The sequence below is a fragment of the Pirellulales bacterium genome, from assembly GCA_035546535.1.
Taxonomy (GTDB): Bacteria; Planctomycetota; Planctomycetia; order Pirellulales; family JACPPG01; genus JACPPG01.
The window spans coordinates 1-57,671 of sequence record DASZWQ010000107.1; the positions used below are offsets into that span (position 1 = coordinate 1).

At 63.1% G+C, this 57,671-nt stretch carries 46 protein-coding genes (1 of these 46 running past the window's edge); 31 read left to right on the forward strand and 15 right to left on the reverse strand.

Annotated features, from left to right (window positions below; genetic code table 11):
- Positions 1-88: 88 nt before the first annotated feature.
- Entirely contained in the window at positions 89-1,444 is a 1,356-nt protein-coding gene (locus VHD36_13085) for a DUF1501 domain-containing protein (GenBank protein ID HVU88247.1), read from the forward strand.
- 206 nt (positions 1,445-1,650) lie between these two features.
- On the opposite strand, the gene VHD36_13090 is transcribed toward VHD36_13085, so the two are convergent.
- Positions 1,651-2,430 (reverse strand): YdjY domain-containing protein, encoded by a 780-nt coding sequence (locus VHD36_13090; GenBank protein HVU88248.1) that lies wholly within the window; start codon positions 2,428-2,430, stop codon positions 1,651-1,653.
- Positions 2,431-2,692: 262 nt separating this feature from the next.
- On the opposite strand from VHD36_13090, the gene VHD36_13095 reads away from it, so the two are divergent.
- The 5 genes from VHD36_13095 (at position 2,693) to VHD36_13115 (ending at position 8,350) form a co-directional block, all read left to right on the forward strand.
- Positions 2,693-4,600, forward strand: coding sequence for a hypothetical protein (locus VHD36_13095; GenBank protein HVU88249.1), 1,908 nt, complete (start codon positions 2,693-2,695; stop codon positions 4,598-4,600).
- 159 nt (positions 4,601-4,759) lie between these two features.
- On the forward strand, positions 4,760-5,455 hold the full coding sequence (locus tag VHD36_13100; GenBank protein ID HVU88250.1) for a YggS family pyridoxal phosphate-dependent enzyme: 696 nt from the start codon (positions 4,760-4,762) through the stop codon (positions 5,453-5,455).
- A 12-nt stretch (positions 5,456-5,467) separates the two neighbouring features.
- The gene (locus tag VHD36_13105) at positions 5,468-5,758 is read left to right on the forward strand and encodes a DUF167 domain-containing protein (protein HVU88251.1); all 291 of its coding nucleotides are present in this window, start codon (positions 5,468-5,470) and stop codon (positions 5,756-5,758) included.
- A gap of 165 nt (positions 5,759-5,923) precedes the next feature.
- The gene (locus tag VHD36_13110) at positions 5,924-6,982 is read left to right on the forward strand and encodes a GNAT family N-acetyltransferase (GenBank protein ID HVU88252.1); all 1,059 of its coding nucleotides are present in this window, start codon (positions 5,924-5,926) and stop codon (positions 6,980-6,982) included.
- Positions 6,983-7,120: 138 nt separating this feature from the next.
- Positions 7,121-8,350 carry a GNAT family N-acetyltransferase gene (locus VHD36_13115; GenBank protein HVU88253.1) on the forward strand — a complete coding sequence of 410 codons (1,230 nt, stop codon included), beginning with the start codon at positions 7,121-7,123 and terminating at the stop codon, positions 8,348-8,350.
- Between the two features lie 18 nt (positions 8,351-8,368).
- On the opposite strand, the gene VHD36_13120 is transcribed toward VHD36_13115, so the two are convergent.
- The 3 genes from VHD36_13120 to VHD36_13130 form a co-directional block, all read right to left on the reverse strand.
- A complete protein-coding gene (locus tag VHD36_13120) occupies positions 8,369-8,827 on the reverse strand; it encodes a ferritin-like domain-containing protein (GenBank protein HVU88254.1) in 459 nt (152 codons plus the stop codon).
- A 34-nt stretch (positions 8,828-8,861) separates the two neighbouring features.
- Positions 8,862-9,260 carry a hypothetical protein gene (locus tag VHD36_13125; protein ID HVU88255.1) on the reverse strand — a complete coding sequence of 133 codons (399 nt, stop codon included), beginning with the start codon at positions 9,258-9,260 and terminating at the stop codon, positions 8,862-8,864.
- A gap of 256 nt (positions 9,261-9,516) precedes the next feature.
- Positions 9,517-10,128: a hypothetical protein gene (locus VHD36_13130; protein ID HVU88256.1), complete on the reverse strand. Its 612-nt coding sequence runs from the start codon at positions 10,126-10,128 to the stop codon at positions 9,517-9,519.
- 293 nt (positions 10,129-10,421) lie between these two features.
- Between VHD36_13130 and prfB the strand changes: the two genes are divergently transcribed.
- From prfB to VHD36_13190, 12 genes are all read left to right on the forward strand, one after another.
- Positions 10,422-11,544, forward strand: a protein-coding gene (gene prfB, locus VHD36_13135) for a peptide chain release factor 2 (GenBank protein ID HVU88257.1) whose coding sequence is annotated in 2 segments (ribosomal slippage) — positions 10,422-10,490 and positions 10,492-11,544 — 1,122 coding nt in all. Because the reading frame shifts where the segments join, the coding sequence is not laid out codon by codon here.
- Positions 11,531-12,208 (forward strand): hypothetical protein, encoded by a 678-nt coding sequence (locus VHD36_13140; protein HVU88258.1) that lies wholly within the window; start codon positions 11,531-11,533, stop codon positions 12,206-12,208. The genes prfB and VHD36_13140 overlap by 14 nt, the downstream gene beginning before the upstream one ends.
- Positions 12,209-12,674: 466 nt before the next feature.
- A complete protein-coding gene (locus tag VHD36_13145; protein HVU88259.1) occupies positions 12,675-13,550 on the forward strand; it encodes a phosphatidate cytidylyltransferase in 876 nt (291 codons plus the stop codon).
- 243 nt (positions 13,551-13,793) lie between these two features.
- On the forward strand, positions 13,794-14,747 hold the full coding sequence (locus VHD36_13150; GenBank protein ID HVU88260.1) for a PhoH family protein: 954 nt from the start codon (positions 13,794-13,796) through the stop codon (positions 14,745-14,747).
- 101 nt (positions 14,748-14,848) lie between these two features.
- The gene (locus VHD36_13155; GenBank protein HVU88261.1) at positions 14,849-16,408 is read left to right on the forward strand and encodes an HDIG domain-containing protein; all 1,560 of its coding nucleotides are present in this window, start codon (positions 14,849-14,851) and stop codon (positions 16,406-16,408) included.
- 59 nt (positions 16,409-16,467) lie between these two features.
- Positions 16,468-16,986, forward strand: a complete 519-nt coding sequence (gene ybeY / locus VHD36_13160) for an rRNA maturation RNase YbeY (GenBank protein HVU88262.1) — start codon at positions 16,468-16,470, stop codon at positions 16,984-16,986.
- Positions 16,983-18,269, forward strand: a complete 1,287-nt coding sequence (locus VHD36_13165; protein HVU88263.1) for a hemolysin family protein — start codon at positions 16,983-16,985, stop codon at positions 18,267-18,269. Before ybeY ends, VHD36_13165 begins: the two co-directional genes overlap by 4 nt.
- A gap of 16 nt (positions 18,270-18,285) precedes the next feature.
- Positions 18,286-19,044 carry a DNA repair protein RecO gene (gene recO, locus VHD36_13170; protein HVU88264.1) on the forward strand — a complete coding sequence of 253 codons (759 nt, stop codon included), beginning with the start codon at positions 18,286-18,288 and terminating at the stop codon, positions 19,042-19,044.
- A gap of 20 nt (positions 19,045-19,064) precedes the next feature.
- Entirely contained in the window at positions 19,065-20,525 is a 1,461-nt protein-coding gene (gene bamD / locus VHD36_13175) for an outer membrane protein assembly factor BamD (GenBank protein ID HVU88265.1), read from the forward strand.
- On the forward strand, positions 20,522-21,091 hold the full coding sequence (locus tag VHD36_13180) for an LptE family protein (protein ID HVU88266.1): 570 nt from the start codon (positions 20,522-20,524) through the stop codon (positions 21,089-21,091). The genes bamD and VHD36_13180 overlap by 4 nt, the downstream gene beginning before the upstream one ends.
- Before the next feature lie 10 nt (positions 21,092-21,101).
- Entirely contained in the window at positions 21,102-22,013 is a 912-nt protein-coding gene (gene folP, locus VHD36_13185) for a dihydropteroate synthase (GenBank protein HVU88267.1), read from the forward strand.
- 379 nt (positions 22,014-22,392) lie between these two features.
- On the forward strand, positions 22,393-22,680 hold the full coding sequence (locus VHD36_13190; protein HVU88268.1) for a hypothetical protein: 288 nt from the start codon (positions 22,393-22,395) through the stop codon (positions 22,678-22,680).
- Between the two features lie 105 nt (positions 22,681-22,785).
- Here VHD36_13190 and VHD36_13195 read toward each other — a convergent pair whose 3' ends face one another.
- The 3 genes from VHD36_13195 to VHD36_13205 all read right to left on the reverse strand — a co-directional run bounded on the left by VHD36_13195 (position 22,786) and on the right by VHD36_13205 (position 27,835).
- Positions 22,786-23,739, reverse strand: a complete 954-nt coding sequence (locus tag VHD36_13195; GenBank protein ID HVU88269.1) for a hypothetical protein — start codon at positions 23,737-23,739, stop codon at positions 22,786-22,788.
- 46 nt (positions 23,740-23,785) lie between these two features.
- Positions 23,786-24,844: a hypothetical protein gene (locus VHD36_13200; protein HVU88270.1), complete on the reverse strand. Its 1,059-nt coding sequence runs from the start codon at positions 24,842-24,844 to the stop codon at positions 23,786-23,788.
- 159 nt (positions 24,845-25,003) lie between these two features.
- The gene (locus VHD36_13205; GenBank protein HVU88271.1) at positions 25,004-27,835 is read right to left on the reverse strand and encodes a VWA domain-containing protein; all 2,832 of its coding nucleotides are present in this window, start codon (positions 27,833-27,835) and stop codon (positions 25,004-25,006) included.
- 545 nt (positions 27,836-28,380) lie between these two features.
- On the opposite strand from VHD36_13205, the gene VHD36_13210 reads away from it, so the two are divergent.
- A complete protein-coding gene (locus VHD36_13210) occupies positions 28,381-29,958 on the forward strand; it encodes an Hsp70 family protein (GenBank protein HVU88272.1) in 1,578 nt (525 codons plus the stop codon).
- A 168-nt stretch (positions 29,959-30,126) separates the two neighbouring features.
- Positions 30,127-31,179, forward strand: a complete 1,053-nt coding sequence (locus VHD36_13215; GenBank protein HVU88273.1) for a hypothetical protein — start codon at positions 30,127-30,129, stop codon at positions 31,177-31,179.
- 226 nt (positions 31,180-31,405) lie between these two features.
- On the opposite strand, the gene VHD36_13220 is transcribed toward VHD36_13215, so the two are convergent.
- From VHD36_13220 to VHD36_13240, 5 genes are all read right to left on the reverse strand, one after another.
- Entirely contained in the window at positions 31,406-31,777 is a 372-nt protein-coding gene (locus VHD36_13220; GenBank protein ID HVU88274.1) for a response regulator, read from the reverse strand.
- 235 nt (positions 31,778-32,012) lie between these two features.
- Positions 32,013-33,803, reverse strand: a complete 1,791-nt coding sequence (locus VHD36_13225) for a PQQ-binding-like beta-propeller repeat protein (protein HVU88275.1) — start codon at positions 33,801-33,803, stop codon at positions 32,013-32,015.
- A gap of 118 nt (positions 33,804-33,921) precedes the next feature.
- Complete coding sequence (locus tag VHD36_13230) at positions 33,922-36,390, reverse strand: PQQ-binding-like beta-propeller repeat protein (protein ID HVU88276.1); 2,469 nt, start codon at positions 36,388-36,390, stop codon at positions 33,922-33,924.
- 236 nt (positions 36,391-36,626) lie between these two features.
- The gene (locus VHD36_13235) at positions 36,627-36,929 is read right to left on the reverse strand and encodes a (2Fe-2S)-binding protein (GenBank protein ID HVU88277.1); all 303 of its coding nucleotides are present in this window, start codon (positions 36,927-36,929) and stop codon (positions 36,627-36,629) included.
- A gap of 7 nt (positions 36,930-36,936) precedes the next feature.
- Entirely contained in the window at positions 36,937-38,136 is a 1,200-nt protein-coding gene (locus VHD36_13240; GenBank protein HVU88278.1) for a M20/M25/M40 family metallo-hydrolase, read from the reverse strand.
- Between the two features lie 190 nt (positions 38,137-38,326).
- On the opposite strand from VHD36_13240, the gene VHD36_13245 reads away from it, so the two are divergent.
- From VHD36_13245 to VHD36_13255, 3 genes are all read left to right on the forward strand, one after another.
- On the forward strand, positions 38,327-38,803 hold the full coding sequence (locus VHD36_13245) for a nucleoside 2-deoxyribosyltransferase domain-containing protein (GenBank protein HVU88279.1): 477 nt from the start codon (positions 38,327-38,329) through the stop codon (positions 38,801-38,803).
- A 337-nt stretch (positions 38,804-39,140) separates the two neighbouring features.
- Positions 39,141-40,217, forward strand: a complete 1,077-nt coding sequence (locus VHD36_13250) for a GNAT family N-acetyltransferase (protein HVU88280.1) — start codon at positions 39,141-39,143, stop codon at positions 40,215-40,217.
- Between the two features lie 311 nt (positions 40,218-40,528).
- A complete protein-coding gene (locus VHD36_13255) occupies positions 40,529-41,116 on the forward strand; it encodes an HdeD family acid-resistance protein (protein HVU88281.1) in 588 nt (195 codons plus the stop codon).
- A gap of 74 nt (positions 41,117-41,190) precedes the next feature.
- Here VHD36_13255 and VHD36_13260 read toward each other — a convergent pair whose 3' ends face one another.
- From VHD36_13260 to VHD36_13270, 3 genes are all read right to left on the reverse strand, one after another.
- Positions 41,191-41,802: a hypothetical protein gene (locus VHD36_13260; GenBank protein ID HVU88282.1), complete on the reverse strand. Its 612-nt coding sequence runs from the start codon at positions 41,800-41,802 to the stop codon at positions 41,191-41,193.
- A 65-nt stretch (positions 41,803-41,867) separates the two neighbouring features.
- On the reverse strand, positions 41,868-43,190 hold the full coding sequence (locus VHD36_13265; protein HVU88283.1) for a VCBS repeat-containing protein: 1,323 nt from the start codon (positions 43,188-43,190) through the stop codon (positions 41,868-41,870).
- 123 nt (positions 43,191-43,313) lie between these two features.
- Positions 43,314-44,756, reverse strand: a complete 1,443-nt coding sequence (locus VHD36_13270; protein HVU88284.1) for a DUF1501 domain-containing protein — start codon at positions 44,754-44,756, stop codon at positions 43,314-43,316.
- 799 nt (positions 44,757-45,555) lie between these two features.
- Here VHD36_13270 and VHD36_13275 point away from each other — a divergent pair.
- From VHD36_13275 to VHD36_13310, 8 genes are all read left to right on the forward strand, one after another.
- On the forward strand, positions 45,556-47,631 hold the full coding sequence (locus VHD36_13275) for a hypothetical protein (protein ID HVU88285.1): 2,076 nt from the start codon (positions 45,556-45,558) through the stop codon (positions 47,629-47,631).
- Between the two features lie 36 nt (positions 47,632-47,667).
- A complete protein-coding gene (locus tag VHD36_13280; protein ID HVU88286.1) occupies positions 47,668-49,038 on the forward strand; it encodes a polysaccharide biosynthesis/export family protein in 1,371 nt (456 codons plus the stop codon).
- 572 nt (positions 49,039-49,610) lie between these two features.
- Entirely contained in the window at positions 49,611-50,366 is a 756-nt protein-coding gene (locus tag VHD36_13285; GenBank protein ID HVU88287.1) for a hypothetical protein, read from the forward strand.
- 519 nt (positions 50,367-50,885) lie between these two features.
- Positions 50,886-51,752 carry a C1 family peptidase gene (locus VHD36_13290; GenBank protein HVU88288.1) on the forward strand — a complete coding sequence of 289 codons (867 nt, stop codon included), beginning with the start codon at positions 50,886-50,888 and terminating at the stop codon, positions 51,750-51,752.
- Positions 51,753-52,011: 259 nt separating this feature from the next.
- Positions 52,012-53,553, forward strand: coding sequence for a GumC family protein (locus VHD36_13295; GenBank protein HVU88289.1), 1,542 nt, complete (start codon positions 52,012-52,014; stop codon positions 53,551-53,553).
- Positions 53,554-53,563: 10 nt separating this feature from the next.
- Complete coding sequence (locus tag VHD36_13300) at positions 53,564-54,250, forward strand: CpsD/CapB family tyrosine-protein kinase (GenBank protein HVU88290.1); 687 nt, start codon at positions 53,564-53,566, stop codon at positions 54,248-54,250.
- Positions 54,251-54,284: 34 nt separating this feature from the next.
- Positions 54,285-55,418, forward strand: a complete 1,134-nt coding sequence (locus VHD36_13305; GenBank protein HVU88291.1) for a sugar transferase — start codon at positions 54,285-54,287, stop codon at positions 55,416-55,418.
- A gap of 36 nt (positions 55,419-55,454) precedes the next feature.
- Positions 55,455-57,671, forward strand: partial view of a glycosyltransferase gene (locus tag VHD36_13310; GenBank protein HVU88292.1) — the 5' portion only. 42 nt of this gene lie beyond the right edge of the window; only the first 2,217 of its 2,259 coding nucleotides appear in the window; its start codon is at positions 55,455-55,457; the stop codon falls past the right edge of the window.

Genomic DNA, 57,671 nt, shown 5'->3' on the forward strand with positions numbered 1-57,671 from the left:
CGTTGCCATTTCGGTCGGCGCGCAGTATACCAAAGCGCACGCATCAGCGTCTTTTGATGGGACGGCCTTTTGATCGGAGCACGATGCGATGAGTACACAGGGCATTCGTCACGAATCGACCTGCCGCGGGCTGGCCGGTTCGTCGATCAATCGTCGCGCGTTTCTTCATACCACGGTCGCCGCGGGCGGGGCGGGCGTGGCACTGCCGCAATTGCTCGCCGCGCGCGCTTCGGCGCGCCAGGCCGGGCGACCGGCGCGCGACACGGCCGTGATCCAGATCTGGCTGGGCGGCGGACCGTCGCAGTTCGAAACCTACGACCCCAAGCCGGACGCCCCGGTTGAATATCGAGGTTCATTCGGTCCGATTGCGACGCGGCTCTCGGGCGTGCAGATTTGCGAAGTCTTGCCGCGTCACGCCCAAATCCTGGACCGCGTGGCGATCCTGCGCAGCGTCTATCACAACAGCGGCGATCACGACGCCGGCATGTACTTTTGCGTAACCGGCAAAGCAACCAAGTTTCAGCCGTCGACCGGGTCGATCACCGCACGTGTCCGCGGCGCGAACACCCCGGGCTTGCCGGCCTACGTCCACCTGGGCTTTCAGCCGGTGACGAACCTGGTGTTCGTGCCGAACTTTCGCTCGGGATATCTAGGCGGCGGGTACGATCCGTTTTACCTGACCGATGACCCGGCCGACCGCAAATTCCAGGTACCCAACTTGCAACTGGCCGATGGCATGACGATCGACCGGCTCGGCGATCGCCGTTCGCTGCTTGCGCATTTCGACCGGCTGCGCCGCCAAAGCGATCGATCGGGGGCCATGCAAGCGCTCGATCAATTCGACCGCGCGGCGTACGAAATGGTGACCGGGGCGGCAGCCCGCGAGGCGTTTGATTTGTCGCGCGAAGATACCGCGACGCGCGAGCGATACGGCCTGCACCGTTGGGGACAGAGTTGCTTGCTCGCCCGGCGACTGGTCGAGGCGGGCGTGACGTTCGTCACCGTGAACTTCGATCCCCATTCGTTCAGCTACGATCAGCACGTGAACATCCGGAAAGGAATGCAGAGCGCCGGGCCGCGCATGGATTCGGCCATCTCCTCGCTGGTCGAAGACGTGTACCAGCGCGGGCTCGATCGCCAGGTGCTCGTCGTCGTGTGGGGCGAGTTCGGCCGCACGCCGATGGTCAACGCTTCGGCCGGCCGCGATCACTGGGGACAAGTGATGAGCGTGCTCGTTTCCGGTGGTGGCTTGCGCATGGGGCAGGTCATCGGTTCGTCAAACGACAAGGGGGAAGTGCCGAAGGACCGCCCCATCACGCCGTACGACGTCGTGGCCACGATGTACCGGCATCTCGGCATCGACCCGGCGACGACGTTCGCCGATCTTTCCGGGCGGCCGCAGGCGCTGTTGAACGAAGGGACGGTGATCGAGGAGTTGGTGTAGAGCGATGGCACGAGTGGCATGCTTTTCGCCGTCGGCGATAAGCACGCCGCAACTTGCACCTGCGCGAGCAGCTACTTCTGCATCTGCTGCCGGGCCGCGCGTGCGTCGCACTTCGGCACTGGTGGACGAGCCACCAGTGGCACCCGATTCGGGTCGGCGCGGAGCATGCTTATTCGCCTGTGGCGAAAAAGCATGGCACGAATGCATCACTTTGCGGGCGGCTTGCTCTTCGCTTTCTCGTCCAACCGCGGCGTCAGCACCACCGAGACCTTGGTCCCCAGCGGCGGGATGGCATCGGTCAGGGCCTCGAACAGCAATGCTTCGTTCGACTGGCTGCTCTCGACCGGCAGGTCGAGCATGGCGCTATTGAAATTCGAGATGCAGATGAAGTCGCCGTCCTCGGCCTTGTAGAACTCTTCGCCGCTGGTGTCGTCTTTCCAAAAGCCGCTGCCGCCGAACACCCAATAGTCGGTCATCGCGCGGCCGGTTTTTACGTTGCGAATCCAGTCCTGGGCGTTGGCCTGGCGACGCTTCCCTTGCTCGTCGGTCCAGTACACCGTCACGTCGACGCGCGGCCCATGCGCCGGCTGGTACTTTGGCACGAATTGCGCCGCGGCGCCCGGCATGGCACCCAACCTGATGAGCGCCGCGTGTACGACGTGGGCCTTGGTGGGCACCGCCACGATCGATTCGTGCTCTTTCGTTCCCTTGAGGCACGCGAACATCTCCATCTGCCCTTCGCGCTGACACACCTCGCCCACGACGATCACCCGCTTGTTCTTCAGGTCGAGCCAGACCTTGCCGTCGGGCATGAGCCGCCTGGTGCCGGGCGGATCCTTGGTGTCGTCACGATCCGCCTGGGGGTCAAGATTCGACGCGGCGCTGGACGCCGACGCGGTGGACTCTTTTTTTTGCGCCGCGGCCGGCGCGGCGTGCAAGAAAACGACCGCCGCCACCGCAGTAATCGCCAGCATTCCTCGCTGCATGGAACGGCTCATAAATCCTCGGGCCAATGAACGGTGGTTTTCGCGAAAATCTCCCCGCACGACGGGTTTAAATCTCGCTTCACACTGTTAAGATACTGCCGTGCTGGCAGGGCGTCCAATTGGTTCGTCGCATGCGCGGCGAAAGAACCAGCGCGGTTTGCGCAGACGCGCTGCACCCGTCCCAGAAAGACGATTGCTCACTGCCGGGCCGCGCCCGTGGCGGCCGGGTGAGGGATCGAAGGAAGTAAGGATTTAGCCACTGATGGCAACCATGCCCAGCCGCGGCGCCGCCTCTCGCAGCGTTCTACCGCTCCGCAGTCGCGATCCCCATGTTCGCGACGTGATCGGCAGCCACGCCGCCTCCTTGGATTCGACCGCGGGAGACGCCATCATGGGCGATGCCATCTGGCATCGTTCGACGCCGGGGCACATCGTCCGCGCCGAAAGTTGGGGCACCGACAGCAAAGGCTGGAATGAATGGCGCGCCTACCTGGCTCGTCGCGCGGCCAAGGTCAGCATCGCGACGCTATTCCCGGGCAAAGGACCGTCTCTGGCCTGGGGCATGCCTGCTTGTACAGCGACGACGCTCTCCGCGCGGCTACCGTCGACGCGCGATCTCGTGGTCGCGTTGGATCGAGTGGAGCGTGGTAAATCGTGGCCGCTCAGTGGATCACCGCTCGAGCTGGCGCTCGCCTGGATGGCCGATGCGGCGCGACGCCAGGCGCCGCTCTTCGGTCTCGAGGGCCTGGCCTGGGCTCGGGCGCTGCCGGCCCTGGCTGCCGAGCTTCCGGGCGACGCCTGGTGGCAATTGCTCGATTCTCTGCTCCGCGTCGCTGATACGGCCGACGCCTTGCAGGACGGGCTCGCGCGGCAATGGCTGGGCGCCGAGCTTCCGTTTTCGCTCGCGTACGTCCTGCCCGAATTGAAGCCGGCCCGCAAGCTGGCGCGGCGCGGCGGTCAGGAGCTGGCAACCGCGCTGCGGACACTCGTGGCGGCGGATGGGATGCCATCGGCCAAACAGTTGGACCTGGTGCCGGCGCTCTTGGCCACATGGGCTCGTTCGCGCGAGCTGTCGTGCCACTTGAAAAAAGCCGGCTGGAACGCTGAGGCCGAAGAACGATACACGCATTTCGTCCGCCAGATGCTCCGTCTGGCACGGCGTGATGGAACAATGCCCTTTGCGACGGCGCCGGCCGATCGTACGCGCCGCGATCTTCTGGCCGCCGCATGCGCAGGGCTTGACCGATCGGAGCGTGCATTGGCCACGGCCCTCATCGGCGATCGTGACCTGCCGCGAAACCTGCCGGACAAATCATTGCCCGCCCCGGCCGCCAACAACGAAACGGCCGGCGTCACGGTGTTGCGTCCCAACTGGTCGCGCGGGCGCGAACGGGTCGTGCTCGCGCGGTCAGGGGCTACGACGCGCATGGAGCTGAGCAGCGGCCGCGACGTACTATGGTCGGGAACGTGGACGTGCGAGGTCCGCCGCAATGGCGAGTTGCTCGTCCCGGAAACGGATGCCGAATGGGACGAAGTCTGCTGGACCAGCACCGACGATGCCGATTACCTCGAATTGGAAATCGCGCTGCCGCAGGGCATTCGCGTGCAGCGACAGATCGTGCTGGCGCGCGAGGATCGGTTTCTGTTCCTGGCCGATGCGGTGTTGGGTACGGAACCGGCGGCGCTCGAATACCGCGGCGCGTTTCCGCTGGGAGCGGACATCAGCTTCGATCCCTCGACCGAAACGCGCGAAGGATATCTCGTCGGCGGCAAGCCGCGCGGGCTTGTCTTTCCGTTGGCGTTGCGTGAATGGCGGGCCGAGCCGAGCGCTGGCGCCTTGGAATCTCCCACCGAGCAATCGCTCGAGCTGCGCGCCGCCCGACAGGAAGCGCGCTGCCTGTATGCTCCCTTGTTTATCGATCTGCACCCGCGGCGGATGTTCCGCCCGGCCACCTGGCGGCAGTTGACCGTGGCCGAAAACCGGCAGACGCTGTCGCCCGACCTGGCGGTGGGCTACCGCGTACAGGTGCGCAACGAGCATTGGTTCGTTTACCGATCGCTGGGCCCGCGAGGGAATCGCACGCTGTTGGGACACAACCTGGTCTCGGAATTCCTGGTGGCGCGGTTCAAGACCGACGGCGAGATCGAACCGCTGGTGGAAATCGAGTAGTCCCCGCCGCGCCCCTCCGACCGCAGTCGGAATTGCCGCGGATCATCCGCGCGCGAGCGCGTGCATGGTTGCCGCTGTCGCTTGTTGGTAACCTTGTTCGACGGCGTTGCGCTGCTCGCAGCGCACTGGCTTGCCGTGGCGAACCTCTTCCCTTGATCGATGTCCGACGCTCGCCGCATTGCCGACAATCTGGCCCACGTCCGCGAGCGGATCGCGGCGGCCGCGGCGCGCGCTGGCCGAACGGCCGAAGGTATCACGCTCGTCGCGGTTACGAAATATGCCGAGGAAGCGTCGATCGAAACTCTCATCGATGCCGGCTGCCACGATTTGGGAGAGAGCCGGCCGCAGCAACTCTGGCAGCGAGCTGAACGATTCGCCCATCGCGGTATCCGCTGGCACATGATCGGCCATGTGCAGCGCAATAAGGTGGCGCGCACGTTGCCGCTCGTGTCACTCCTTCATTCCTGCGACAGCCTGCGGCTGGCCGAATCGATCGAGCACACGGCCGCCGAGCAAAAGATCGAATGCGTGCCGGTGCTGGTCGAAGTCAACATCTCGGCCGATCCGGCCAAGCACGGTTTCGCTGCCGGCGAAATGGCTGCCTCGCTCCACCGCTTCGGAGAATTCCAGCGCGTGCAAGTACGCGGACTGATGGCGATGGCCGGTCGCGCCGATGATGCCGTCGCCGCGCGAGATGATTTCCGCCGGCTGCGACAGCTCCGCGACGACTTGCGCGCGGCGGCGCCGGTCAACGTGTCGCTCGATGAACTATCGATGGGCATGAGCGGCGATTACGAAGTGGCGATCGAAGAGGGGGCCACGATCGTCCGCGTCGGCTCGGCGTTGTTTGAATGAAGGAAGGGAACGATGATCGCTCTGAAATCGCACGCCGATGGCGTCGTGTTGCCGGTGCGAGCCCAGCCCGGCGCCAGACGCAATTGCATCACCGGCGAACACGACGGCCATCTGAAGGTCAGCGTCACCGCCGCGCCGGACAAGGGCAAAGCCAACCAGGCGATCATCGACGTGCTCTGCGAGCATTTGTCGCTCGCCCGCAGCCAGGTGGAACTGCTCTCGGGAGCCACGTCGCGGATCAAACAGTTTCTGGTGCGCGGGGTGTCGATCGAGGAACTCGGGCGGCGGCTCATCCAGGATTAGGGACGTCCAGCACACGAAATGATCCTCGGTGGACGGGGGAGGGTCGCCCCGGGGGACGGAAAAAGTGGCCGATGCGGCCAGAAACCGGCCTGCGTGGTGACTATGCTTGATGGGTTCGCTGCTTGGCCGGCGCCAAGTAGATTCGCCCATCCTTGATGTTCACCGATGATCGAGACTCGCACCTACGAGGGAGACGCCGCGACGATTGCCCAGTTCGCCGCGCGCATCTGGCAGGGGACCTATGCCGGCAAGATGATGCTGCCGCTGTGGGATGCCCGCTATTTCGATTGGCAGTTGCTCGCCCAGCGGCCGGGCGGACGCGACTTTCTGGTCGCCGCGTACGACGGCACGAAACTGATCGGCAGCTTGCTGGGCGAGAAATTTCGCTTCCGTCTGCACGGCCAGGATTTCGACGCCACGATGGGAAGTTGGCTCACCGTTGATCCGGACTATCGCCGGCAGGGAATCGGCATCAAGCTCTTCGAAGAGCAGCGCCGACGACATTTGGAACACGACGCGAAGTTCCATCTCGGTTACGGCTACACCGGCGCTCGCATGAGCATGGGCCCGAAATTCTGGAAGAGCTTTCCGGACAACACGGTGCTGCTGGGGCACGTGGGCTTCTGGGCGCGGATGTTCGATCCGCCGCTGGTCTCGCAGTGGGACCTGACGCTGCGCGATCGCATCGGATCGCGCATCCTGGGAGCGTTCCAAAGCCGGCATCCGAAGCCCAGGCGGCAAGGTGTCTATCGACGCTATCGGCCCGAGGATTTGGATGACTGCCTGAAGCTGGCTCACGGTCTGCTCGATCGAGTCGACCTGGGTTACGTCTGGAGCCGCGAGCGGCTGGCGCATCAGCTCGCGGGAAGCGACATGCCGCGCACGCTGGTGGCCGAAAAGGACGGGCGCGTCGCCGGTTTCGTGAACTGGTATCTGCTCGATTTCCTCGGCCGCTACCCGCTGCCCGGCGCCATGGTCGACCTGATGGCTTTCGGTTCGATGACTTTATCGGAGAGCAAGGACCTGCTGCGGGCCGCCTTGGATCAAATCGTCGGCGAAGGTGCCAAGTTCGCACTGGCGTTGCGGCTGCCCTGTTACCCGTTCATGCCGCTGGCCCAGACCGGCTGGATCACGATGCCGCGTGATTTCAGCTTGATATGCGTAAGAATGGACAGGTCGTTTCCGCTCGACGGAGCGCGCCGGCTGCACGTGCATTGGCGATAGGCGTGAGGCAATCCGGCAGTGAGGATACAGCGTATTTTTTAAGAGTATCTCTTGTGTTCCACCTCGGTTAGCATCGGCTTAATACGATTTTCGCTCGTCGGATTACCAGGATGCTAAAGGGCCTTTCGGGGCGCCCCGATGCGATACGTCATCACCCCAGCACTGACCGGCGAGCTGCTGCACGACTGGCTGGTCGTCAGCGAACGATACGACGATCCGTACGTCGATCCGCGGATGATCGCGGCCGTGCAAGAGAGCATGGCGAATCAGGCCCGGTTCTCGAACGTGATCGTCTACGACGAAGACGATCATCCGGCGGCCATCTCCTGCTTCTTCGCCGAGCGCGCGGACACCCTCTTATTAGCGCCGCCGCGCGTGCGCCGCGTGGCCCAGGCCATACGTCGTCTGCGCCAGAAGTTCTTTCGCTTCCCGATGCTTTTTTGTGGCCTGCCCGCCTCGGCCGGTTGGAACCAATTGCGCTTTCGGCATGGTACGGACGTGCCCGCGGCATTGCAGGCGATTCATCGCGCTCAGGAAGAACTGCGTCGCCCGGCGCGCGCCTGGGCTACGGTTTTGATGGAATTCGACGACACCCAAGCAGCGGATTTACACGGCCTGGAAGATCTTGGTTACGCGCGGGCGGACAGCCCGCCCATGTATGTGCTGCCGGCGCAGGGGCGGACGTTCGAGGAATACGTGGCGGCGATGAAATCGCATTACCGGCGGATGATTCCCCGTTCCGAACGCAAGTTCGCGAAATCGGGGATTCGCGTTGCTCACCTGAGCGGAGGTGACGCATTTCTGAACGCGTTCACGGACGAAGTGTACGACTTGTATTTGCAGGTCGTTCGTCGCGCCGACATCGTCATGCACGTTTTGCCGGCCGCTTATTTTCGCGCACTCGCACAACAGTTTGGCGAACAGTTCCTTGCGACGATTCTCTATCAAAATGAGCGACCGGTGGGGTTCGCGATCGGTATCATCGCCCACAACTCGTACTATGGGCAGTTCATTGGGCTCGACTACGCCGGGAAAGAGGCGTCGGATCTGTATTTCAATTTGTTTTACGAGAATTTGCGTTTCGCCATGCAGCGGCGCGTGGAGCACGTCTTCATGGGGTCGGACTCCGATCGCTTCAAGCTGCGCCTTGGCTGTCGGCGCTCGCGCCGCCATGTCTACATCCACTTGCACGGCTGGCCCGATCGTCCGTTTCGCCGGACGAAGCGATTGTGGCTGCCACCGATCGAGTACGTGGACCACGAGATGGATGTCTTCCTCGCGCCCGCTGCGTCGATGCCGACTTCCTCAGCGATCGTGCCGTCCGATGGTGGCGGCGCAATTGCCTCGCCGGTGTCGCCCAAAGCTTAAGACTGATCGGCGCCGTTTTCACAGCTTCGGAATCTCGGGCACATCAATCCCTAGCGCCGTGGCCAGGTCGACGGCATGCTCCTGCTCTTCGACCAGGATCTGACGCAGCGTTTCGCACAGCGCGTATTCTTCCAGCGCGTCCGCCTGGCGAATGCGCTGGCGGTAGTTGGCGATCGTCTGCAATTCGTTGTCCAGGTCGAATCGCAGCATCGCTTTGGCGTCTTCCGACGTTTTCACGGGCTTGGGTGTCACGGTCGGCGCGCCTCCCAGATAGTCGATCTGATTAGCGATCTTCAGAGCGTGGGCCAATTCCTCGCCGGCGTGCTTTTCCAGTTCGCCGGCGATGTTCATGTACTCCGCCCCTTTCAGCACCTGGCTGTAGTTCACGTAAGCGATGATCGCCTGGTACTCGCGCGCCAGATCTTCGTTCAGCGCGGCAATGAGCTTTTCGCGAGCGGCCGATTTGTCGTCTGCCATAACGGTAAATCTCCGAAGTTCAGAGGAAGGTTGTTCAAGACATGGTTGTTGGATGGCGAGCCGGTAGCGCCGCGGGCAGTCTGGTTCGCTTCAGTTCGAAATTCCCCTCGTAGCGATCGCCGCCGAAGTTCACGCGAAACAACTCTCCATTGATGCGGCCCCGCCACTGGTACTCGGCGCCCTCAATCACGGCTGTTCCATGCAGGTGATCCGGTGAACCCTGGAACCTCACTCGATAGTCGAAGTCCACGCCTTGCCAGGTGCCGAAGAAGCGGCCTTGCCATTGCTGGTTCGCCTCGGGCGTGATGATGGCCGTCATCACCCCGTCGAGCTTGCGATTGGTCGTCTTCCACGGCCCTGCGAAGACATAGTCCTCGGCCTGGACGTGCTCACCCGCGGCCAGAAGCAGTAACGCGCAAAGCGCCAGTCGCATGGATTGCCTCGACCATGTTCGGCGACGGATCGGTTGACAGGTCGGTTGATTCGCCGCCGACCAGCTTGGGCAAATCGCGCGCCAATCGAAGGGAGGACGCCCAAAAGACGGGGCGCCACGGCGGTCGCCGATCAGTCCGCCACTACCGCGGCGCCTGCGACGGGAATGTGAAGTATGCGGAGTTTTGGCGACCCAATGGCCGAAGTGCCGCCAGCGCGGCCGCCGCCCCACCGCTCTTGTCGTGCGCGCTGCGCAGTTAGTTGCGATCGCGCAGCAGGGCGACGTACATGCGCAGCTCGGCGACTTCCTCGCGCAGCTGCTCGAGCTCGAACCGGACGTTCGACAGGTCCGACTCGACACCCAAATGCTTGGCCTTCTGCAAATTGATCGTGGCCAACTCGACCCGCGCCTTGAGGAGCGCGATTTCCTCGGCGCTGATCGTGCCCGAGAACTGCACGTTCGCCGCCTCGGCCTTGCGCAGGGCTTCTTGTTCTTCGCGCAGCTCGGCCTCGGCGCCCGAGACGAAGATATCGCCGTCGTTGCTCGCGTCGTCGTCGACCAGCTTCACGCGTTCCTGAGCCTCGCGAAGCCCCTCTTGGATGGCCTGGATGACGGTCGGGCGAATCGTATTGGGCAAGCGGCGGTTGGTTTCTTGATACTTGGCCAGCGTGGCTTCCATCACGCGCACGTAGGCCTTGGCGTAGCGCAGATCGAGGTCTTTTTCGGTTGCCTTCTCCTTGGCATCATCCTTCGTGCCGCTTTCGCCGGCGCCTTGCTTTTGCTGCGCGGAGAGAGGAGCGGCCCATTGCAAAAACAGGCTGCTGCCAAGGACCAGACCGGCTACGAAGATCCCTCGTCGATTTCCCATGATATCAACCTCGATCCCTTAAAAGTGATGGCAAGTCGCGCGGGGAAACGCGCGCCCTCGGGGGGCACGGACCACGCGGAAATATAGCTTCCGATTCAGCCGCCGGCATGGCAACGATTTTGACGCCTGCCCGGGCTGCGTGCGGCCAGTTGCAATCGTTACAGCGTGGGGGCCGATAAGGGTTTGCCGATCAAAAGCACGTCGGTGGCCCGTTCCCGCGCCAACCGATACAATTCCTCCGTTCTCTCTTTGGATTTCCAATCTGTTGCGTCGTTTCGCGAGGTTTAACTGCCGTGAACAAAGAGCTTGCCGATCGCGCCAAGGGTATTCGCCAGAGGGTCACCCAACTGCGGGACTCTCTTTGACTTTGACGCGCGGCAACAGCGCGTCACCGCGATCGAAGCGCAGATGAGCGAGCCGGGCTTCTGGGATAAGCCCGAGGCCGCTCAAGCCACGGTGGCCGAGTTGAAAGCCGTATCGGCGATCGTGAAGCCGCTGCGCGAGCTGGTGAAAGCGGTCAGCGACCTGGACGTCATGCTGGAACTGGCCGACGAGGACGAAGGCCTGGCAGCCGAAATTCCGCCGCAGCTCGACCATCTCGAAGCCACGCTCGAAGACCTCGAGCTGAAGGCCCTGCTCAACGGCCCGCACGACCCCAACAACGCCATCCTCTCGATCAACGCCCGCGACGGCGGCACCGACGCCAACGATTGGGCCGAAATGCTGCTGCGGATGTATCTTCATTGGGCCGAGGACAACGGCTACGAAGTCGAGCTGCTCGACCGGCAGGATAACGAAGAGGCCGGCATCAACAACGCCTCGGTCATGATCCGCGGGCCGATGGCCTACGGCTATTTGAAGGGCGAGACCGGCATGCACCGCCTGGTACGGATCAGCCCCTTCAACGCGGAAGGCAAGCGGCAAACCAGCTTCGCGGCGGTCGACGTGTCGCCCGAGGTGGCCGATTCGGTCGAGATCGAAATTCGCGACGAGGACGTGCGCGAAGACGTCTTTCGCGCTAGCGGCGCCGGCGGCCAGCACGTCAATAAGACGTCGAGCGCGATCCGCCTGACGCACATGCCCACCGGCGTGGTCGTGCAATGCCAGCAGGAGCGCAGCCAGCACAAGAATCGCGCGCTTGCGCAGAAAATGCTGCGGGCGAGACTCGCGCGACTGGAAGAAGAAAAACGCGAGGCCGAGCAGGCCGCGAAATATCAGAGCCAGGCGAAGACCGGCTTCGGCTCGCAGATTCGCAACTACTTCTTGCACCCGGATCAGCGGGTGAAGGATTCGCGCACCGGTTACGCCATCGGCAATTTTCAGAGCGTGATGGACGGCAAGATCCAGCCGTTCCTCGATGCGTTTCTGCGCTGGCGCGCCGGCAAGCCGAGCGAGGACGATCGTGAAAGTTCCTGAGCCGCTCGTTGCCGGGCCACTGCGCTGCGCGTGGTTTGCTCGCGGCGATCGGCTGGGGCACCGCATCGAGCTGGAGACGCACGATAGCGATGAGGCGCAGGTCGTATCACTTCTGGAATCGATCGACCAGTCGACGGGCGCCGAAGCCAACGACGCATGGCCCCCCAGCCCACCGCTGACCGATTGGCAGCTTGAGGAGCGGCCAGGCGAACGAGTTTTGATGGCCGTCGGTCGTGCCGGCCACAGCCATTGGTCGGTGGTCGTATCGGTGAACGACGTGACTTCCGACGCTGGTGCTCCTCACGCACCGCCGGCGGGCGCGGAACGATTTACCCCTGGAGGCGGCCCGCCGCATTCGTTGCTGATGCCCGGGCCGGACGCACCTGCGCCGCGGTCGTTCGCCGCGCCACGCCTCGCCTTTGATATTGCGTGTCGTATGCGCGAAGCGCCGGGACGCTTAGGGAGCCAATATCGGTGCCTGGCTTCGCTCGGGTTGATCGACGCCGCGAAGGTGGAACTCGCGCCGGGCGTCACGCTCGCCGTTGATCCGGTAACGACGTCGTTATCTGTCGACGCGGCAGCCGGGGCTCTGACCATTGCGCCGCTGCCGGCCACTGGGCGAACTCTGCCGCAAACGGTGCGCTGGCAGTTCTGGCTCTCGTAGGCGGCAGCTTAAGTCGCGTTAACGCTGCGCCTCACAAGACCACGCCGCCGAAGAACAGCAACACGAGAGCAATGCAGAGCGCCGCCACGATTAGTTGGCACGCGATCGAAAACGCTGCAGCCGTTAGTGCAAGGCGCCAACCGCCGAACGGCCAGCAGACACTGGAGATGATTAGACTCGTTCCGGCCATGGCTCGAAGTGCGCCCAACGACTCAATGCCCGGGCTATGGATGGACAAGGCCAGGACACAGGCGAAGCAGGTCAATCCCGCCAGTGCGTCGGCAAGGCGAATCTGAAGGTGTGTTCCCATGCGGTCACCAACCGCAGGATTTTTGGTCCATTAACCGTCGGGCGCGAGAAGGTCATGCCCCGGGTGGTTCCGCGGCACGAAGGGGGTTCGTCAATCCGCCGATCGCCCTCTATGATGGGACGCAATCGACTTCGCTCCTCGGCCGGTTTCTGACTCATGCTTCGCTGGCGGATCACGCTGGGTGTTATTTTTTCAGCGGCCATCGCCGCGCTGTGCTGGGCCGACGCGCAGGCCCAGACACCCGGCACGTGGTTATTGCCCCTGGTCGTGGGCATTGCCCTGCTGGCTACCGACGAATTGTCGCGCATGCTCGCCGCCCGCGCTGCGGCGCCGCTTGGCATCGTGACCTATGTCGGCAACGGGGCGATTGTCTTGGCGGCCGGCGCCTCGCACTGGTGGCCGCAGGCGACAGGTGACAGTTGGAGTTGGCCGGCGCTGGCGCTGGCTGGTGCGATGATCGCCGCGATCGCGGAAGAGGTCTATCGCTATCGCGAGCCCGCGCGTCAGACCGAGCGACTGGCGGCCGCGGCACTCGCGCTTGTGTATATCGGCCTGCTCTTGAGCTTCGCCGTGCAGCTGCGCTTCGTCGAGCCGGTCGGCGCCGTGGGGCTGGGCGCGATCGCTTCGTTGATCCTGGTGGTGAAGATGTGCGACATCGGCGCTTATACCGTTGGTCGGCTCATCGGCCGGCACAAGATGGCGCCGCACCTGAGCCCGGGAAAGACGATCGAAGGCGCGGTCGGCGGCCTCGCGTTCGCGGTCTTCGCGGCGTGGCTGTCGTTCGTCGTGATCTGTCCTCGCCTGGAAAGCGCGACAGCCCGGCAAATCGACGTATGGCAGTGGCTGGGGTTCGGCATTACCGTGGGGGCCGCCGGGATGCTCGGCGACCTGGCCGAGTCGTTGCTGAAGCGCGACCTGGGCCGCAAGGATTCGAGCACCTGGATGCCCGGCTTCGGGGGGGTGCTCGATTTGCTCGATTCCATCCTGGTGGCGGCGCCGGTCGCTTACGTGTGGTGGGAGTACTTGCTGTGAACGCGCGCGACAGGCGCCGCACTGGGTAATGGAGACCAACAAATTCGGACAAACGGTTGTAGCGGTTCTGCAGGGCGGTTGGCAGGAATCTGGTGCGATGCCGCAAGTAGCTTCGCCACAGCACGTTGTGACGGAAGTGCTGCCCGACTCTATTCGTCCCGGGCCGCCGTAAGTTATAAAATACCTGAGGGATATAAGTTCCATTCCGGTTGCCCCGGCCTGCAGCGGCTGCGGCATTCCTTGATGACAGAAGCAACCATTTCGGTGGTCGACTCGAAGGCGCTCGTCTCGCTCTTCGGTACTCGCGACCAACACCTGCGGAAGATTCGCGACGCTCTGTCTGTCGATATCTCCGCGCGTGACGACCAGATTCATATTCAAGGATCGGATAACGCGGTCGCGCGCGCCACCGAAGTGCTTGAGCAGCTCAAGGCGCTGGTACACCGCCAAGGGAGCGTGGAAGCCGACCAGGTGACCCACATCCTGGCGGACATCACCAATGAGACGCCCGGCGCCGCTCCCGCGATCGAGGTGCTCAATGCCGGGCGCAAAATCGTTCCCCGCACGCCGGGCCAGGCGCGCTACGTGCAAGCCATCGCCGAGCATGACATCGTCTTCTGTTCAGGACCTGCCGGGACTGGAAAAACCTACCTGGCCGTCGCCATGGCCGTGGCCTCGCTGAAGCAGGAGCGCATTCGCAAGATCGTGCTCGTCCGACCGGCGGTCGAAGCGGGCGAAAGCCTGGGCTACCTGCCGGGCGACCTGCAAGCGAAGATCAATCCTTACCTGCGGCCGCTGTTGGATGCCTTGCGCGAAATGATGGACTACGACCAGATCCGCCGTTACACGGACCAGGATCTGATCGAGGTCATTCCGCTGGCCTACATGCGCGGCCGCACGTTGAACGACGCGTTCATCATTCTGGACGAGGCGCAGAACACGACCGTCTCGCAGATGAAGATGTTTCTCACACGCATGGGACGAGGATCGAAGATCGTCGTCTCGGGCGATACCACGCAAATCGACCTGCCCCCTCATGCGACCAGCGGACTGGTCGACGCCCAGCGACGACTGCGGCGAATCAAGGGGTTGGCGCAAATCAGCTTGAGCAATGCGGACATCGTGCGCCATCGTCTGGTGCAGGATATCGTGCGCGCCTACGAGGATGGGCCTAAGCGGCGCAGCACCTCCGCCTGATCGATATGTCCATTGGTTCCAAAAAGACGACGCGTTCGCGCGTAGTATCATTCCGACCCCCGCCCGGCCGGCTGGCACGTTTGTGGCAGCGGGCGCAGCGGATGGACGTGATCACACGCGCCGCCATGTGTCTGGCCACGGCCGTGCTGCTGTGGGCCGTCACCAAGGCCTGGGAACCGCCTTTTCCTTATCGCGTGGGGGACGTGCTGAGCGAGGACATTTCGCTCGTCATTCCCATCGATCCCACCGACGGAGATCCTCGCTCGACCGCCAACGAGCTGGTGCGCGCCAGCGAGCCGCTGACGCCCGAAATGATCCTGCTCTTGGAACAGGACCATAACCACGAGGTCAGCCTGGCCCCGCGCACGCATGGGCTGGTGCGATCGCTGGCCACGTTCGGCTTGATCTTCGCGCTGTATGCGCTGTGCGGCTATTTCATTTACTACCAGGACCGGCGCTTGCTCAAGGATGCGCGTCGCCTGGCGACCTTGCTGCTCTTGATCACGGTCTCGGCGGCAATGGCCTGTTGGGCGTGGCCCTACCCGTGGCGCGCGGAGATCGTGCCGGTCTTGATCTTCGGCATGACTTGCGGCATCGCCTACAAGCGCGAGCTGGCCTTGCTCATGTCCACGTCGCTCTTGATCTTCCTGGGTTTGGTCAGCGGCTATGGGCTGGGCGAATTCGTCGTGCTGGTCGGAGCTACGGCGACCGCCATCCTGCTTTTGGGTCGCATTCGCAGCCGCAGCAAACTGATCAAAGTCGGCTTCTTCACCGGCCTGGCGACGTTCGCCCTGTACCTCATCACGGGGCTCTTGCAAGGACAGTCGCTGGCCAGGCCACTTTGCCAGTTGGCGCTGCAAGACGGGCTGTGGGCTTTTGCTGCCGGGTTCTTCGTCACGGGCTTGCTGCCGTTTATCGAGAGCGTATTCGGCGTGCTGACCGATATCAGCCTGTTGGAACTGGGGGACGCCTCGCATCCGCTGTTGCAGGAACTGGTCCGCCGCGCGCCGGGAACCTACAACCACTCGATCAACGTCGCCTCGATCGCCGAGGCCGCGGCCGAAGCGATCGGCGCCCGCCGCTTGCTGGTGCGCGTGGGCGCGTACTTCCATGACGTCGGTAAGATGCTCAAGCCCGACTACTTCGTCGAAAACCAGGGCACCAACGGCAGCCGCCACGATTCGCTCGTGCCGGCGATGAGCACGCTGATCATTATCGCGCACGTGAAAGACGGTGCCGATCTGGCCCGGCAGCATCATCTACCCGAGCCCGTGATCGATTTCATCGAGCAACATCACGGCACGACGCTGGTCGAGTATTTCTACCGCCGCGCCAACCAGCAGAACGAAACGAATCCCAACGGCGGATCGGTACACGAAGAAGCGTTTCGTTACCCAGGCCCGAAGCCGCAAACCCGCGAGGCGGCCGTATTGATGCTGGCCGACGCGGTGGAAAGCGCCGCGCGGGCGCTTGTCGAGCCCACGCCGGCACGCATCGAGGGCCTGGTCGAGGATATCGCCATGAAGCGGCTCTTGGACGGCCAGTTCGACGAATGCGGCCTGACGCTCAAGCAACTCCGCATCGTTCGCGATAGTTTGATAAAATCACTCACCGCCGTGTACCACGGTCGCGTCAAATACCCCGACCAGCGGACGGCGTGAGGCGTCGGGCCTCTCCGGGCCTCGAAACAGGGCAGCAGCCTCTGGAATCCGATATTTCGATGCGCAGTCGGAACGTGATTCAAATCGATATCACTAACGAGCAGTCGCGCCTGCCGATTGATGAGCAGCGCCTTCGTGCGGCCGTGGCCGCGGTGCTCGCCGGCGAAGGGCGCAGCGCGGCCACGATCAGCGTAGCCGTGGTCGACGACCCGACGATCCACGAGCTGAACCGACGTTTCCTGGCGCACGACTACCCGACGGACGTGCTGAGCTTTGTCCTGGAAGAATCAACCGCCGGGTTGGAAGGCGAAATCATCGTCAGCGCCGATACCGCCGCGGCCAGCGCCCCGCGCTATGGATGGCCGGCGACCGACGAGCTGTTGCTGTACGTGATTCACGGGACGTTGCACCTGGTGGGCTACAACGATCACGAGCCGGCCGACATCGCCCGCATGCGCGCCGCCGAGAAGCGGTATCTGGCGCAATGCGGGCTGCAGGCCCAAGACGATTCTGCGTCATCGCGGCCAGACCGGAGCGGACGCGAGCCGCAATTACTCGGGGAGGGGAACCAGCCGTGATCGCCGGCAGCATGATCCTCTGGACGATCGCCGCCATGTTGGCCGCCACGATCGCGGCCATTGCCGGGCGTGCGCTGCGCGGTTTGTCGCGCATGGATCTTGAAGAAGCCTGCCGCCGTCGTCGTATGGAGAGCCTGGCGCGCGAGATTCTGGCGGACCATCGGCATGTCGCGCTGGGCGCCGAAAGCCTGCAGACGATCGCCAGCGCCGTGGCCGTGGCCGCGCTCTCCGAGTTCTTGCTCGCTCAGCCGGCGATTGCCGCCTGGAGCATGCTGGCGCAGTTTACCTTGATCGCGGCCGCAGGCACGCTTTTGCTGTTGGCGATGAACGTCTGGATTCCCGCACCCTTGGCACGAATTTTCGGCACGCGATTCATCACGGCGACCTGGCCTATTTGGCGCGCGGTCAGCCGCTGCCTTACTCCGTTCGTCTTCGCGGCGCAGCGGTTCGACGTCATGGCGCAAAAGGCAACCGGTCAATCGTCGACCAGCGGCGCCGAACAGGCGCTCGACGGCGACACGCGCGGCATGCGGGGCGACGGCCACCGCGACGGTTCGCTCGTCGAGGACGCGCGGGAAATGATCGAGGGGGTGATCGAGCTGGGCAATGCCGAAGTGGCGCAGGTGATGACTCCTCGCACCTACATGCTGTCGATGCGCGCCGGCTTGTCGCTCGACGAGGTCGTCAGGTTCGTGATCAGCTCCGGCCACACGCGGATTCCGGTGTACGACAAGAACCGCGACGACGTCATCGGCATCCTGCACATGAAGGACCTGCTGCCCGAGCTACTCAAGCCATCGGCCGAACGCGTGCCGAATGTCCGCGGCTTGCTGCGGCCGGCGCTCTTCGTGCCCGAGACGAAGCGGCTGGACGAGCTGTTGCAGGAGTTCCAGCAGAACCGCAATCACATGGCCGTCGTGCTGGATGAATTCGGCGGGGTGTCGGGCCTGGTCACGATCGAGGATTTGTTGGAAGAGATCGTGGGCGAAATCGTCGACGAATACGACGACGACCTGGTCGAGGGTATCAAGAGCATCGACGATCATACGGCCGAAGTGCAAGCCCGGGTGCGCGTCGATGAGGTGAACGAGCGGCTGAACACTCATCTGCCGGAAGATGGCGATTTTGACACGATCGGCGGGTTCGTCTTCAGCCACCTCGGACATATCCCCACGGTGGGCGAATCGATCACGGTCGACGAAGTGCGCCTGACGGTCATTGATGTCACCCGCCGGCGCATCGAACGCGTGCGGATCGAGGTGCTCGATCCGACGCGCGCGTGAAAACGCGTAAGACACTATGGCGGCCGAAAAGACACTGGCCCTGGTCCTGCGGGCCGTTGAGTTCAGCGAGACAAGCAGCGTGGTCACGCTGTTTACCCGCGATTTCGGCAAAATACGCGGATTGGCCAAGGGAGCGCGACGGCCGAAGGGGCCCTTCGAGTCTGCCCTTGACCTGCTGTCGTTGTGTCGGCTAGTCTTCCTCCGCAAATCGTCCGAAGCCCTCGATTTGCTGACCGAAGCGAAGCTCGAGCGGCGCTTTCGGCCGGCGAACCGCGACCTATCAAGTCTTTACGCGGGCTACTACGTCGCTGAGTTGTTGAACGAGCTCACTGACGACGCCGATCCACATCCCGAACTTTTCGATGCCGCGATTCACACGCTGTCGCGGCTGATGGAAGGACATGCGCCTGTGGACGTCGTCTTGTTGCGCTGGGAGTTAACGGCGTTGCGATTGCTCGGGCATCAGCCCGCGCTCTCCCACTGTGCCGAATGCGGCAAGGAAATCAGCTTGCGAGGTCGGGTGGCGTTCGGGCAATTGTCCGGCGGCGTGCTGTGCGAAGCGTGCCGGCCCGGCAAGCGACAGATCGTATCGGTCAGCGAGCCAGGGATCACGGCATTGCGACAACTAGCGGACGAATCGGCGGAGGCGGGGGACCCGGTCGCGTTAGCGCGATCGATCAGCGGAGAGCTGCGCGGATTGATGAATCAGTACCTGTGCAACTTGTTGGGGCGCAAACTGCGCATGCACGGGTACTTGGGTACAAAGGCCAGTTAGCAGCGAACACGGAAGTCGGCATGCGCGTGGTTCTCGGCAAGCACCTGATGGGACTGCTCGTGGCGGTGCTCTGCGCCGCGGCTGGGTGCAGCAGCTCGAAGCAGATCACCTCGGTCGAGGGACCGCTCACCCCCTACTCCCCGAGCGCCGTGCAAGCATCGAATGCGGCGTTGCAGCCCGAGGTGGCAGGTGCCCCGCGTGCCGCGGCGCCGCAAGTGAACGCTACGCCGACCTCGACCGCCGGTACCGGCGGACCGATCAATTTCAGTCCCGGAATCGTCGACCCCGACCTTTTGGACCCCGAAGAGAAGAAGCCCACCACCTTCGAGCGCGTGCAGGATTACATGTCGCCGAAGCGCATCAGCGAGCGGTGGAGGAAGCTGGTCGGGCGCGAACCGGATGAGGATTTTGCCCGACACAACTACAACCTGGCCGATCTTGCTTTCCGCGAAGGGGACTTCGAGGAAGCCGCCGAGCATTTCAAAGTCGCCGCCGACCGCTGGCCCGACTCCAACCTGCAGGAAGATGCGCTCTTCATGCTGGGCGAATCGTATTTCCAGATGAATTACTACCCGAAAGCGAGCAATTCCTGGCGCAAGCTGGTCAAGAAGTATGAGAACTCTCGCCATTTAGACCTGGTGATCAAGCGCCGCTTCGCGATCGGCCGGTATTGGGAACAGCGCAGCAAAGACGATCCGGTCCACGGGCTGAACTTCAAAGACAAGTCGATGCCCGTCTGGGACACGATCTCGAACACGGTGGCCATCTACGAAAGCATCCGCATGGATGACCCGACCGGCCCGTTGGCCGACGATGCGACGATGGCCACGGCCAACACGTTGTTCATCAATGGGCGCTGGGAGGACGCGGCGTACCATTATGACCTGATGCGGACCGAGTTTCCGCAAAGCGAATTCCAGGCCCAGGCGCATTTGCTGGGTATGCAGGCCAAGCTGCGCTCGTATCAAGGGCCGCATTACGACCCGCGCCCGCTCCTGGAAGCCAAGAAGCTGGGGCAGACCCTGCAAACGCAGTTTGCCGCGCAACTGCCCGGCGAGCGCGAGAACATCGCGCAGGCGCTGAAGACCATCGAGGCGCAGCTCGCCGAGCGCGATTACTCGCTCGGCCAGTTCTATCAGAACTCGCGGCACTACTACGCCGCGCGCTACTACTACACCGAAGTCGTGAAGCAATATCCGCAAAGCCGGTTTGCCGACCTGGCCAAGGCGGAAATGGACAAGATCAAGGACAAGCCGCCCGATTCGAAGAACGAAATCGAATGGCTCGCCAGCAAGTTCAAACGGGCGCCACAATTGCCCGCTGCTGCGCAACCGCCGGGCAATCAGGCTCCGGGCGGCGCACCAGGAGTACCGGGGCAACCGCAAGATCAGCCGTTTTTGGCGGGCCCCGGCCAACCGGCGCCGGGCGCCGTGCCGCAAATGCCCCCCACCGTGGCGCGGCAACCGGGGGATCAGCGATGACAAAGCCCGCCAACTTAGCTTGCGAGCCTCGCATTCGCCGCCGGCTGTTCGGCGCGGCGGCGATCGCCGCCTGCTGCTGCGCGAGCGTCGCCGGCTGTGCCGGCTATCGCTTCGGCGCCGACTCGATGTTCGCCTCCGATATTCAGACCGTGTATGTACCGACGTTCCAGTCGGACAGCTATCGCCGTGGACTGGCCGAGCAATTGACCGAAGCGGTGTGCAAGGAAGTCGAAAAACGGACGAACTACAAAGTCGTTAACAATCCCAACGCCGACAGCGTGCTCTCGGGCCGTATCTTGAACGAAGTGAAACGGATCATCGTCGAGTCGCCGACCGACGAGCCGCGCGAATCGCAGGTCGAATACTTCATCGAGGTCACCTGGCTCGATCGCCAGGGAGCGCTGCTCGCGCAATCGCAAAAGACGCCGCTGCCAGGCACCGTAGCCAACATCAATCAGACGGCCGACGTCGTGCCGGAAGTCGGTCAATCGATCGCCACCGCGCAGCAAGACGTCTGCAATCGGCTGGCGTATCAGATCGTTTCCATGATGGAAACGCCGTGGTAAGCTCGGGCGGATGAACGCCGACGAACGACTTCTCTATCCTGGCCAGATCTCGCATCGCGCCCGCCGGTGGCGGCTGAAAACGCGCTCGCTCGAGCTGCCGGTTCGGCCGCTGTTGATGGGAATCGTCAACGTCACGCCGGACAGCTTTTCGGACGGCGGAAAGTTCGCCGACACGAATGCGGCCGTCGATCAAGCGCTGCGCCTGGCGGCCGAGGGGGCCGACCTGTTGGATATCGGCGGCGAAAGCGCGCGCCCGTTCGCGGACGTGATCGACGCCCGCGAAGAGTTGCGCCGCGTGCTGCCCGTGGTCGAACAGGTGGCCGCGGCGACGCGCGTGCCGATATCGATCGACACCTGGAAAGCCTCGGTGGCACGCGAGGCGCTGGCTGCCGGCGCCGAGATCATCAACGACATTACTGCGCTCGCCGGCGATCCGGAAATGATTCCCCTGGCGCTTGAGACCGGGGCCGGCCTGTGTGCGATGCACATGCGCGGCACGCCACAAACCATGCAACTCGACCCGCGCTACGACGATGTCGTCGCCGAGGTGTACGACTACTTGCGCGCCCGGCGCGACGTGCTCGTCGCCGCCGGGATCGACCGGGCGCGCATCGCCTTGGACCCGGGCATCGGCTTCGGCAAAACACACCAGCACAGCCTGACGCTCCTGGCCGCCTGCCGTGGCTTGCACGAGCTGGGGCAGCCCGTCCTGGTCGGGCATTCGCGCAAGGGGTTCATCGGCAAGGTAATTCGCGACAAAGAGGCCGATCGCACGCCCGGCACGATCGGCGTGGCGCTCGCGCTTGCACAACAAGGCGTTCAGATCATCCGCGTGCACGACGTGGCCCCGGTGCGGCAGGCGCTATGGCTGTTCGAGGCCGCCGGCGGCCTGGACGGCCGGCCGGGGACGATCGAGGACTGAGCGCGACGCCGACGCCGTGCATCTTCCCTTAGAAATGCATCCGGCGAACCGGCCGATTCTTTGATTTAGCCGGCGGGCTCGCCCGCCGCTCCTCGACATAGCCGCTCCTGCTCCTTCAGCGGCGCACGGACAAGCGAGTGGTCCGTGCCACCCGGGTGTGTCCACTGCCACCCAGGTTTTGTGTGTGCAACCCACAGTGGTCCGTGCCCACGATTGTCGAGAGGGCGTGCTAGCGTTCGTTTCGCCTAACTCCCGTGGTTACGCTAGTCGATCGGGGCTGAATCGGTTATTATGGCATTCGGCGCCCTGTTTCCCCCTCGGCGGTGGGGAATTGCCGGGGTGGATGGTTCCGGGGAATCGTCGCGGGAAGAAAAAGGCCATGGCAAAGATCGTCAGTCGCAAGGACAAGCGTAAAGAGGCCGAGGCGGCCGAAGCCGCGGATGCCAAGCCCGCCAAGAAGGCCCCCGCGAAGCGCAAGAGCCGCGCCAAGGCTGCCAAGGACGTCCGCCTTAAGGCGTTCTGGGGTGTTTTCAACCAGTCGATGAAGCGGGTGGCCCTGTTCGATTACAGCGAGCGCAAAGCGGCCGACAAGAAGGCCGCCGAACTCACCGCCTCGGCCAAGACCCCGCACTTCGTCCAACCGGTCAAGGAAGCGATTGCGGAGTAGGACAGCTGCCCGGGATCGCGATGACTTGACCGCTCTGTTCCTCGCCCTCTTCTAATCGGAGCGACCTGTTCCCCCCCGTGGGTGCGTTTTTCTGCGCGCGAGGCGCTATTCGGAACGTATCGGGGGCTGATAGCCGAACCCCATCATCCCGCCCGGATGTCCGAGCCGTCCTAACTCACTGAGAACTTCCTGCACCTTTTCTTGGTTGCTCGCTTTTTGACGGACGACTAAAGCATCCCAAGAGCGGTCCTCATCGCCACGTGGCCCCTTCATTTTCACCACGGCAATGCCACCGGTCTGCAACGAGTCCGGATCCAAAATCGTCGCGAGGGCTACCGCCATGTCTTGCCCACCCGCACTATCGAGCCGGTAGACCATCGTGGTTACTTCATCCGGATTGGGATGGGCCGCAGCATTTTCGGCGCGCTTCGGTAGTTCGGCGCGCAACATGGCAAGCAACTCCTTGATTTCCTTGTGCACGTCGTACTTCTGCGAGATTACGAGCGTCGACGCCACGCGCGTAATCGATCCCGGCCCGCCGTTGTCGTCCCAAGTGTCTGGCTGAACAATGCTGGTGATCGTGTTGATCAAGTTATCAATGACACTACGCCGCGGCCCGCGATCCAAGAGATCGCCGACGGAATAAACTTTTGTCGTCAGTATCTCGTCCGCCTTCTCCTTGCTCGTGATTTTCAGAATTTCGTCTTGAACGGTGAAATCTAGATCGAATTCTTCCAGAACGAGCCGCAACGCCGCTTCGAGCGAAACCGGTTTGCGTAGCGACAGCGTGACCATCGCCGAAGGATCAACGGCTGCGTCGGTCATCCCCTTAGGATCGACTCTGATGTTGATCTCGAACTTTTTGCCGAAGTAATCGATCACGTCCGCGAGGGGCGTGTCGGCGAACTCGACCTGCACTGGCCGCCGCAAGAGGGCCTCGAAGTCGACGGGGTCGGCTACGGAAGCGTCCTGCGGCGCCTTCGATTCGTCCCCCTGGGCGTTGAGCCCGCGCAGCGAGCAGAACGTGACGACGATTACCAACAAGGTTTTGCGTGACATGCCGATTGTCCCTTCCCTATCTCGACGCCAAGTGCGAAGCCAAGACTTATTGCTGTCCCGGCACCAGTATCATGCCGCCTCCGCCGCCCCAGCCGCCGAATGCCGTCATCCCACCCGTGCGACTTGGCCGCATCCCCGTAAGCAAATCAGCAATCGCGTCGTGAACTTCGCCGGTTTGGCGGACAAAAAGCATATCCGACGATAGAGTCTCGGTCTGGCCGGGTTTGGACAGCCGCTGGCTAACAACGCAGATCTCTCCTTCGCCCCCCTTGCCTTGCCAGGTCGAAGGGGCGATCAGCTTGCGAATCGCGTCGGCGGCCTGTTCACCTGAAATCGTGCCGACGTTGTAGGTCTTGAGAAAGAGTTCATCCTTTCGCGCGTTGGCCGGGGCGCCGTGCTCCTTTTGCTGCTGCCGCAATTTCGTGAGTAACTCGGCGACCTCGATGTGGACGTCTTGCTTCTGACTGAACACCAACGACCCCGTCGCCAGAAACGGCTGGATGCTGCCCGGGCCGCCATTGTCGTCCCAGGTGTTGGGCTGAATCGTCGAAGTGATCAGATTCATCAGCGGCCCATAATTCGGTCGCTTCGAGCCACCGACAACGACCAGGTCGCCCACGTAGTAGATCTTGGTCGTGAGAACCGAATTGGCTCTTTCGCGGCTTGTGATACTGAGCACCTCGTCCTGAACAACGAACGCCAGGTCGAACTCCCGAAGAATGAGGCGCAGCGCTGACTCAAATGTGATCGGCTTGTGCGTGGCGAAGGTGACGGGCGCCGACGGGTCGACCGCGGCGTCGGTCAGGCCTTTACCGTCGATGAGGATGTTGATCTCCAGGCGGTTCGAGCAATAGTCGACAACATCGGAAAGAGGAGTGTCGACGAATTGGAGGTCGACAAGATCCTTGAGCGCGCGCTCGATTCTCTCCGTTTGCTCCTTGGCACTACCGGATGTTGCCGAGGTAACGATGGCCGCCTTGTCGCAAACTGCGCCCGCGCCACCACTGCCGGTCGATCCCGTTCCCGGCGTGTCGTCGGCCATGCACGTTGAACCAACTCCCCAACACACCAGAAGCGCAGCAACGAACATCTTCGTGGGTAACATGCGTGCCTCCCTTGTGAATGGCCAGAAATGCTGAATTGTCGTGAGCACGGCGGTTCCGATCGCCCCTCTCAGGATCGTTTAGCGAGTTGAATGTATCAACCAGCGCGATCAATGTGGACATTCGTCAATTGAGTTACTTTCTGAGATTCGGCACTCCACCTACGGCGAGATGGCCCGGACTTTCTTCACCAAATCGGTGAATTCCAGGCGGTAGCCGTCGCGGTCGGCGCCTTGGCTTGCTTCGGCCAGTTGCAGGACCAGGTCGATGTTGGCACTCCCCTTGTGCGCCGATTGGCGCAGGATCATGCCGAAGGCGGCGACGGCCGCGGCGAACTCGAAATCGTCTCCCGCCGCGGCGATCGGCTGGCTGCGATCCGCGACAGGGAACTTCAGCAGCTTGCTCTCGTTGCCATCCGGCTCTTTGTAGCGGAGCTTGAGCATCAAGAGATCGTTCGACCGTTCGGCGGCCGGAGTCGACGGGGTGCTTTGATACTCCAGCTTGTCGACCGTACCTGGTGCGCCCGGGGCGCCCGTGGGAACGACTTCGTAGAGCGCCGTGACAGTGTGCCCGGCCCCGATCTCGCCGGCGTCTTTCTTGTCGTCGTTGAAATCTTCCTTGGCCAGGATGCGATTCTCGTAGCCGATCAGTCGGTACGATTGCACACGTGCCGGATTGAACTCGATCTGAATTTTGACGTCTTTGGCGATCGTCACCAGCGTGCCCGAGAGTTGTTCGACGAGCACCTTGCGGGCTTCGGCGAGCGAGTCGATATACGCGTAGTTGCCGTTGCCTTTGTCGGCCAGTTGCTCGAGCGTGGCGTCTTTCAGGTTGCCCATGCCAAAACCGAGCACGCTGAGAAAAATGCCGCTGGCGGCCTTTTCCTTGACCAGCGCGACGAGTTGCTCGCGATCGGTAATGCCGACGTTGAAGTCGCCGTCGGTCGCCAGGATCACTCGATTCGCGCCGCCGCGGACGAAGTTTGCCACGGCGGTGTCGTAAGCCAGTTGAATGCCCGAGGCGCCATTGGTCGAGCCACCGGCTTGCAAGGCGTCGATGGCCTGCATGATCTTCTGCTTGTCGCTCCCCAGGGTCGACGGGAGCGCTACGCCTGACGCGCCGGCATAGACCACGATCGCCACGCGGTCGTTCTCGTCGAGCTTGCCGAGCAGGAGGCGCAGTCCCTCCTTGACGAGGGGGAGTTTGTTCGGGTCGCGCATCGAGCCCGAGACATCGAGCAGGAATACCAGGTTGCTGGGGGGACGCTTGTCGACGGCAATCTCGCGCCCCTTCAGTGCCACTCGCACCAGGCGATGCGCGGGCGCCCAAGGGCAATCGGCCACCGCCGTGTGTGCGGCAAAGGGGACGTTGTCTTGCGGCGGAGCGTAATCGTAGCGGAAGTAGTTCACCATCTCCTCGATGCGCACGGCATCTGCCGGAGGCATGGTGTTCTGATTCAGATAACGCCGCACATTGGCGTAGGCGGCCGTATCGACATCGATCGAGAAGGTCGAAAGGGGCTGTTGCCAGACGGATTCGAAGTTGTTTTCGACGATCGATGCGTAGGCCTCGCCGCTTTTCGCATCGGCCGAGGGAACGTGGTGGCCGTCGTCGCCCCAAGGTCGACGTGGGAGCACGCGGGCGAAGGCATCGTCCGCGACGCGTTCTTGTTTTTGCGGCTGTTGGCCTCCGCCAGCCAGCGTTCCGCCGGCCATTCCTCCCCCCATGCCGCCCGCCATGCCACCCATTCCACCAACCCCGCCGCCAGCCATTCCTCCGAACGGTCCTCCACGTGTTGCGCCGCCGCGGCCGCCGCCCATCCCTCCGCCCATTGCGCCACCGCGGCCTCCGAACGTTCCTCCACCCGTGCCGCCCGGCATGCCACCCATCATTCCACCGCCCATTCCACCACCCATCATCCCGCCAGTCATGGGACCTGTGGGATTTGAGCCTGACAACATTTCGGCGATCTGATCGTGGACGTCGCCGGCTTGGCGAATGAGTAGCGCGTCTCCCGTCGTCGCGGCGTTGGGCTGTCCCTGGGTTGACGCGCTGCGCTCGACAACGCAAATCTCGCCTTTGCCCCCCTGATCCTTCCAGGAGGATGGCGCGACGAGCTTCTTGATCGCCTCGGCCATCTGCTCGCCTGACGCCGTGCCGGTGGAGTAGAGCTTTGTAACCAGTTCGTCCTTCCAGGTGTTCTTGTCGCCGCCGCGATTTTTCAATCCTTCGCGTAGTTTCTCGAAGAGCTGTGCGATCTCGTCGTGAACGTCCTGCTTTTGGCTGAATACCAAAAATTCTCGGGCGAAGGGTTGGATGCTGCCCGGTCCGCCGTTGTCGTCCCAGGTGTCGGGCTGGATCGTGGACGTGATGAGATTCATCAGGGGCCCGAACTGAGGTGCTCTCTGAGAGCCTGTCCTTATCAAATCGCCAACGAAGTAAACCTTCGTCACCAGGATTTCATCCGCCTTTTCTTTGCTGGTGATCGTCAATGCCTCGTTTTGGACGACGAAGGTCAGATCGAATTCTTCGAGCATCATTCGCAGTGCCGATTCGAAGGTAATCGGCTTACGCGTGGCAAAGGTGACCGGCGCCGAGGGATCGACGGCGGCGTCGGTCAGTCCTTTGGGATCCAACCGGATGTTGATATCCAACTTCTTGCTGCAATATTCCATCACGTCCGCCAGGGGCGTATCGGTGAAGTCCAGATCAACAGGCTGCCGCAGAATGCTTGCGTAGTCGACCTCGCGAGGTTCGTTCGGCCGAGCCAGACCGCGGGTGCCCTGATCTGTCGACCCGGCGGCAGGCGCACCTGCGCGCAGGCCGCTTAACCCCCCGCCAACGCCTCGAGGTTTTTCCTTTGCTTGGGAGGGTGCGTTATTCGGAGTGTCGGATCCGAACGGATCGACTTCCTCGACCGCCTGAGCAGAAACGACGTTCGTCGTCATCAGGCACACCACGAGCGCAGCCGCCAACGTCCACTTGCGTGACATAGACACCTCCTCTTCTGGCGCGATTTATTCACGGAACCGTGAATGCAGAAATATCGCGAGCCGCAGGCGGTTCCGGCGCCTGCACTCCTCTATGCACGAATGCTACCCGAGTGCGATAGCCAATCGCAAGAAAATTCCACAGGCTTTCCCGTTGCCGTGCCGTTCCGAAAAATCGGCCTCACGGCACCGCCCCTTCCCCGTCCCACGCGCCGGGCATACAGTCAAATTAAGGGGAGATGCCTGCTGTCTTCCGAAGCTGGTCTCGGCGAGGCCCCGGGGCGTAGGGTGCGCTCTTGCGCACCAGGAACGAAGCTCCCGCGCCACGGTGCCCACAGGGCACCCTACGGGCTCCAGCGGTCAGATTGCGCCGTCACCTCGCACTTTCACTTCGTTGACTCTCGTCGAGGGGCAGCCCACAATCGCATTTCCGATTCATCGCCGGGCCTGTCCGGGTTGCTGTGACGGCACAGCGGTCGCGGCGTCGCGCCGGCGGCGAGAGCGACTTGTCAATCAGTTCCACCGATTCACGCGGAAGTTCGTCGCCCATGGAGTTCCAACCCGGTCTGACCGTCGGTATTGATCTTGGCACCACGTTTTCGGCCATTGCCCATCTGGATGAGCAAGGCAACCCGGTCGCGCTCCCGAACGAAGACGAAGAGATCGAAACGCCCAGCCTGATCCTTTTGGCCGAAAGCGGCCACGTGATCGTCGGCCCCAGCCGCATGCGGGCCGCGATGGAGGATCCCGAGCACGTTGTCGAGCGCGTCAAGCGGCACATGGGCAATGCCGAATTCAAGCGCACCTTCGACGGTCACGAGATCACGCCCGAGTTCTTGTCGGCGCTGATTCTGAAAAAGTTGCGGCAGGACGCGGAAAAGCAAATCGGCAAGATCGGCAACGCCGTGATCACGGTGCCGGCGTATTTCAACGATTCGCGCCGCAAGGCAACGCAGGACGCCGGCAAGATCGCCGGGCTGAACGTCATCGACATCATCAACGAGCCGACGGCCGCGACGCTCACCTACGCCTGGCATCGCAACGAGCTGGGCGCCTCGAAGCAGGCCTTTGACAGGCCACACCAGGCGCTGGTGTACGACCTGGGGGGCGGCACGTTCGATGTGACGCTGGTGCGCTATACACCCACGCACTTCCAGGTGCTGGCCACCGACGGCGACGTGCAGTTGGGGGGCGTCGACTGGAACGATCGCATCCTGGAGCACGTGGCCAAGGAGTTTCAGGCGCGCCACAACCTCGACGTGCGCAGCTCGCCGGCCACCATGCAAATGCTGCGGCACGACTGCGACCAGGCCAAGATCATGCTCTCCGAAGATCAGCAGGCCTCGATCATCTGCCGGCATGGCGGCAAAAGCTTGTCGGTCACGATCACGCGCGAACAATTCGAGGATATGACTGCCGACCTCTTGCAGCGCACGATCGACACCACCGAACAGGTGCTGGAACAGGCCAAGATCGAGCCGGGCCAGCTCGACGCCATCGTGCTGGTGGGCGGGTCGACCTTGATGCCCAAGGTGCCCCAACTGCTCGAGCAAGTGACCGGCATCAAGCCGTACCAGGGGATTTCACCGCACACGTCGGTGGCGCAAGGCGCGGCGATTCACGCCGCGATTCTGGAGGCGAAGTATCGCGGTGAAAAAAGCGAGCTCGGCGAGAAAGTACGCCGTTACCTCAAGCAGATCAAGCAAGAGGACGTCAACTCGCACGGGCTGGGCGTGGCCGTCAAGCATCCGCGCACCGGCAAGATGATCAATCACCTGATGATCCGCCGCAACACGCGGCTGCCGGCGGAAACCAAGCAGACTTTCCACACCAACGCTCCCGCGCAGCAGCGCGTGACGGTGAAGGTGATCGAGGGCGATGCGCCGGATCCCGAAGCCTGCTCGTTGATCGGCAATTGCAGCATCACGAACTTGCCCGACAATCTGCCCAAGGGCGCGCCGATCGAAGTGACTTACGCCTTCGACAGCTCGGGCCGGGTGCGCGTGCGGGCCAAGGACGTGACCGGCGGGCAGGAAGCCACGATCGACATCCAGCGTAAAAGCGGCTTGGACGACAAGCAGGTCGACGCCTATACGAGTCTGGCGAAGGATTACGTCGTGGAATAGACTCGTGAGGGCCCGCGATCGCTGTGCCTGTAGGGTGCACTGTGTGCACCAGGAACCGCGCGGGCGCGTGACCGACCCAGCTCGCACGCGCTAATCATCCGGCCGAGCCGAGCGCGTGGCGTGCCAAGATACTCTTAGCCGGCGAAATCACTCATCCACCGATAGCACATGGCGAAACAGTTAGAAGTCTACCGCGATTGGCTGGGCATCACCGAGACAGCCCGGCCGCTGACGCATTATCAGCTTCTGCGGTTGAACAAGTTCGAGGACGACCCGGCCAAGATTCGCTTGCACTATCGCAAGATGAACGCCCACGTCCGGAAGTTCGCCAGTGGCGATTTCGCGCAGCAATCGCAAGATCTCCTCAACGAGCTGGCCAAGGCGATGCTGTGCCTGACGGACACGCGCCGCAAGGGAGAATACGACGCCTCGCTGGGCCGCGCTGAAACGAGCAAGCGCCGCAAGCACACGTTGGAAGAAATCCTCGTGGGTCGCAAGATCATCGACGCGACAGGACTCGAGAAAGCGCGCAACCTGGCCAAGGCCATCAACCTGGAAATTCGCGACGCGGTGATCCAGCAAAAAGTGCCGGCCGACGTGGTGATGATGGCGTATGCCGAATCCCTAGGTTTGCCGTATATCGATCTGGCGGACGTTGGCGTCAGCGAAGAGCTGGCGCCGAAGGTGCCGGCCGTGCTCGCAAGGCAACATTCCTGCGTGCCGGTGATGGCCGACCATGGCGAATTGTTGATGGCTTCACCCAATCCGCTCGTGCCTGACGTCGAGGAAGAGTTGCGGCTGCGATTTGGCATGCCGGTACGTACGATTCTTTGCACGCCGGCGGACGTCAACGAGGCGGTGGGCAAGTATTACCCGAAGGAAGCCGCCGCCGCGCAAATGGCCGCCGGCGTCGCCACGGGGACGGCGCTGGCCGACGTGGCCGCGCCGGCCGCCAAGGGGAAAGCGAAAGCGGACGCGGACGCCGCCGAAGCGGCCCCGACCGCCGACAAGGCCACGATGAAGAAGCGCCAGCAGATGGGAGCCGGGCTGGGCCTGATGTGGGGCCTGATCGGCATGACCCTGTTCGGCAACCTGGCCCCGCGAATGGCCAAGAATTGGGGCCTGGGCACGAATCTAAAGCTCTACGGCGCCGCCCTGGCTGTCGGTCTCGTACTGGCCGGCATCGGCTTCGTCGTCGGCAGCATGTTCAAGCGGGCGTAATAGGCGGATTAATCCATCCGCAGATTACACAGATTTCGCAGATAGATGTGGGCGATATGAGCACGCCCTCAACTACTAGCCCGAAGCGCGAGCGAGGGAATGATTCGCAACGACTCCCTCGCTCGCGCTTCGGGCTAGTGTCATTGCAGCCGTCAAATGACTCTCATCCCGCATTCTTCCCATCTGTGGAATCTGCGGATGGACTTCTTCGCAGCGCTAGGGGCGATCACCCTAGAACGGCGCGCAGCTTTGCGGCGGTTTCCGGGCGCGAGAGTTCCGCTTTGCCAAAACCGGGCAGGGCGCCAGCGGCCACGGCCGCGGCTTGCGCATCGGCATAGTTGCTGACCAACATCACGGGAACGCCAGCCAGCGCGGCGTCGGCCTTGATCGCCGCCAGGATTTCCATGCCGTCAGAGTAGTCGGCGTCCAGCTTGCGATTGATGAGCACGAGATCCACCGGCTCGCGCCGCAGCTCGGCGAGCGCGTCGGTCAGGCCGTGCGCCTGCACCACCGTGGCCGCGAAGCGCGATTCGAGCAACCGGCGAATCGAGAAATGATCCGGCGAACACTGGCCGACGTCGAGCACGCGCTTGCTCATGTGACAAGCCTACAAGGAAAAGACAAATGCATCCGCAGATGACACAGATTCCGCAGATACGTGGGCGAACAATGCCCGCATTCAATTACTAGCCCGAAGCGCCAGCGAGGGAACAAGAGCGCCTCGCTGGCGCTTCGGGCAAGTGTGATTGCGACCGTCAATAGACGCGTAGCGGGTTTTTCGAATCTGTGCAATCTGTGGACGTATTCGTCGCAGCGCTGCAAACCAAGGACATCTACTTGTCTTCCATGTTCTCGATGGCGAACAGGTGCGTCTTGTTGGCGATGTACAGGATGTCGTTGGCCACGACCGGGGTGCTGTAGACCGAATTGCCCATGTTGTTCTCGGCCAGGATTTCTTTTTCGGTGCCGAGCTTGAACACGGTGACCTTGCCCTCTTCGTCGCCGACAAACACCTTGCCGTCGACGATCAAGGCCGAGCCCCAGGTGGCCGCGAACAAGTCGTGCGTCCAGTAGGGTTTGCCGGTCTTGGCGTTGAGGCAGTGGAACAGCCCGCTGAAGTCGGAAAGATAGAGGATGTCGTCCTTGATCACCACGGTGCCGCAGGTGCGGTGCATGGTTTCTTCGAATTCGACTTTGCCGTCGCCGTTCTGGTCGAAGTCGGCGTAGTGCCAGACCACGGCCGAGTTCGGATTCGGCCGGGCGACTTCGCCCGCCGTCGGGTCAACGGCCTGCAACCGCTTGTGCGGGATGGGCTGCTTGAGGTTGTTGACGTTGAAGGCCAACTCCGAGCTCACGTCGCCGCGCTTCGTGGGATCGATGCACCACAGGTGCCCCTGCCCTTCGCCGTGCTCGGGATCCTGACCGACGGCCAGGTAGACCAGCCCTTCGTACACGACCGGCGTGGCGATGATCTCGTTGCGTGTGCCGCGTCCGCCGAGGATGTATTTCGACTCCTTGGGATTAGCGTCGAACTTCCACAACATTTCGGCCTTGCCGCCGGGCGTGGCTTCGCCCAGGAAGCTGTACAGGTAGCCGTCGCCGCCGGCGAACATCACTTGCGGCACGCCGCCGAGCACGGCGTACGTCGGACTCGACCACTGACCGTGCAGGATGTTCATGCCGGGCGAGCTGTCGGACCACAGCACCTTGCCCGTGTTCTTGTCGACGGCCAGAAAGCTGGGCGCTTGCGGCGCCGGCAGGTTGACGTGAGATTCGTCGACGCCGTTCGAGGTGCAAACCCACAGGATGTCGCCGGTGGCCGTGATCGAGCAACTGCACATATTGTGCTGCGACACGCCCAACTGCTTCATCATATCCAAGTCCCAGATGACGTCGGCTTCGTCCTTTTCCGTACTCTTCTCCGACGTGAAGGGGCCGTTGTTCTTGCCGTCGAGGAAGCCCTCGGTATCGAGGCAGAGAACTTCGCCGCGGCTGGTGACGAACCACAGCCGCTTTCCTTCGACGTACGGGGCGCAGCAGATGCCTTGCAGCGGCCAATCGTGCACGCGGCCGGTCGGCAGCTTTTCGCTCGAGTGCTGCCACAGGAACTTGCCGTCTTCCTCGTTGAAGCACAACAGGCAGCCAAGATCGGTCTCGGCCGGGTACCGCTTCAGCCAGCCGGCGCCGTTGTTGGTGCCGACCCAGATCTTGCCGTCGGCCACCACCGGGTTGCCGTAGCTTTGCGAGCCGAGCTTGGCGACCCACTTGATGTTCTTGCTGGTTTCCTTCTTCCACTCGCCCGTCTTGGCGTCGAAATCGCCCGTCTCCCACTCGGCGGGAATGTTCTTGCCCACCGGCGTGTTATTGCGCAGCGACGAGCCGGCCCACTGGTTCCACCAGCGATTGCTGACCTCGGGGCCGGCATCCTTCTTCGCATCGGCCGCCTTGGCGTCGGCTTTATCCGCCGGCTTGGCGGCGGTCTTGGGGACCGTTTTCGCGGGCGTGGTAGCGGCAGGCGCTTTGGGAGCCGCCTTCCTGGCCTGCTGAGCTGAGACGAAACTGAATCCGCCAAGGCCGACCGCGCCGACCAGGAGCAACATCGCCCCGAAACGCAAAGATTTCATGATCGTGGTTTCTCGCTGAGAATTGCTCGTGCCTTCGGCTTTTCCGAAGACATCGAAAAGCAGACCAAAAAGCCTAGGTTTTTCTTTTCCCTGCCAAGCGGTACGACCGCCGCGCCGGTTATTTCGCCGGGGTCGGCGTGACCAGAATGTTATCGTAGTACAGCTCGGCGTTGCTGGCATTGCCGAACAGGCCGGGGCTCCCTTCGGTGTTGGGAGTCGCGTCCTCGGCTTCGATGGTCCAGGCCGAGGGCTCGGACTCGCCTCGCGGCCAGACCTTTCCCTTGAGTACGGCCTTGCCGTCCACCACGTTCGCCTGGAACTTCATCGTGTACCAGACGTCGGGCTTCCACTCGAAGGGAACCGACTTCGAGAAGCGATCGAGCACGCTGGTCCAACTGCGGATTTGCACTTGCTGGCTGGCCCCCATCAGGTCGAGCGTATAGCGCTGGGCAATCAGTCCGATGTCGGGCATCTTGCCGTCTTTTTGGCCGTTCGCCGCGCCCTCGGCCGGCTTGGCGCTATCCGGCTTGGCATCGTCGGCGGCGGTGCCCGCCTCGTCCTTTTCCTTTTCATCTCCTGCCGCGGCTACCCCGGCGGCCGGAGCATTATTGAACGCCATGCTGCCGCGCACGTCGGCCTGAATCGTGTAATTGCTCAAGTTCGTTGGGCCCATCCAGCTTTGGCTGCGGGTTCCCTTGGGGATGGTCGTGATTTTGGCAATCACGTGTTCGCCATCCAGATCGCGCGGCACGTGACGGACGCGGGCGCCGACCCAAGTGACCGGCACCTGGCCGTCCTCGAAGGTGAACTTCCAAGGCAGCGGCGGCTCGATGCGCACGCGCGCCGTGCCGGCCAACCCACCCACCTTGGCCGTGATGATCGCGGCGGCATGCCCGTCGACGGTGCCAGCGGTGAAATTGCCCTTGGCGTCGATCTCGGCCGGACCTTCGACCGAATACGTGGCGTCGCTCTCTTTGATCAATTGTCCCAGCTTGTTGAAGAGCCGCGTCTTGAACGCGATCTTCTCCCCCGGCTTGACCAGGGCTTCGGCCGGAACGACTTGCACTTGGGCGGGCGTCTTGTCCGTCAGCGCGGCCTCGGCCGGCGGGGCGGGCGGAGCGTCAGCCATCGGCTTGGCGTCTTCCTTGCCGATGCAGTACATGGCAACCGTCGTCGGCAAATAAATACGTCCGTGCGATACCACCGTCGAGCCGTAGATTTCCTCGCCGTCGGGGAAGCGCAGACGCTGGGAGATCTTCACGCCGTTTTCGGTCGGTTCCAAGACGTGCCAGGCGCTCGTGGTGCAGGCAAAGATCTTGCCGTCGGCATAAACCGGGCTCGCCCTGGTGATCGTACCCAGCAAGTGCGGCTGCTTCTTGCCGACGTCGGCGCCTGTGGCAGCGTCGAGAACGTAGACAACGTTCGAATCGTCAAAAGCGTAAATGCGGCCGTTCCAGAGCAGCGGCGAGCTTCGGCCGACCATGATCTCCTTGCGACGCCATTTCTCGTTCGTGGCGGTGATGTCTCCCATGCCGACCGCGTTGTAAGCGCCGAAGGCGCCCATCGTGCTGTCTTCGCGGTTCTCTTCGCTCTGCCCCATGTAGACCGTATTGCCGTCGACAAGGGGCGATACGTTCAGCCCGCGCAGCGAAAAGCGGAACGACCACACCGGCTTGCCGGTACGAGGCTGAAAAGCCCACACCGAACCGTCGCCCGAGCCGAAGATCATGAGCGGCTGACCTTCGACCACGGCCAGAAAGGGCGTGCTGTACGTGGTGTCATCGGGCAGCGGGCGGGTGCCGTTGATCCACACCAGCTCGCCCGTCCCCTTGTTGAAGGCCATGAAGCGGTGCATGGGCTTGGCTAACTCGCCCCAGCCGGTCGTCACGGCGCTGATGATCACCAGGTCGTCGAATACGACCGGCACGTTCGTGCGTCCGCCGTAGGTGCTGAGCAAGCCGAATTCCTCGCTCAGCGAGCGCGACCAGAGGGTCTTGCCCGTGTCGCCATCGAGGCATTGCAGGTAGCCGCAGACTCCCATGGCGTAGACACGCCCGGTCGTGGGATCGCCCACGCAACAGCTCCAAGCGACGCGCGTGTCGGGCACGTCGGAGAGAAACACGTTGAACTTGTTTTCCCACAGCACTTTGCCCGTTGCGGCGTCGGCACAAATCACCTTTTCGCCTTCGGCGTGGGTGCCGGGCTCGCTGCTGGCCAGCGTGTAGAGCTTGCCGTGCATGACGATCGGCGTACTGCGGGTGCGCAGATCTTCGCTCTTCCAGAGCAAGTTCTTGCCGGACTTGGGATCCCACGAATCCGGTAACCCCGTCTCGCGCGAAATGCCGTTCTGCTCGGGGCCGCGCCAGTTAGGCCAATCGAGCGGATCGATTTTCTTCAGAGCCGAGGCGGGTTTGGCTGGGGTGTTTTTCGCCACAGCCGTCGGAGCGGCGCCCTTGGCCTTGGCGGAGGCGGCCGGAGCTTTCGCTTTCGTCTTCGGCGCTTGGGCCGCAACGCTGGTCGCGCTGAGCGACAACAAACTGACGGCCGCGAGGAAGGTCAATAGTCTGGCAAAGGCACTCGGTTGCATGGGAGGGCTCTCAAGAGACCGGGTTGTCCGGATTGGGCAAGGCGGGACTGCAACGCAGGAAACGCAGAACGGGGTCACTTAAAGGATAAGGCACCGCCCTACCCCCGGCAAGGCTGCTCGCGCGGCGCGCAAAGCCACGCCGGACCATGCTTTCGGACAACAACGCAAGCGCCTATGCCAGATGGCTTAATTACCGCGCCTGCGCACGGACGCTTGTGCCGCGGCACGCGACAATATTACGCATCCACTTCGTCGATCGGTGTCGCACCGGGCGGCGGCGTGCCGCCCCCTTGGCGAATGTAGCCGGCGCGTGCGCGCGCATAGTCCGCCGGACTTGGGTCATTCTCGACCGTTACACCACCAGCGGCCGCCGCTTTGAACATGCGCTCGAGATAAGTGCGGCACCACCCACAGCCGGTGCCGGCGCCGAAACATTCGCTCATCTGACCGGCGCGGCGCGGCTTTTCGACGCGCAAGAAGTTGACGAGCTTGCGCTTCGTGACGTGAAAACAGAGGCAAACTTCGTCGTCGAGTTCCATACTCAAATCATTCGCTGGCGGTAGCTAATCGCAAAGCGACCCGGCATGCACGGCGAAACTCGATCAGGTCCAATTGCTCGGTCACCATGTGAGCGTTCAGTTGCCCGCAGCCCAGAGTGACCGTGGGAATGCCGCGGGCGGTGAGCCAGTTGGCGTCGAGTCCGCCATTGGAAACAAAGTGAAACGGCTTGCCCCCCGTCGCTGCCACGGCCGCGCCGGCGGCCGCGATCGAAGCATCATCCTCAGGCAGCCGAAACGATTCGTAGTCCTGCCGGTACTCGCAGGAAACTTTCCCGACGGCTCCGGTAATGCTGCGAACTTCGCCGGCCGCCTTCTTGAACGCCTCGATGATCGCGTCGCGAATCGCGCGGCGAAAGACGGGATCGTGGCTGCGAGCTTCGGCCTTCAGGTCGACGCGGTCGGTAACGACATTCGTGGCCGCGCCGCCCTGAATGACGCCGATGTTGCTCGTGCCGCGGCTCGCGCCTTTGCGCACGTCGCCCAGCCAGCCGGCCTGTTGCAGTTCGGCGATCGCCAGGCCGGCAATCGCTATGGCACTGACGCCTTGCTCGGGCGCCCCGCCCGCGTGACTGGCGATGCCGTGGACCGTGATTTCCAAACGATAGGCGCCGGTGGCGCCGACGGTGAGCTTTTCGGCCGAGCCACCGTCCCAGTTGAACGCCAGCTTGGGCTGCCCCAAGAGTGCCAGGTTGGCGTGCCGCGCGCCGAAGAGGCCGACCTCTTCTTGCACGGCCCACAGGAATGCGAGCGGCGGATGCGGTAACTTGCGTTTCAAGATCTCGCATGCCGCGGTGAGCGTGACGGCGCAACCGGCGCGATCGTCGGCTCCCAATCCCGTCGGTGCGGACGAGCTGACGCGATCTCCTTTGACCACCGGCTTCGAACCGGCGCACAGGGGGACGGTATCCATGTGCGCCATCAACAACCGCCGCGCTCCACGCATCGTGCCGGGCAATCGCAGCACGAGATTTCCGACCGCCCCTTTCAGTGGTGTGTGGCGATGAGCCTGGTCTCCGCGAATCGCCGACGTTGGCGCACCGGCGGCACGCAACTGATCGATGATAAACTCGCGCACTTCCCCTTCCTCGCCGCTCTTTCCAGGAATTGCCATCAAGGCGAGCACCCGCTTTTGCGCGGCGCGCAGATCGGGTTCCGGAGCCGGCAGCGCCGGTTGCTGGGCAGGCATTTTCCCCGCTCGCGGTTTGGACGTTTTGTTTCGCGCGATGCTCATTGGTTGCTCTTGAAATGCGGATGCGAGCCGTGCCCTGACTTGCCGGAACGGTTCTGCGCCTTATCCTAGCCGGCAACGTGTCGTCGTGGCAGTCGCCCCGACGGGAGGCTGCATTTCAGGCCTGCAATCGCTCGCGATACCCCCTATGCGCATCTTTCTGGCCGGCATCATGCAAGGTTCGCACCTGGCGTCGGCGATCCATAACCAGGATTATCGCGCCCGCATCAAACAGTTGCTCACCGAGCATCTCACGGGCGCGGCGGTGTACGACCCGCTGGCCGATCATGCGAACTCGCTCGATTACGACGACACGCGCGGCCGCGAGGTGTTTTTTCGCCATAATCAAATGTCGGCCGAGGTCGACGTGCTGGTGGCGTTCGTGCCCGAAGCCTCGATGGGCACGGCAATCGAGATGTGGCAAGCGTACCGCAGCGGCAACGTGGTGATTACGATCAGCCCGCTTGTACTGAATTGGACGGTGCGATTCCTGAGCCATGAAATCTACGCGACCGTCGAGGATTTCGCGGCGGCGCTTCAGTGCGGGGCGCTGGCACGGCGTCTCTCGGAACTGATCGCCGAGCGCCGCCAGGCCATCCCGTCGCGCGGTGAGCAGGCTTCGTAAAGCCCGTGGTGTTTCTACCGGATATACGCCTCGCGACCCCGTCGTAATGTCGCATATGCCGAATGGCGTTTTGGGGGCCGTTTGGCTTCCATCGCCTGACGCAAGTTCATGTGACAACGGTGGCTGCGAAAGACGGCTTTCGGGGTCGCGGCACAAAGGTTCGTAGGCGATCGATCTTTTGTCGCGCCACTTGACTGCGATCCGAACTAGACTTCGCGCTAGTCGGACACGTATTCCCGCATTGCGTTGCGCTCGACACGCACAGAAACGCACTTTCCTTGCGGACGCGTCCGATGTTCGGGGGGCATTAACAATGCCGTTATGCGCTGAAGCTGTCATGCCTGCGAAGATTCGTTCGATTCCCGCGCGCGATCTCAACGTGGATCACGTGGCAGCGTGGTCAAGCATTCTTGACCAGTGCGATCTGCTGGAAAGCCCTTATCTGCGCCCGGAGTTCGCTCGTGCCGTCGGTTCAGTTCGCAACGACGTCGAAGTGGCCGTCGTGGAATGCGACGACGAACCGATGGCGTTTTTGCCGTTTCGGCGAATGGCATGGGGCGCCGGACGACCGGCGGGCGGATGGTTGGCGAATTTTCAGGCCATCATTTCCCGGCCCGACTTTCATGTCGACCCCGTGGCGCTCGTCCGCGCGTGCGGCTTGCGCACCTGGCGATTCGATCAATTGCTCTTGCCGCAGAAAAGCCTGGCGCCGTTCATCTGGCGCTCGTGGGATGCTCCGTACGTCGACCTCTCGAATGGCTTCGAAGGATATTGCCGCCGTTTGCGCATCGGCCGTAACAGGCTCACCGAGTTGCAACGGCAGCAACGCAAGATGTCGAAAGACCTGGGCGAAGTCCGTTTCGAAGCCCACGTCGGCAGTCGCGACATTCTCAAGACTCTGTTCGACTGGAAGGGATCGCAATACGAACGCAGCGGCCAGCGCAATATCTTCGCCTCGAGCTGGGTCTGCGAACTGTTGGACCTGCTGCTCGAGTATCAGTGCGAAGAACTGTCGTCGATGCTGTCGGTGCTTTACACCGGCGATCGCGTCGCGGCGGTTGCCTACACGCTGCGATCGGGACCTAACCTGCACGGTTGGTTCACCACGTTCGATCGCGAGTTGTCGACCTACTCGCCGGGCATGCTGCTTTTAATGGAGATCTTCCGCGCCGCGGAGTCGCTGGGCATCCGCCGGGTCGACCTCGGCAAAGGGCCCGAAGCTTACAAGCAGCGCTTCATGACCGATGCTTCGCGCGTTTACGAAGGGACGATCGACGCGAGCACCATGGTTTCGAGCATGCGCCACGGCTGGTGGCGCACCAAGGATTGGGTTCGCGCGTCGCGCCTGGCCAACACCGCCCGCGCTTCGTTGAAGCTGGTCCGCGGCGTACACGGCTGGCTGGAGATGGGGTGACCGCTTCTCTAAGCGCCGTCCGCTGCGCGTGGCCTTCGAAAATGTGTGCCGTCGGACCCTCCGCTGCTTTCGCCCAACACGGCCCCGGTTCCCGTTGTAGGGCTTTTGGCGGTTAACGGCCTGCGCGAGCGGAATGTGGCACCGGCTCGGCGGGCGTTATTTGCCGGCCTATCGGAAAAGGCCTATATACCCTACGAGCGGCCGCGCGCAGGCGGAAAGTCCATTCCGCGCGCGGCCGCGATCGACTGACTTTCGTGATTCAGGCCGCGCCCCAGGCGCGCACAAAACTTCTTAGCCAACGAGGTGTCGCCATGTCCACGCCTGGTCCCAAGATCGTACCGAGCCTGGCTCGCCACGAACTCGAAGCGCTGCGCCACGAATGGTACTGGTTCCTGCTCCTGGGCGTCCTCTTGATCGTCGCCGGTACCCTGGCGATCGGCTACGACGTCTTCGCCACCGAGCTGTTCGTGACGTTCTTCGGCATCTTGTTGGTCGTCGGCGGCGCCGCGCAGATCGTGAGCTCGTTCTGGGCCGGACGCTGGACCGGTTTCCTGTTGTCGCTGCTGGCGGGCATTCTGTATGTGGTCGTCGGTGGTGAGCTCGTGGCGCGCCCCTTCATCGGCGCCGAAGCGCTGACCCTCCTGCTCGGGTCGTTCTTCCTCGTCGGCGGCATCTTCCGCGTCGTGGCCTCGATGACGCTACGTCTGCACCATTGGGGATGGCTCATGCTCAACGGCGTGATCACGTCGCTGTTGGGCTTGCTGGTGCTGGCCGAATGGCCGAAGTCCGGCCTGTTCGTGATTGGCCTCTTCGTCGGCATCGACATGCTGTTCAACGGCTGGACGTGGGTGATGCTCAGCCTGGGGCTGCGCAGCCTGCCTGCCGCCGAGCAACACTAGTCGGCGGAAGGTTAAAACGTTCGTCGCGACACGCCTCGGGCGTTGGATTAATCGGTTGCCGCCGAGGCCACGAGCTATTCGACGTCGACGTCGACTTTCAATTCGACGGCTGCCGGCTGCAAGCATATTTGCTCGTTGCAGACCTGGTACGAAACTCGGCATGCGATCGCGTATTTGCCCGCCGGCATGTCGCTGGCAATAACGAGTGCGCGCGAAAACGTGATGCTCGCAGCGTAGGCCGCATGGCCGTCCGGAGCGAGGGAGCGCGCCGCTGGCGGTGCTTCCCATTCGTTCGCCACCGAAATGCCCGTCGGTAGCTCCAGTTCGAGCCGTGTGGCTGTTGACTCGGGCTGGGCATCGAGCGTCCGAATCTCCCAGCCTGGCCCGATTTCGAAGAGCACGGACGCCGCCACCTCGCTGCCAGCGTGTACCCGACCGCTCGCCACTCGTAGCGAAACCGTCACCGGCTTACCGGCGTGACGATCTTCGACAGCCTCGGCCGCGCGATTGCTTGCGGGAGCGACGCTCGTCGCCTGATTCAACGCCGGGGCAACGTGTCCGACGCTCGTCGCATCCCCACGCTGCCCACGTTCACAGCCGGGCGCGGCAATCACAACGGCCAGCAAGACGCCGCACGTCATTGGCGCGTAGTCAGCATAACGCCCCATTGTGTCGTCGACATTCACGGCAGTGGAGTCTTTGAGGAGGTGTGCGCGGCAACGCCATCGGGCAACGACGGTCGATCGCCACGCTACTTACGCGTGAAAAGCCAGACGTAGCCGTGTGACTTCGCCAAGTCAAAGCTGCGATCACCTCGCCCACGCGTGCTTCCCAGCAGGGGGCGCATGGCGCGCGCAAAGGCGGCTTCCTGCCCTTCCATGGCTTTGGCCTCGGGGCTCTCTCTCAGCTCCTTGTACTCCTTTTGCCACGCCGCATCGGCCTCTTCGCTGTAGATCGCATCGCCGGGATACCGTGTGGCAAAGTCCTTTCGCAGAGCCTCCATTTTTGCGACAAAAGGATTACTGCGCGATTCCTCGTCGGCCACGAGCTGCTTGAGCTGCTGCGTCTCGTCGGCCGAGAGGTTCGCGCGCGGTTCGTAAGCAGTACAGAAATCGCCTAGCAGAAGATCGAGCTTGCCGTCGCCGTTGAGATCGGCGACTTCGATCTGCGAGCGGATTCCCGGCACGATTTCCTCCTCGGTGAAGCGCAGCAGGTTGTAGCCGTTCCCAGCGAATTTGGAGACGAGCACCACGCCCGCGGCCAGTTGCGGTGTTTCCTTGCTGCCTTGATTGCGGAACCAGGTGACGCTGCCATCGTCGCATCCCGCCAGCACGTCCCACAGTCCGTCGCCATCCCAGTCGACCACCAGTGGGCAGCAGTGGTGATTAACTTTCAACGGCTCGCTGCCGGCGTAGATCGTCTGGTTATCGACCGCAAAACTCGCGTGCTGGGCGTTGCCTTCGTTGACGCGTAGCTTCAACTCGCCGTTGAAGCAGCCGATCAATAGATCGACGTCACCGTCGGCATCCCAATCGACAGGCGCATAGAAGCTGCCGAAGGACTGGTAGGTCTGCTTTTGCACCGGCGATGTGCGCACCGGCACGCCCGACTTATCGAGCACTTCGCTGCTGGCCGCGAACTTATGCTCCGGAAGTCCGCGGAAGAAATAGCAGCTTCCCGGATCGTACGAACTGCTGATGAAATCGCGGATGCCGTCACCGTCTAAATCTACGAATCGTGGCTGTCCGCCCACGCAACAGTAAATGCGCACCGTGGCGTCCGCATCGCCGGCGCGCAGATTTCCGGCATCCGTGTACTTTGGTTGCTCATTAGATCCGCTGTTCTTGTACACGCGAAACTTGCCGCTGAAATCGCCCAACAGCAGATCGCGGAGTCCGTCGCCATCGACATCTTCGATGCACGGGCTGCTATGTCCCCACTGAGGGCCGGTATCGATAATCTCTTCGTCCGCTCGCAAGCGAACGGGCTTCTCGAAGACGTCGTCCGCGATGACTGTCAGGTAACCAACAAGGACGATCGTCAGCGCCGCGCAGCAATTGCGTATCGAAGACATGGTCACTCCTTTGCGAGCAGAAGCGTACCGGTCGTAGCTAAGAACGACTACACAAGAGAGGCAACTGGATGTTACCGCGGCGCTTGTAACGCGACAAGCAAATGCTTTGCGATCACGGCGACGTCACGACAGGATTTCATAAATCGGCTGTCCGCCGTGGGCCACGGCGATGGGCCGGTTCGCGCGATCGTAGACGAGCATCGCCGGATCGATGCCCAGCAGATGATAAATGGTCGCGCAAATGTCGCGAATGTGGACCGGCTTGTCCTTGATGAACGCGGCCTGCGCGTCCGAGGCTCCGTGAACGGTGCCTCCGCGAATGCCCGCGCCGGCAAACAACACCGAGTAGCAATAGGTCCAATGGTCGCGGCCGCCCTTGGCGTTGATCTTCGGCGTACGCCCCATTTCGCCCATGGTTACGACCAAGGTCTCGTCGAGCAGTCCACGGCTGTCGAGATCCTCGATGAACGCGGAATAGGTCTCGTCGAAGTTGGGAAGCAGCGTCTCGCGCAGCATGGGAAAATTGCGCTCGTGAGTGTCCCAGCCGGCTTTGCTGACTTCGAAGCGCTTCGAGAAATTGTCCCAACTGACGTTGACGAACTGTACGCCGCGTTCGACCAGCCGCCGCGCCAGCAATGTCGAGGAGCCGAACAGCGTCCGGCCGTAGCGATCGCGCGTGTGCGGGTCTTCTTGGCCCAGGTCGAACGCTTCGCGGACCTTGGCCGAAGTGAGCATCTCGAAAGCCAGTCGCTGCTCGCGCGGAAAAGTGCCAAAGTCGCGGCTCGATTCCCGTCCGCGAAATTCGTCGTCCAGCACGTCCACCAGGCGGCGCCGATCGCGCAAGCGGTCGAGCGTAATACCCTCCGGCAACTCGGCCCGCGCGAGCTTCGGCTCGCCGCGCACGACTTGCGGACTCCAGATATCGTCCGGCGGATGATCGACGTAGGCCGTACACTCGGTCGAAAACGCGTCGTAGCGCTGCCCCAGGAATCCACCATGCGGGCCGGCTTTCTTGCGCACCTCGCCCCAGCCGAGCGGGCAAGGCAGATACGCATAGGTGGGCAGCTCGCCTTGCCGATCACGCGCCAGATACGAGCACACCGAGCCCATGCTCGGCGGATCGCTATCGCGAAATTCTTCATCCGGCAGGTTCACGTCGAAGCCGGTGTACATCGGCAGGTTCTTATGGCAACCGCCGTTGTGATACACGCTGCGAACGATGGCCGACTTGTGCATCATCCGCGCCGTGCGTGGCAGCAACTCGCAAATCTCGATGCCGCTGGCGCTCGTGGCGATGGGCTTGAATTCGCCGCCAACGCCCCCCGTGGCTGCAGGCTTCATGTCGAACATGTCCTGCGTGGGCGGGCCACCTTGCAGGTACAAAAGGACGACGCTCTTGGCGCGCGCCGGGCGGAGGGCCGTTGGTTCGGCCCGCTCGAGGGCCAACAACGACTGGCTGCTGAATAGCCCGCCCAACAGCGAAAGCGCGCCCGCCTTGAGCGTTTCGCGGCGCGTCGGGCCGCTGCACAATCGCCGTCGATTACCGAAAACCGTGATGGCGCTCACGTGTTCGTGCTCCCTGGCCCGTCCGCTGTCAGGGTAACTGGGATCAGTTTGCGCCTTATCCTAAGAGGCCAGCCGGCCGCCGGCAACATTGGCAAGCACTGCTACCGGCCCTTTGCCGGCGCCGACGGCACGCGCCGGCCACGGCTTAAGCTGGATGATTCAGTCAAACCACCGTCGCGGGCATGGATTTCCAAGACTTTGCCGACGCGGAAAACTTTGGCGAGCGGCATGCATCCTGACGCCCCCCCGCCGGGGATCGACTTTGACGATTGTAACGATTGTTCGGCAACGACCGGTCGTGCCGTGCGATGAATGCATCCAGATGCCTCATGGGGCCAGTGAGCGGGGTCGATTCATAGATAGGTCCATTACTATCCGCGCTTACCCTACGGACTGACCGTCTCGCATGGCATCGAACTCCGATTTACCTGACTCGGTCTGGCGACTGCTACGACCGACGGGCCTCGCCGGGCTCGGGGTATTCGTCAGCGCGCTGGCGGGCTGCAGCCACCGGACAGCCGATGTGAATTCGGCCGGTTCGAAGAATGCCGCTCCCGCGGTCGCGCGGGTGGAAGTCATCCCCGCACAGACATCGGCGACCAATCCGGACCTTGCGACGCGCTGCGTTGCTCTGGATGAGGCCACATCGCCCCAAGCCGCAAGACTGGGAATCGTCAGCTCGCCCGATGAGAAGCCGCCCGCAACGAAGGCGCCCGCGAGCAAGCCGGTCGTGAGCGCCGCTCGAAAGCCTGCCGCGCCTGCGAAAAAGAGCGTGGCGGCGCCAAAGGAAAGTCCTCCAGTGGCCGCTCGGCAGAACCGGCCAACAGTGCGTCTCGCGGACAATGCGCCCGCCGAAGAGGCGCCTCCGCCGGTCGAGGCGGTTGATCTCTCCAAGCGTGTCGAGACCACGGTCGTGCCTCAGCAAGTCGCGCAACCCGAGCCGGCCCCCCAGGCAGAGCCTGTTGCTCCGGCGCCGCCGCCGTTGAGCCCGCCGCCGGCATTGAGCATTGCGCTTTCGAACGGTCCGGCGCCGGCCAAGACCTCGACGGCTCCTGTTCTGCGCGTGGCGAAGGGTCGGCAAGCGCCGGCACCGGTCACGCCAATGCCGACCGATACCGTACCGGCCTCCACCTCACCCGCCTCGGACGCAGCAAGCGGTCCGTCGGTAGCTGCGGCGTCAAAGCCAGCCACGGCGGTCAAAGATTCGTCCGAAGAAGAGGCGTCGGCGGCAAGCGCGGTGGCGCTCTCCGAGGCGAAATCGGACAGCGAGCAAGACACAGCGCCGACGACGGACGTTAATGTCCCGCCACGCGAAACTCCGGCCGTGGCTAGAACCCCCGATGTCGCGCCGCGGCGGCCGCTTCCTCAACATTGGCCGCAGCCGATGTCCCCTTCAGCCCGGGCGCGCGATGCGGCTGGTGATCTTGCGGCGGATCAGGAAACTGACGCCCGTCCGCCCGCTGCTACGTCCTCGAAGGGCGCTGCGTCGTCGAATGTTGCCGGCCTCACGCCACCAGCTCCTAGAAAACCGTCGGCGGCAAGCGCGGGACGTGAACAAGCTTCTGCGCCGGTTCCGGCGGTCGTGAGCGCCCCGCAACGGCCGACGGTGGCCGCGGTCGCCAGGCCTAAGGAAGAGTTAACCGCGGAAGCGGCGCCTGCCGCGGAAACGACCGCTAAGCAGCCGGCGCCGGTGGTGCCGTCGACGGTCGCGCAGAAGCAGGCGGCGGGCCAAAATCCGCCTCCCGCGGCTGCTGCAGCGATGGCGCCCGTGCCACGGCCCACGCAGCCGGTTGTGCAGTCGCGCGCAGCCGCCGGGCAGATGCCTCCGGTACGTGCCGTGGCGTCTCCTCCGCCGAGCTCGCCTTCGACGACCACGGCGGCCGAGGCTTCGCAGCAACTGGCGATGATCTCGAACCGTGCCGGCGAGCACATTGAATATGCGTTCAACCTGGCCGAGCGCGGTGCCCTGTTCTCGGCCGAAGCGGAATTTACGCAGGGGCTGGTGCTGATTGCCCAGGCGCTTGACGCCCAACACCGTACTCAGGCGCATAGCATGGCGGTCACCGCAGGCTTGCGTGCCTTGCGCGAGGCCGACGACTTCATGCCGCGGGGTGGTCAGACCTTGGTGCACGTCGAGGACGTTATTGGTTCGCACAAGACACCGGTGTGGCAGAACGTGCGACCGGAACAAGTTCCACCGCTCGTGGCCATGCAGCGCTATTACGCGTACGCCCAGCAGCAGTTCACGATCTCGGGCATGAACGTCCCGGCGGCGGCCATGGCGCTGTACGGCCTGGGACGGTTGCAATCGACGTTGGCCGCCGAGGACAGCGTGAAGAAGATGACCGCCGGCCCCAAGGCAATGGCGCTGTACCGGGCCACGCTCGACATCGATCCGAACAACTACCTGGCCGCCAACGAGCTCGGCGTGCTCTATGGTCGCTATGGCCAGTGGCCCGAGGCCGAGGCATCGTTGCGGCGGAGCATAGCCATCGCGCCGCGCACGGAAAACTGGCACAACCTGGCGGACGTGCTGGAGAGGATGGGCAACACGGCGGGCGCCGCGCAGGCTCGCCAGCAGGAGCAACTGGCGAAGAACTCGGGCAACCGACCGGGTTGGCAGACGTCGGCCGATCGTGTTCCGCTGCGATACGTCGATCCGGAGACGTTCATCAAGGCGTCAGCCGGCGCGGATCCCGATCAATTGGCGACGGTCGAAGCACCCAAGGCCAGCGAGGCCACCGGCGCGGCAGCCGCTCCCGCGGCGGATGCGAAGACCGCGAAGAAATCGTACGGATGGTTTGGAGACAAGCTGGCCGAAGGAGCGGCGCGCGTATCGCGACCGGCAAAGCCCGATCCGGAAATGGTGCGCTGACGCGAATCCACGGAGGGTTCCAAGAAAGCGGAAAGGATGCTCGAAGTGGTCGACGGGAACGGAGTCGAAGCGCCTGCCGGCAGGAGGTCGCTGCCCACGATGCTGGGCATGGCGATGATCTTGCTGCTTTGCACCGCAACGGCGGCGCACGCGCAGGCGCCGGCCACCGTGCCTCCCGGGCCGAACACGGTCTCGCCCGATGTGCTTGGCACCCCGTCGTCGCGTCCGCTCCCGAATGGTCCGCCGGCCGACGCCCTGACGGGGCCGGTCTACGAAGGCAACTCGCCGTCGGAATTTGCGAACTTGCCGGTTGGCCCAGGCGTGGTCGAGGGGATGTGTCCCATGCCCTCGCCGTGGCGCTGCGGCGTGTACTGTGGAACGAACCAGGGCGCGTGCAGCGCCCAGACTTGGGAGAACTCGCGTCCGATACCCTGGCAAGTCTTTGCGCAGGGCGAGTACATCGGCCCGGCGCGTATGCGCCACGTGCCCGAATACCGTTTGCGAGTCGCGGATCGGCTGGGCCTGGTCTTTCGGCTGACGACGATACCCAGTGCCGAGCCTTATGAATTGTCCGTCGGCGACGAGGTGACGATCGAATCGCTCACCAGCGACGACGTGCAGCGCTCGGTGATCATTCAGCCCGACGGCACCGTGACCTTGCGATTGCTGGGGCAGGTGCAGTTAGCCGGCCGCACGATCGAGGAAGTGCGCCAGGACCTGGACCAGCGCTACAAGAAGTTCCTTCGGGATCCGTCGATCACCGTTACGCCGATCAAGCTCAATTCCAGGTTGCAGGAGTTGCGGGCCACGGTCGACGCCCGGCAGGGCATCGGCGGTCAACAGCGCGAAGCCCGCGTCACGCCCGAAGGGACCATCCAGTTGCCCGGTCTTGGTTCGGTGCCGGCGCAAGGTCTGACCATGAACGAGTTGAAGCGCGAAATCGATGTGCGCTATACGCAATTGGTGTCAGGATTCGAGGTCACGCCAGTCCTGATCGAACGTGCCCCGCGCTACATTTTCGTCGTTGGCGAAGTGAGGCAGCCGGGGCGTTTCGAGCTGACCGGGCCGACGACGTTGATGCAGTCGATCGCGATGGCCGGCGGTTGGAACGTGGGCGGTAACGTGAACCACATCGTGGTCTTCCGCCGCGACGAGTGCTGGAACTTGATGGCCACGCAACTGACGGTGTGCAAAGCCCTGTTCGGCCACGCTCCCTGCCCGGCCGACGAAATCTGGCTGCGCGATTCGGACGTGGTCGTGGTGCCGAAGCGGGCGATCCTGGTCGTGGACGACGCGATCAGCCTGATTTTCACCCGCGGCTTGTACGGCGTGGTTCCCTTCAACTTCACGCTGTTCCAGGGGATGACCAACGCTGGGCTGCTCAGCCCTGCGAATCCGTCGCACTAAGCTGCCGGCGCAAAGTGGTTGGCGCCGACAGGTGGTTCCGAATTCGTCAAGAATCTTGCGCAACCACTGGCGGGACTTTCGCCCTTAGCAGCCTGTTGAAGAACTCAACGGGCTGCGACATCGCAGGGATGCGATGGCAAAATATCGACGTAAGTCGTTATTTTGCGAGCCGTGCGAAGCTTTGCTTCGCACTTGGCGAGGTTGAAAAAAGCCACGACGGCTTTTTTTCAACAGGCTGCTAGTCGGGGGGCAGACCTCTTAATTCTTTTCTAACGGTGACCAATCTCGTGTCACTGCTTCGACATACGTGACTTGGACCCGCTGGGGGAAAGTTACGTGCACGGATAAGCACATCTGATTGCGAGATTTTCTCGTATTTGCCTATCGACATGGACGCATCGAGGGATAGGATGGCAGTCTCAGTTGGCGAGAGATTGAACGCCGATCCTGCAAGACGTGGCCGATCGACGGTACGTCACATCCACTTGCAGGGCCCGCCCACGGCGATTGCATCTCCGCATAGGACGAATTGGCATTGGGCAAGCTCGACGATGTCGACGGATGCCAGCAGTATGAGACCGGAGCCATATACTCAACCGCGCACTTGGACCGCGCGCCGGCTGGACGTCAATCGCCGTCCCGAGGTGCGCGAGCATTTGCGCGATGCGCTGAGCTTGCTGCTGCGCGCCTACGATTACGCCAGCGAATTGAACCAAGACGTATGGTCATTCGCCGTGGAAATGCCCGTGCTTTCCTCGGCACATCTGACGACGAGCGACCTGCGCTGGCTGGCGTGCAAGGGATACGTCGATCACGCCTCGGAAATTACCAAGGCCGAAGATCACGAGCGGCATTTCCGCCACAACGGCGCGGCGCGGTTTTCGTCCGATACGTGCGTCGTTTTGACCCAATCGGGCGCCGCCCTGGCGCGCGAGGTCTGCGGCGAAAGTCGCGTGCTGACCGCCACGGAACCGCGCGTAGCGATCTGCCGCGTACCGGCGAGCGAAGATCTGTCGGGCTTACCGAAATGGGACCGCGATCGACGGCAGTTGCGGTTCGACGGTCAGGTGGTGAAGGAGTTCAAGCTTCCGTCGCCGAATCAAGAGGCGGTGCTGATGGCCTTGGAAGAGGAAGGCTGGCCGGCACGCATCGACGATCCGCTCAGCCCTTCGCCAAATCTCGATCCGCGGCGCAGGCTGCACGACACGATCAAGGCTTTGAACCGAAATCAGAAGCGCACTTTGCTGCGTTTCATGGGAGATGGCAGCGGTGAGGGGATTCGCTGGGAACCGGCGACTTTCAGCGACGACGACGCTGCATCAGACTGATGCGCGTGCCCCTCGATTTTGCCGCTTAAACCCTTCACGTCGGTGGGCCGCCTGCCGCGTGTTTTCCATCGCGGCTCGAAGTTTCATCGCTCCGCTTGTTGATGGTTGAGCGATGGCTCTGGCGGGGTGCTGGAAATAGCCGGCTCGCTGGTCGGAGCACTCTCTTCGCGCCATGTTTTGCCTTCTCATCGCGCGCGATCGCTTTGCACGGCGCGAGCCGCCGAAAAACGTCGCGCCGCCCAGCGCTTCCCCAGAGCTTCCCCTTACCTCACCTTGGCTGCCGCAGTGCGCGATTTATCTTGGCCCGTAGAGTTAGCAGCAGGGGAAGCTCGCCTTGGTTGTCGCAAGAAAACCGAGCGGCTCGCGCGTGGCGAGCGACGCTCGCACGCACGAATTCCAGATTTCGCGCCGATCGTCGATCGTTGCCGGTAGCGTCGGGCAAGCTACCGCGGCGATTTCGTCGAGACGAGTGCGCAGAGCCGGCCCTCTGGTCGATCCCACCGAGTGGAGGCCAGGTTGATGTCGCAATTCGAACCGCAAGGGACCGGCTGGCAGCCCAGCCTGCCGGACTTTCGCGATTTCACGCCCGAATCGCCGCCCGTGCAGCAGTTGCTCCAACAGCTTTTCGACGCCGGCGCGACCGTACCGCCGACCGAACCACGCGTCGATCTCACCGAGTATTTCGTCGATCCCTGGGATCAACTCGGACTGCAATCGTCGTCGGCGCACGCCTGTTTGGGCTTGCTCGAGTACTTCGAGCGGCGCGCGCATGGCCGGGCCGTGCGACCTTCGCGCATGTTCTTGTATTACAACGCCCGGCGTCTGGCGGGCAGCACCGGAGATTCCGGCGGGGACTTGCGCAGCGCGCTGAAGGCGCTTGCGCGCTGCGGCGTTCCTCCCGAGCACCAGTGGCCCTACGACCCGGGGCGCCTGGACGTCATGCCCGAGCCGTACCTGTACCACCATGGTGCAGGCTATCGCGGCATGCATTACCTGCGCGTCGATCGGCGGAATCAGCCGGGGAGCGTGACGCTCACGCGGATCAAGGCGTTCTTGGCGGCGGGGTTTCCGCTGGCCTTTGGCGTGGCTCTGCCCGGTGGCCTGTCACGCAATGGCGTGCTGCCGTATCGCCCGACCTTCGAGGTGGTTCGTGGCGGCCAGGCCCTGGTGGCCGTGGGTTACGACGACGTCTGGTTGGACGGATCGCGCGGGGCATTACGGGTGCGAAATTCGTGGGGCACCGGTTGGGGCGAAAATGGTTACGGCTGGCTCCCTTACGCTTACGTCGAGGAGCAATTGGCCCTGGAATTCTGGACCCTCATCAGCCGTGAATGGCTCTCCGCCGGCGACTTCGGAATTCCCGAGCTAAGTTTGTGGCGGAATTGAGACGCGTGCGTTGCCGACGGGTAAGGCCCGCCGCAGGGACGCACCCTGTGCGCACTGACGAGCCGCCTGCGGGTGCAGGCCGGCAAATCCCACGCGCATTTGAGGCGCTGAAAAAAGAAATCACGAAAGCGAAAAGATTCCCCCTACCGTCCACCTAGCTCCCACACATTAGCCGTTGCTTGTGAGGACGAGCGCTCCTTAAATCGCGACTGAGAAGATTGTGTGCTTTGGCGAATTTGCCAACGACAGAGGATTAACCATGCATACTCGTAAAGCGAAACGTTCGACGGCGCGCGACCTGGTCCGCGTCCTCTTCCGCCACAAGCGGCAGATGCTGTGGTTCTTCGCGACCACCATGGGATTGGTGATCGTGGGACTGATCGTGATGCCGCGCACGTACATGTCGGAAGCGCGACTGTTCGTACGCATGGGTAAAGAAAGCGTCGGGCTTGATCCCACGGCGGCGATGGGGCAGACCGTGCCCGTCGAACCGTCGCGCGAGAACGAAATCAATTCCGAGCTGGACATCCTGCGCAGCCGCGTGCTGATGCAGGACGTGGTCGAGAAGCTGGGCTCGGACGTGATCCTCCGCAGCACGGCCGACGGCAAGCGCACCTGGGCGCAAACGCTGCTGTTGCCGATCAGCACCGTGATCTCGTTCGCGACGGAATCCGGCGAAGGGTCCCCCGAAGAGCGGGCCATCCGCAAGTTGGAGAAGTCGATCACGTGCTCGACGGCCCGCAAGTCGAACGTGATCGTCGTCAAGTGCAAGGCGCGCGATCCGCGGCTGGCGCAGACGATTGCCGACACCTTCGTCAACTCGTACCTGCTGCGGCACGCCAAGGCGAACCGCACGTCGGGTTCGCACGATTTCTTCGTGCAGCAATCGACGATCCTGCAGGATCAGCTCGATAAGGCCAACGAAGAACTGCGGGCGGCCAAGAACAAGGTGGGCCTGCTCTCGATCGACGGTCAGCGCGAAAACATCCAGCAGCAAATCAACACGCTGGAAAGCCGCATGCTGGAGAATAATCGGAACCGCGCCGCCAGCCACGCCAAGATCAAGGCGCTGAACGAAACCCTGGCCAAGATTCCCGCCCAATTGACCGCCGAAGAGGTGAGCGGGTTGCCGAACGTGGCGGGCGATTCGATGCGGAACGAGTTGTACAAGCTGCAAATGGAAGAAAACTCGGCCGCCTCGCGTCACACCGACGAGCATCCCGGCCTGAAGGCCATTCGCCGGCAGGTCGACGAGATGAAGACCATTCTCGCCGAGCAGGAAGCACGGCGCAGCCAGACCACCAAGAAGCTGAACCCGGTCTATCAGGACGCTCAGAAAGACCTGCTCTTGACCGAGGCGCAACTGGCTTCGGAGGACGCCGAGGCCAAGTCGCTGGAAACGCAAATGGCGGATATCCGCACCCGCTTGACGGAGATGAACGACACCCAGGAGCGGGTCAACGAACTGGTGCGGAAAACGGAGCTGATCGAAGCGAGCTATCGGCAATACGCTCAGAATCGCGAGCAAGCGCGCATCGACGAAGCTCTGGAAAGCGATCGGATTTCGAACGTCAACGTCGTTCAACCGCCGAGCTTCGTCGCCAAGCCCGTCAGCCCGAAGAAGGGGTTGACCCTGGCGTGCGGCCTGATTCTGGCAACGCTTGGTTCGTTGACCCTGGCTTTCGCGTCGGAACATTTCGATCGGTCGGTGAAGACCGCCGAAGAGGTGGAGCGCGAGTTGGGTGTGCCCGTCCTGTTGTCCGTCCCGCGTCATTTGCGCAACGAATTCCAACTTAACTGAGAGCCGCGTCATGATTACCGTAACTGAACAATTCGTGCCGCCGCGCCTGGCCGATCCGCGCATCGCTCCGATCGCCGATCACTACCAGGCGCTCGTCAACCGCCTGTTGCCGCTGGACGCGACCAAGGGAGCGGAACTGCGTTCGATCGGCATCACCAGCAGCGGGGTCGCCGAAGGTGTCAGCACGGTGGCCGCCGAATTGGCGCTCACCGCGGCCAGCCTGTCGACGCAGCCCGTGCTACTGTTGGACATGAACACGACCGACGCCGGCCGTGCGGGTACCTTGCGTGCCTGGCGCCAGCTCGGCATCTTCGACGCCGGCACGGCGACCGATGCCGATACCTCGGGCATCATTCATTCGCGCTACGAGAACCTGTCTTTGTTGTCGTGCCGCGACGCCGAGCAACTGAAGCCGCTGCCGTTCGATCGGCCGCGCATGGTGCAGTTGCTGCGCGAGCTGAACGAGGAGTACGGGCTCGTGATCGTCGACCTGCCGCCGGCTACCGACTCGAGCGTGGCCTTGGCCATGGCGGGTTTGCTGGCGGGCGTGGTGCTGGTCGTCGAGGCCGAGCAGACGCGCTTCGAGTCGGCCCAGCGCGCGACCCGAAGTTTGCAGCAGGCCCAGGCGAACCTGCTGGGAGTGATTCTCAACAAGCGGCCGCAACACATTCCCGAATGGCTGTACGAACGGCTGTAAACCCTCTATCGCCCTCTTTGCGGAACAGCAGGATATGATCCGTTTATTCAAGAAAGTGAAGACGTTTCTGCGCGGGGACGCCGGCTCGTCGTCGCTGGAGTTTCTCAACTCCGTCGAACGGATGCGTGGCATTCTCGATCGCGAGCGCATGCGCGCCGATCGCGGCAATACGATGTTCACACTGGTGACGTTCACATTTCCCGAGAACGTCGCGGTGGAGGGTCTTGTCGCGCTCGGACGGATCGCGCTGGAGAGGATTCGCACGACCGATGACGTGGGACTGTTAGGGCCGCACTGCATCGGCGTGGTGCTGCCGGAAACGTCGGCCGGCGGCGCGTGGCGCGTGGCCGACGATATTTGCTCGAAGCTGCCGACCATTTGGCCACGGCCGCAATGCGACGTCTACGTTCACCCGGCCGGCCGCAAGCCTTCGTCCGAGGACGACCATGGGCAACGCGACCAGCGTGGCAACGGTCGCGCCGCGCGCGACGACGGCGAACTGGCCCCTGTGGGTGCCGACGAAGACGACCCGCGGGCGGCGCAAGCCATCCAGTTCTTCTTCGTGCAACCGATGCCGCGCTGGAAACGCGCGATCGACCTTTTCGGATCGGTGACGGCGCTTGTGATCTTGTCGCCGCTTTTGCTGGTCGCTGCGGTGGCCATCAAGCTGACGTCGCCCGGCCCGGTGTTCTTCACGCAGATGCGTGGCGGCCTGGGCGGCCGGCCATTCAAGATCTACAAGTTTCGCACGATGTGCGTCGACGCCGAGCAGAAGAAGCAATCGCTGCGCAAGTTCAGCGAGCAGAGCGGCCCTGCGTTCAAGATGAAGAACGATCCGCGGATCACGCGGTTGGGCAGCTTCTTGCGGAAGACGAGCATCGATGAACTGCCGCAGTTGATCAACGTGGTGCTGGGTGACATGTCGCTGGTGGGGCCCAGGCCCTTGCCCTGCGACGAGTCGGACCGTTGCTTGCCGTGGCAACAGCGCCGGCTGGACGTCACGCCGGGATTGACGTGCATTTGGCAAGTCGAGGGGCGCTCGCGGGTTTCGTTTGACGATTGGGCTCGCATGGACGTGCGATACATCCAATCGCGGTCGCTAGTCAAGGACGCCAAACTGATCGCCCAGACGCTCCCTGCAGTGGTGCTGCGCAAGGGGGCCTGCTGATTGGCATCCGCGCCGCGGCCTGATGTGGAGCTGGTAATGAGCGAGAACTCGAAGACCGCGCAGCCGCGGCTCCTCTTGGTTGCCTTTGAGTGCAGTCCCAAGCATGGCTCGGAATGGGCCAACGGTTGGAATCGTGCGCTGCAAGCCGCTCGCCGCTATGAAACCTGCGTAGTGACCCGCGGCGACGACCAGGAGCGCGAAATTCGCGAATACCTGGCCAGGCACGGCGCCATCCCGAATCTACGCTTCGAATTCCTCTCCTGTCCCGGCTTCGGCGGCCACCCGGTCCACGTGGGCGGGCGGCGCTGGATGGCCTACAGCAAATGGCAGCGCGCCGTTTTCGCGCGGGTTCAGGAACTTCACGCGATCCAACGCTTCGATCTCTTTCACCAGGTGACCAACACCGGCTTTCGCGAGCCCGGTCACCTGTGGCAGCTCGACGCGCCGTTTGTGTGGGGGCCGATCGGCGGATTGCACAACTATCCGTGGCGGTTTCTCGGCGAAGCGGGCTTGCGCGGAGCGGCCACCGAGGGGCTGCGGAACGTGGCCAACACGTTTCAGTTGTATGGCAGCCGCCGCGGTCGGAAAGCGGCGCGACGCGCCAAGGCCGTGCTGGCGGCGAATTCGACAGGCTGTGAACAGTTTTATCGCGCCCGCGGCGTTCTGCCGCTTGAACTGTTGGACGTCGGCATCGCCTCGGTCTCGGACGAGCCGCGACCGATTCGCCCGGCGGGCGAGCCCCTGCACATTCTCTGGTCGGGACAATTTGTTTCCCGCAAGGCGCTCTCGCTCTTGCTGAAAGCAGTTGCCCAGTTGCCTGGCGACGTCGATTACAAATTGCGTATCGTCGGTGGCGGCCCGCTCGAAGCGCGCTGGAAGCATCTGGCCGAACGGCTGGGAGTCGCCCCGAAGATCGATTGGGTCGGCTGGCTGCCCCACGACCAGGCGCGCCGGCAATACGACTGGGCCGACGTCTTCGTCTTCACCAGCCTGCGCGATAATTCCGGCACCGTGATGTTGGAAGCGATGGCGGCCGGTTTGCCGGTCGTCTGTCTCGATCATCAAGGCGCCCGCGACATCGTCACAGCCGCGTCCGGCATCAAGATTCCGCCGCACCATCCGCGCCAAGTTGTCGCCGAACTGGCGGCGGCTTTGGTCGAGCTGGCGACCAACGTCCCACGGCGCGAGCAGCTCGGCGCGGGCGCGCACGAGCGCGCCAAAGATTATTTGTGGGACAACCTGGGCCGACAGACCGCGGTTGCCTATCGAGAAGTCCTGGCCGATGCCGCGCACGCACCGCGCAGCGTGAAGCGGCAATCTGCGCCGCCGCGTTCGCAGCGCGTGAAGCTCGCCGCCCGTGAGGCCGCGGTGTGGGCGATTTGTCGCGCCGCCGCCTGCCAGCAGGCGTTCCACGGACGCCGCCCGGGCAACGACTTCGGTATCCTCACTTATCATCGCGTGACCGATCGCGTGCCCGGTTTTGCGGCGCCCACGTGGAACATTTCGCCCGCGCGCTTGCGGGAACAACTGGCCGGACTGCTGCGCCGTGGATTCAAGCCTCGGGCGTTGTCCGAGGTGCTCGAAGCGCGCACAAGCGGCGTCAAACTCCCCGAGGGTGTGTTCGTCGTCACCTTCGACGACGGCTACGAAAACAACTTCACCGATGCGCTGCCGGTGCTGGAAGAGCTGGGCGTGCCGGCCACGATTTTCCTGGCGACGTCGTTTCTCAATTCCACCTCGCCGTTTCCCTTTGACGACTGGTCGGGGCGCGGTCAGTGGGGCGTGCCGGTCAGCTCGTGGCGTCCGCTTGAATCCGGGCAATGCCGCAAGCTGCTCGATTCGGGCCTGATCGAATTAGGGACGCACACGCACACCCATCAACGATTCTTGCAGCGGATCGATGATTTTCGCGCCGACATGCAAGCCAGCATCGAGCTACTGCACGATGCATTCGGCGTGCGCCGGCCGACGTTCGCGTTTCCCCATGGGATTCACGATTCGTCGATGCTCGACGTGGTGCGTGACTTAGGTATTCGCGCCGCATTGACGACAGTGCCTGGCTTAATCGACATTTCCTCCGACCCGCTCGGCTGGGGGCGTTTCAGCGTGGAGAGCCACGACACGGCTGCCACGCTGGCCGGAAAGTTGGGTGGCTGGTACACCCCGCTCACGCACAGGCTGCGCAGCCTGGGCCGCTCGCCGGCTCGGAAAACCACCCGATCCTCGATCATCGCCACGGTGCCTGCACCGGAA

Coding starts and splice junctions, on each gene's coding strand:
- VHD36_13125 (HVU88255.1), bottom strand. CDS start 9,260: ATGCGACTGGCGCTTTGCGCGTTACTGCTTCTGGCCGCGGGTGAGCAC.
- VHD36_13290 (HVU88288.1), top strand. CDS start 50,886: ATGTCGCAATTCGAACCGCAAGGGACCGGCTGGCAGCCCAGCCTGCCG.
- VHD36_13280 (HVU88286.1), top strand. CDS start 47,668: ATGCTCGAAGTGGTCGACGGGAACGGAGTCGAAGCGCCTGCCGGCAGG.
- VHD36_13155 (HVU88261.1), top strand. CDS start 14,849: ATGGACGTGATCACACGCGCCGCCATGTGTCTGGCCACGGCCGTGCTG.
- VHD36_13100 (HVU88250.1), top strand. CDS start 4,760: ATGTCCGACGCTCGCCGCATTGCCGACAATCTGGCCCACGTCCGCGAG.
- VHD36_13245 (HVU88279.1), top strand. CDS start 38,327: ATGCGCATCTTTCTGGCCGGCATCATGCAAGGTTCGCACCTGGCGTCG.
- VHD36_13110 (HVU88252.1), top strand. CDS start 5,924: ATGATCGAGACTCGCACCTACGAGGGAGACGCCGCGACGATTGCCCAG.
- VHD36_13195 (HVU88269.1), bottom strand. CDS start 23,739: ATGTCACGCAAAACCTTGTTGGTAATCGTCGTCACGTTCTGCTCGCTG.
- VHD36_13190 (HVU88268.1), top strand. CDS start 22,393: ATGGCAAAGATCGTCAGTCGCAAGGACAAGCGTAAAGAGGCCGAGGCG.
- VHD36_13095 (HVU88249.1), top strand. CDS start 2,693: ATGGCAACCATGCCCAGCCGCGGCGCCGCCTCTCGCAGCGTTCTACCG.
- VHD36_13240 (HVU88278.1), bottom strand. CDS start 38,136: ATGCCTGCCCAGCAACCGGCGCTGCCGGCTCCGGAACCCGATCTGCGC.
- VHD36_13225 (HVU88275.1), bottom strand. CDS start 33,803: ATGAAATCTTTGCGTTTCGGGGCGATGTTGCTCCTGGTCGGCGCGGTC.
- bamD (HVU88265.1), top strand. CDS start 19,065: ATGCGCGTGGTTCTCGGCAAGCACCTGATGGGACTGCTCGTGGCGGTG.
- VHD36_13180 (HVU88266.1), top strand. CDS start 20,522: ATGACAAAGCCCGCCAACTTAGCTTGCGAGCCTCGCATTCGCCGCCGG.
- VHD36_13285 (HVU88287.1), top strand. CDS start 49,611: ATGAGACCGGAGCCATATACTCAACCGCGCACTTGGACCGCGCGCCGG.
- VHD36_13085 (HVU88247.1), top strand. CDS start 89: ATGAGTACACAGGGCATTCGTCACGAATCGACCTGCCGCGGGCTGGCC.
- VHD36_13255 (HVU88281.1), top strand. CDS start 40,529: ATGTCCACGCCTGGTCCCAAGATCGTACCGAGCCTGGCTCGCCACGAA.
- VHD36_13105 (HVU88251.1), top strand. CDS start 5,468: ATGATCGCTCTGAAATCGCACGCCGATGGCGTCGTGTTGCCGGTGCGA.
- VHD36_13115 (HVU88253.1), top strand. CDS start 7,121: ATGCGATACGTCATCACCCCAGCACTGACCGGCGAGCTGCTGCACGAC.
- VHD36_13250 (HVU88280.1), top strand. CDS start 39,141: ATGCCTGCGAAGATTCGTTCGATTCCCGCGCGCGATCTCAACGTGGAT.
- VHD36_13090 (HVU88248.1), bottom strand. CDS start 2,430: ATGCAGCGAGGAATGCTGGCGATTACTGCGGTGGCGGCGGTCGTTTTC.
- VHD36_13205 (HVU88271.1), bottom strand. CDS start 27,835: ATGTCACGCAAGTGGACGTTGGCGGCTGCGCTCGTGGTGTGCCTGATG.
- VHD36_13130 (HVU88256.1), bottom strand. CDS start 10,128: ATGGGAAATCGACGAGGGATCTTCGTAGCCGGTCTGGTCCTTGGCAGC.
- VHD36_13145 (HVU88259.1), top strand. CDS start 12,675: ATGCTTCGCTGGCGGATCACGCTGGGTGTTATTTTTTCAGCGGCCATC.
- VHD36_13265 (HVU88283.1), bottom strand. CDS start 43,190: ATGTCTTCGATACGCAATTGCTGCGCGGCGCTGACGATCGTCCTTGTT.
- recO (HVU88264.1), top strand. CDS start 18,286: ATGGCGGCCGAAAAGACACTGGCCCTGGTCCTGCGGGCCGTTGAGTTC.
- VHD36_13220 (HVU88274.1), bottom strand. CDS start 31,777: ATGAGCAAGCGCGTGCTCGACGTCGGCCAGTGTTCGCCGGATCATTTC.
- VHD36_13235 (HVU88277.1), bottom strand. CDS start 36,929: ATGGAACTCGACGACGAAGTTTGCCTCTGTTTTCACGTCACGAAGCGC.
- VHD36_13295 (HVU88289.1), top strand. CDS start 52,012: ATGCATACTCGTAAAGCGAAACGTTCGACGGCGCGCGACCTGGTCCGC.
- ybeY (HVU88262.1), top strand. CDS start 16,468: ATGCGCAGTCGGAACGTGATTCAAATCGATATCACTAACGAGCAGTCG.
- VHD36_13215 (HVU88273.1), top strand. CDS start 30,127: ATGGCGAAACAGTTAGAAGTCTACCGCGATTGGCTGGGCATCACCGAG.
- VHD36_13210 (HVU88272.1), top strand. CDS start 28,381: ATGGAGTTCCAACCCGGTCTGACCGTCGGTATTGATCTTGGCACCACG.
- VHD36_13120 (HVU88254.1), bottom strand. CDS start 8,827: ATGGCAGACGACAAATCGGCCGCTCGCGAAAAGCTCATTGCCGCGCTG.
- VHD36_13305 (HVU88291.1), top strand. CDS start 54,285: ATGATCCGTTTATTCAAGAAAGTGAAGACGTTTCTGCGCGGGGACGCC.
- VHD36_13230 (HVU88276.1), bottom strand. CDS start 36,390: ATGCAACCGAGTGCCTTTGCCAGACTATTGACCTTCCTCGCGGCCGTC.
- VHD36_13300 (HVU88290.1), top strand. CDS start 53,564: ATGATTACCGTAACTGAACAATTCGTGCCGCCGCGCCTGGCCGATCCG.
- VHD36_13150 (HVU88260.1), top strand. CDS start 13,794: ATGACAGAAGCAACCATTTCGGTGGTCGACTCGAAGGCGCTCGTCTCG.
- folP (HVU88267.1), top strand. CDS start 21,102: ATGAACGCCGACGAACGACTTCTCTATCCTGGCCAGATCTCGCATCGC.
- VHD36_13200 (HVU88270.1), bottom strand. CDS start 24,844: ATGTTACCCACGAAGATGTTCGTTGCTGCGCTTCTGGTGTGTTGGGGA.